The 57,671-nt window shown below is 41.3% G+C and carries 54 protein-coding genes and 2 tRNA genes (1 of these 56 running past the window's edge); 32 read left to right on the top strand and 24 right to left on the bottom strand.

Annotated features, from left to right (window positions below):
* On the top strand, positions 1-352 hold the end of the coding sequence (locus tag K9M07_02690; GenBank protein ID MCF7852129.1) for an MFS transporter. 1,691 nt of this gene lie to the left of the window's left edge; 352 of the gene's 2,043 nt are visible here — the last part of the coding sequence; its start codon lies beyond the left edge, outside the window; its stop codon occupies positions 350-352.
* On the opposite strand, the gene K9M07_02685 is transcribed toward K9M07_02690, so the two are convergent.
* Together K9M07_02685 and K9M07_02680 are read right to left on the bottom strand one after the other, a co-directional pair.
* Complete coding sequence (locus K9M07_02685) at positions 349-702, bottom strand: hypothetical protein (GenBank protein MCF7852128.1); 354 nt, start codon at positions 700-702, stop codon at positions 349-351. The genes K9M07_02690 and K9M07_02685 overlap by 4 nt on opposite strands.
* 356 nt (positions 703-1,058) lie before the next feature.
* Positions 1,059-3,041, bottom strand: a complete 1,983-nt coding sequence (locus K9M07_02680; protein MCF7852127.1) for a hypothetical protein — start codon at positions 3,039-3,041, stop codon at positions 1,059-1,061.
* 366 nt (positions 3,042-3,407) lie between these two features.
* Here K9M07_02680 and K9M07_02675 point away from each other — a divergent pair, with 366 nt between their 5' ends.
* Positions 3,408-4,196 carry an MBL fold metallo-hydrolase gene (locus tag K9M07_02675; protein ID MCF7852126.1) on the top strand — a complete coding sequence of 263 codons (789 nt, stop codon included), beginning with the start codon at positions 3,408-3,410 and terminating at the stop codon, positions 4,194-4,196.
* Here the strand turns inward: K9M07_02675 and K9M07_02670 are convergent.
* Together K9M07_02670 and K9M07_02665 are read right to left on the bottom strand one after the other, a co-directional pair.
* Positions 4,179-5,546 carry a response regulator gene (locus K9M07_02670; protein MCF7852125.1) on the bottom strand — a complete coding sequence of 456 codons (1,368 nt, stop codon included), beginning with the start codon at positions 5,544-5,546 and terminating at the stop codon, positions 4,179-4,181. The genes K9M07_02675 and K9M07_02670 overlap by 18 nt on opposite strands.
* 64 nt (positions 5,547-5,610) lie before the next feature.
* Positions 5,611-7,974, bottom strand: coding sequence for a DNA translocase FtsK (locus K9M07_02665; GenBank protein MCF7852124.1), 2,364 nt, complete (start codon positions 7,972-7,974; stop codon positions 5,611-5,613).
* 522 nt (positions 7,975-8,496) lie between these two features.
* Here K9M07_02665 and K9M07_02660 point away from each other — a divergent pair.
* Complete coding sequence (locus K9M07_02660) at positions 8,497-9,897, top strand: ComEC/Rec2 family competence protein (protein MCF7852123.1); 1,401 nt, start codon at positions 8,497-8,499, stop codon at positions 9,895-9,897.
* Positions 9,898-9,946: 49 nt separating this feature from the next.
* Positions 9,947-10,019: transfer RNA gene (locus K9M07_02655), tRNA-His, on the top strand.
* On the opposite strand, the gene K9M07_02650 is transcribed toward K9M07_02655, so the two are convergent.
* Positions 10,001-11,299 (bottom strand): NAD(P)/FAD-dependent oxidoreductase, encoded by a 1,299-nt coding sequence (locus K9M07_02650; GenBank protein MCF7852122.1) that lies wholly within the window; start codon positions 11,297-11,299, stop codon positions 10,001-10,003. The two genes, K9M07_02655 and K9M07_02650, sit on opposite strands and share 19 nt — an antisense overlap.
* Positions 11,300-11,709: 410 nt before the next feature.
* Between K9M07_02650 and hprK the strand changes: the two genes are divergently transcribed.
* Both hprK and ptsP read left to right on the top strand, forming a co-directional pair.
* Positions 11,710-12,696 carry an HPr(Ser) kinase/phosphatase gene (gene hprK, locus K9M07_02645; GenBank protein ID MCF7852121.1) on the top strand — a complete coding sequence of 329 codons (987 nt, stop codon included), beginning with the start codon at positions 11,710-11,712 and terminating at the stop codon, positions 12,694-12,696.
* Positions 12,680-14,449 carry a phosphoenolpyruvate--protein phosphotransferase gene (gene ptsP, locus K9M07_02640; protein ID MCF7852120.1) on the top strand — a complete coding sequence of 590 codons (1,770 nt, stop codon included), beginning with the start codon at positions 12,680-12,682 and terminating at the stop codon, positions 14,447-14,449. The genes hprK and ptsP overlap by 17 nt, the downstream gene beginning before the upstream one ends.
* Positions 14,450-14,522: 73 nt before the next feature.
* Here the strand turns inward: ptsP and K9M07_02635 are convergent, their stop codons facing one another.
* The 3 genes from K9M07_02635 to dnaX form a co-directional block, all read right to left on the bottom strand.
* A complete protein-coding gene (locus K9M07_02635; protein ID MCF7852119.1) occupies positions 14,523-14,672 on the bottom strand; it encodes a hypothetical protein in 150 nt (49 codons plus the stop codon).
* 426 nt (positions 14,673-15,098) lie between these two features.
* Positions 15,099-15,407 (bottom strand): YbaB/EbfC family nucleoid-associated protein, encoded by a 309-nt coding sequence (locus tag K9M07_02630; protein MCF7852118.1) that lies wholly within the window; start codon positions 15,405-15,407, stop codon positions 15,099-15,101.
* Positions 15,408-15,495: 88 nt separating this feature from the next.
* Positions 15,496-16,977 carry a DNA polymerase III subunit gamma/tau gene (gene dnaX / locus K9M07_02625; GenBank protein MCF7852117.1) on the bottom strand — a complete coding sequence of 494 codons (1,482 nt, stop codon included), beginning with the start codon at positions 16,975-16,977 and terminating at the stop codon, positions 15,496-15,498.
* Positions 16,978-17,282: 305 nt separating this feature from the next.
* On the opposite strand from dnaX, the gene K9M07_02620 reads away from it, so the two are divergent.
* A complete protein-coding gene (locus K9M07_02620; protein MCF7852116.1) occupies positions 17,283-19,310 on the top strand; it encodes an HDIG domain-containing protein in 2,028 nt (675 codons plus the stop codon).
* A gap of 26 nt (positions 19,311-19,336) precedes the next feature.
* Here the strand turns inward: K9M07_02620 and K9M07_02615 are convergent, their stop codons facing one another.
* Entirely contained in the window at positions 19,337-21,088 is a 1,752-nt protein-coding gene (locus K9M07_02615; protein MCF7852115.1) for a phospho-sugar mutase, read from the bottom strand.
* 160 nt (positions 21,089-21,248) lie between these two features.
* Here K9M07_02615 and K9M07_02610 point away from each other — a divergent pair, with 160 nt between their 5' ends.
* The gene (locus K9M07_02610) at positions 21,249-23,084 is read left to right on the top strand and encodes a hypothetical protein (GenBank protein ID MCF7852114.1); all 1,836 of its coding nucleotides are present in this window, start codon (positions 21,249-21,251) and stop codon (positions 23,082-23,084) included.
* On the opposite strand, the gene K9M07_02605 is transcribed toward K9M07_02610, so the two are convergent.
* Genes K9M07_02605 through K9M07_02590 form a run of 4 tightly spaced genes read right to left on the bottom strand, consistent with a single transcriptional unit; the run spans position 23,081 to position 25,116 of the window.
* The gene (locus K9M07_02605) at positions 23,081-23,536 is read right to left on the bottom strand and encodes a YkgJ family cysteine cluster protein (GenBank protein MCF7852113.1); all 456 of its coding nucleotides are present in this window, start codon (positions 23,534-23,536) and stop codon (positions 23,081-23,083) included. The two genes, K9M07_02610 and K9M07_02605, sit on opposite strands and share 4 nt — an antisense overlap.
* Positions 23,514-24,407, bottom strand: a complete 894-nt coding sequence (locus K9M07_02600) for a metallophosphoesterase (protein ID MCF7852112.1) — start codon at positions 24,405-24,407, stop codon at positions 23,514-23,516. Before K9M07_02600 ends, K9M07_02605 begins: the two co-directional genes overlap by 23 nt.
* A gap of 32 nt (positions 24,408-24,439) precedes the next feature.
* Positions 24,440-24,943, bottom strand: a complete 504-nt coding sequence (locus tag K9M07_02595; GenBank protein MCF7852111.1) for a disulfide bond formation protein B — start codon at positions 24,941-24,943, stop codon at positions 24,440-24,442.
* 17 nt (positions 24,944-24,960) lie between these two features.
* A complete protein-coding gene (locus K9M07_02590) occupies positions 24,961-25,116 on the bottom strand; it encodes a DUF5993 family protein (protein ID MCF7852110.1) in 156 nt (51 codons plus the stop codon).
* Positions 25,117-25,245: 129 nt separating this feature from the next.
* On the opposite strand from K9M07_02590, the gene K9M07_02585 reads away from it, so the two are divergent.
* A complete protein-coding gene (locus tag K9M07_02585) occupies positions 25,246-25,500 on the top strand; it encodes a hypothetical protein (GenBank protein MCF7852109.1) in 255 nt (84 codons plus the stop codon).
* Here the strand turns inward: K9M07_02585 and K9M07_02580 are convergent.
* From K9M07_02580 to groL, 3 genes are read right to left on the bottom strand one after another with little or no spacing between them, the layout of a single operon-like run.
* Positions 25,489-26,400, bottom strand: coding sequence for a hypothetical protein (locus K9M07_02580; GenBank protein ID MCF7852108.1), 912 nt, complete (start codon positions 26,398-26,400; stop codon positions 25,489-25,491). The two genes, K9M07_02585 and K9M07_02580, sit on opposite strands and share 12 nt — an antisense overlap.
* Positions 26,397-27,338: a hypothetical protein gene (locus K9M07_02575; protein MCF7852107.1), complete on the bottom strand. Its 942-nt coding sequence runs from the start codon at positions 27,336-27,338 to the stop codon at positions 26,397-26,399. Before K9M07_02575 ends, K9M07_02580 begins: the two co-directional genes overlap by 4 nt.
* The gene (gene groL, locus K9M07_02570) at positions 27,331-28,920 is read right to left on the bottom strand and encodes a chaperonin GroEL (protein MCF7852106.1); all 1,590 of its coding nucleotides are present in this window, start codon (positions 28,918-28,920) and stop codon (positions 27,331-27,333) included. The genes K9M07_02575 and groL overlap by 8 nt, the downstream gene beginning before the upstream one ends.
* Positions 28,921-29,013: 93 nt before the next feature.
* Here groL and K9M07_02565 point away from each other — a divergent pair, with 93 nt between their 5' ends.
* Both K9M07_02565 and K9M07_02560 read left to right on the top strand, forming a co-directional pair.
* On the top strand, positions 29,014-30,030 hold the full coding sequence (locus K9M07_02565; GenBank protein MCF7852105.1) for a succinylglutamate desuccinylase/aspartoacylase family protein: 1,017 nt from the start codon (positions 29,014-29,016) through the stop codon (positions 30,028-30,030).
* Entirely contained in the window at positions 30,023-31,327 is a 1,305-nt protein-coding gene (locus tag K9M07_02560; protein MCF7852104.1) for an MFS transporter, read from the top strand. Before K9M07_02565 ends, K9M07_02560 begins: the two co-directional genes overlap by 8 nt.
* Here the strand turns inward: K9M07_02560 and rsmI are convergent.
* The 5 genes from rsmI to K9M07_02535 form a co-directional block, all read right to left on the bottom strand.
* Positions 31,324-32,130, bottom strand: coding sequence for a 16S rRNA (cytidine(1402)-2'-O)-methyltransferase (gene rsmI, locus K9M07_02555; protein MCF7852103.1), 807 nt, complete (start codon positions 32,128-32,130; stop codon positions 31,324-31,326). The two genes, K9M07_02560 and rsmI, sit on opposite strands and share 4 nt — an antisense overlap.
* Positions 32,131-32,154: 24 nt before the next feature.
* Positions 32,155-32,226, bottom strand: a tRNA-Cys gene (locus tag K9M07_02550).
* Between the two features lie 41 nt (positions 32,227-32,267).
* Positions 32,268-33,476: a branched-chain amino acid transport system II carrier protein gene (locus K9M07_02545; protein MCF7852102.1), complete on the bottom strand. Its 1,209-nt coding sequence runs from the start codon at positions 33,474-33,476 to the stop codon at positions 32,268-32,270.
* Between the two features lie 35 nt (positions 33,477-33,511).
* Positions 33,512-34,051 (bottom strand): hypothetical protein, encoded by a 540-nt coding sequence (locus tag K9M07_02540; protein ID MCF7852101.1) that lies wholly within the window; start codon positions 34,049-34,051, stop codon positions 33,512-33,514.
* Positions 34,048-34,890 (bottom strand): MC/SLC25 family protein, encoded by an 843-nt coding sequence (locus K9M07_02535; protein ID MCF7852100.1) that lies wholly within the window; start codon positions 34,888-34,890, stop codon positions 34,048-34,050. The genes K9M07_02540 and K9M07_02535 overlap by 4 nt, the downstream gene beginning before the upstream one ends.
* 361 nt (positions 34,891-35,251) lie before the next feature.
* On the opposite strand from K9M07_02535, the gene K9M07_02530 reads away from it, so the two are divergent.
* A complete protein-coding gene (locus K9M07_02530; GenBank protein ID MCF7852099.1) occupies positions 35,252-36,328 on the top strand; it encodes a hypothetical protein in 1,077 nt (358 codons plus the stop codon).
* A 40-nt stretch (positions 36,329-36,368) separates the two neighbouring features.
* Here K9M07_02530 and K9M07_02525 read toward each other — a convergent pair whose 3' ends face one another.
* Positions 36,369-36,974, bottom strand: a complete 606-nt coding sequence (locus K9M07_02525; protein ID MCF7852098.1) for a hypothetical protein — start codon at positions 36,972-36,974, stop codon at positions 36,369-36,371.
* Between the two features lie 111 nt (positions 36,975-37,085).
* Positions 37,086-37,733, bottom strand: coding sequence for a hypothetical protein (locus K9M07_02520; GenBank protein MCF7852097.1), 648 nt, complete (start codon positions 37,731-37,733; stop codon positions 37,086-37,088).
* Between the two features lie 302 nt (positions 37,734-38,035).
* Between K9M07_02520 and murF the strand changes: the two genes are divergently transcribed.
* From murF to K9M07_02420, 20 genes are all read left to right on the top strand, one after another.
* Entirely contained in the window at positions 38,036-39,352 is a 1,317-nt protein-coding gene (murF, locus tag K9M07_02515; GenBank protein MCF7852096.1) for a UDP-N-acetylmuramoyl-tripeptide--D-alanyl-D-alanine ligase, read from the top strand.
* A gap of 2 nt (positions 39,353-39,354) precedes the next feature.
* A complete protein-coding gene (mraY, locus tag K9M07_02510; GenBank protein ID MCF7852095.1) occupies positions 39,355-40,470 on the top strand; it encodes a phospho-N-acetylmuramoyl-pentapeptide-transferase in 1,116 nt (371 codons plus the stop codon).
* A 6-nt stretch (positions 40,471-40,476) separates the two neighbouring features.
* Positions 40,477-41,724 carry a hypothetical protein gene (locus tag K9M07_02505; GenBank protein MCF7852094.1) on the top strand — a complete coding sequence of 416 codons (1,248 nt, stop codon included), beginning with the start codon at positions 40,477-40,479 and terminating at the stop codon, positions 41,722-41,724.
* A 134-nt stretch (positions 41,725-41,858) separates the two neighbouring features.
* Positions 41,859-43,298, top strand: a complete 1,440-nt coding sequence (locus tag K9M07_02500) for an ATP-binding protein (protein MCF7852093.1) — start codon at positions 41,859-41,861, stop codon at positions 43,296-43,298.
* A 98-nt stretch (positions 43,299-43,396) separates the two neighbouring features.
* Positions 43,397-44,050 carry a LysM peptidoglycan-binding domain-containing protein gene (locus tag K9M07_02495; GenBank protein ID MCF7852092.1) on the top strand — a complete coding sequence of 218 codons (654 nt, stop codon included), beginning with the start codon at positions 43,397-43,399 and terminating at the stop codon, positions 44,048-44,050.
* A gap of 44 nt (positions 44,051-44,094) precedes the next feature.
* Positions 44,095-45,204, top strand: a complete 1,110-nt coding sequence (locus K9M07_02490; GenBank protein ID MCF7852091.1) for a putative lipid II flippase FtsW — start codon at positions 44,095-44,097, stop codon at positions 45,202-45,204.
* Positions 45,194-46,243, top strand: coding sequence for a UDP-N-acetylglucosamine--N-acetylmuramyl-(pentapeptide) pyrophosphoryl-undecaprenol N-acetylglucosamine transferase (locus K9M07_02485; protein MCF7852090.1), 1,050 nt, complete (start codon positions 45,194-45,196; stop codon positions 46,241-46,243). Before K9M07_02490 ends, K9M07_02485 begins: the two co-directional genes overlap by 11 nt.
* Complete coding sequence (gene murC, locus K9M07_02480) at positions 46,240-47,562, top strand: UDP-N-acetylmuramate--L-alanine ligase (GenBank protein MCF7852089.1); 1,323 nt, start codon at positions 46,240-46,242, stop codon at positions 47,560-47,562. The genes K9M07_02485 and murC overlap by 4 nt, the downstream gene beginning before the upstream one ends.
* Positions 47,559-48,434 (top strand): FtsQ-type POTRA domain-containing protein, encoded by an 876-nt coding sequence (locus K9M07_02475; GenBank protein MCF7852088.1) that lies wholly within the window; start codon positions 47,559-47,561, stop codon positions 48,432-48,434. The genes murC and K9M07_02475 overlap by 4 nt, the downstream gene beginning before the upstream one ends.
* 158 nt (positions 48,435-48,592) lie before the next feature.
* A complete protein-coding gene (gene prs / locus K9M07_02470; protein ID MCF7852087.1) occupies positions 48,593-49,504 on the top strand; it encodes a ribose-phosphate diphosphokinase in 912 nt (303 codons plus the stop codon).
* Positions 49,505-49,514: 10 nt separating this feature from the next.
* Entirely contained in the window at positions 49,515-50,762 is a 1,248-nt protein-coding gene (locus tag K9M07_02465; GenBank protein MCF7852086.1) for an MFS transporter, read from the top strand.
* A gap of 87 nt (positions 50,763-50,849) precedes the next feature.
* Positions 50,850-51,089 carry a KH domain-containing protein gene (locus K9M07_02460; protein ID MCF7852085.1) on the top strand — a complete coding sequence of 80 codons (240 nt, stop codon included), beginning with the start codon at positions 50,850-50,852 and terminating at the stop codon, positions 51,087-51,089.
* Positions 51,090-51,100: 11 nt separating this feature from the next.
* A complete protein-coding gene (locus tag K9M07_02455; protein MCF7852084.1) occupies positions 51,101-51,445 on the top strand; it encodes an STAS domain-containing protein in 345 nt (114 codons plus the stop codon).
* A 149-nt stretch (positions 51,446-51,594) separates the two neighbouring features.
* Positions 51,595-52,521 (top strand): tRNA (adenosine(37)-N6)-dimethylallyltransferase MiaA, encoded by a 927-nt coding sequence (miaA, locus tag K9M07_02450; GenBank protein MCF7852083.1) that lies wholly within the window; start codon positions 51,595-51,597, stop codon positions 52,519-52,521.
* An 86-nt stretch (positions 52,522-52,607) separates the two neighbouring features.
* A complete protein-coding gene (locus K9M07_02445; protein MCF7852082.1) occupies positions 52,608-53,258 on the top strand; it encodes a haloacid dehalogenase-like hydrolase in 651 nt (216 codons plus the stop codon).
* An 8-nt stretch (positions 53,259-53,266) separates the two neighbouring features.
* Positions 53,267-53,827 carry a nicotinate (nicotinamide) nucleotide adenylyltransferase gene (gene nadD, locus K9M07_02440; protein ID MCF7852081.1) on the top strand — a complete coding sequence of 187 codons (561 nt, stop codon included), beginning with the start codon at positions 53,267-53,269 and terminating at the stop codon, positions 53,825-53,827.
* Complete coding sequence (gene rsfS, locus K9M07_02435) at positions 53,793-54,269, top strand: ribosome silencing factor (protein ID MCF7852080.1); 477 nt, start codon at positions 53,793-53,795, stop codon at positions 54,267-54,269. Before nadD ends, rsfS begins: the two co-directional genes overlap by 35 nt.
* Before the next feature lie 584 nt (positions 54,270-54,853).
* Positions 54,854-56,110: a beta-ketoacyl-ACP synthase II gene (gene fabF / locus K9M07_02430; GenBank protein ID MCF7852079.1), complete on the top strand. Its 1,257-nt coding sequence runs from the start codon at positions 54,854-54,856 to the stop codon at positions 56,108-56,110.
* Positions 56,111-56,116: 6 nt separating this feature from the next.
* The gene (locus K9M07_02425; protein MCF7852078.1) at positions 56,117-56,548 is read left to right on the top strand and encodes an NUDIX domain-containing protein; all 432 of its coding nucleotides are present in this window, start codon (positions 56,117-56,119) and stop codon (positions 56,546-56,548) included.
* Positions 56,548-57,096: a biotin transporter BioY gene (locus K9M07_02420; GenBank protein ID MCF7852077.1), complete on the top strand. Its 549-nt coding sequence runs from the start codon at positions 56,548-56,550 to the stop codon at positions 57,094-57,096. The genes K9M07_02425 and K9M07_02420 overlap by 1 nt, the downstream gene beginning before the upstream one ends.
* Here the strand turns inward: K9M07_02420 and K9M07_02415 are convergent.
* On the bottom strand, positions 57,093-57,272 hold the full coding sequence (locus K9M07_02415; GenBank protein MCF7852076.1) for a hypothetical protein: 180 nt from the start codon (positions 57,270-57,272) through the stop codon (positions 57,093-57,095). The two genes, K9M07_02420 and K9M07_02415, sit on opposite strands and share 4 nt — an antisense overlap.
* Between the last annotated feature and the right edge of the window lie 399 nt (positions 57,273-57,671).

Here is a 57,671-nt window from a genome sequence, read left to right as displayed (position 1 = left end):
GGGAATGCCGCTCGTTTTTGCTGCCGAACTCGCAGTCCAGCTCGAAAAAGAGGGGATGAGTATTGAAGTGATTGATTTAAGGACGATTGTTCCTTACGACTTTGATGCCATTTTCAATTCAATGAAAAAGACCGGTAAAGTGCTGATTATTCATGAAGCAGCTAAAAATTGTGGATTTGGGGCTGAAATTGCTGCTCGTTGTGCCGAAGAGGGGTTTGAATATCTCGATGCACCTGTCAAGAGATTGACCGGACTCGATTGTCCCGTAGCGTACTCAAAAGTATTAGAAGATGAAATTCTTCCACAAAAAAGTGGTATTGAAAGAGCCATTCGAGAACTGGTTGAGTTTTAAACCAATTTAGATCGGCTTCTTGTTTTGCGTAGCTTAAGTTGATCGTGATCGAGTTTGAAGCGCTGTGCAACGTGCGGTAAGAATTTTTGATTTAACTCTTCATACCGGACAATTTTTTCGCAAAGAGCTTTATTACATTCAATTTTAATACGATCATTCTCTTTGATTTCATCTAAGTTCATTAAATGAGAGAGTAGAGATGTTTGTAGCTCTTTTAAAGTTTCTATTTCATGCTTAAATTCCTCGGGATATTCTTCAATTTCCTCGAGGATTTCTGCATTTTCAATGATACGGTCGAGCGTCTCATCGAGATCTGAGAAAAACTCATCTATAAATGCATGTACGGCCATAATGCCCTCTAGTTTAAAAAATCTCCTCCATAAATAGAGGAGGTTTTTTTGACGGTTAAGGAATATTGGCTATTAATGGCTAGCCGCTTGAGCTCCCGGCTAAAGCAGGGAGATTGTAGCTTGGCCTCCGTTCAATAGTTATTTTCGGGTTATATAAAAAATGAAATAAATAAGTCAAATATTTTTTTTATAAGTATATTTAGAGTTTGTTAGAAGTTATTTTTAACTTTTAAAAAATGTGGAAAAATAGAGGTTTTAATTACTTTTTTTGTTACAAAGTAGATAAAATGTGGAAAACAAGTTGTTTGAGTGTGGAAAACAAAGTTAATTTAAAAATTGAAATTATGCAGTATATATTACTTTTTAGCCTTAAAAAGTTGGATGGTATTGTCCCCATCGATAATTGTCAAAATACGCGTATGTTCGTTGTAGGCGAAGGTTGTTGCTTCGCTCAATATAACTAGTTTGGGAGAAGAGATTAAGTCTTCGGAAAAACTAAAAGAGGTCGATAATAGATCGGGGCTAAGATCCGGATTTCTTTCATGTAAAGAGATTAAGGTTTTATATTTATCATTATGACGTGACCATCTGTGATATAAAATCCATTGTCCCTTTTCTTTATAAAATCCGTATTCAAATTGTGATAACTCTCCATTTAAAGTTCCGATGAGAACAAACGTTGTTTTGTTTTTGTCGTCATTAGGGATGTTCATGGAAAAATCTGTTCCGATAAAAGAATCAAGTACTCTAGGAAATAGGTGCTCTTTAACGATATTCTCTCTTATTTTAGCATCAAATATTCGTGAATATTTCGGATCGGATAGAGCTCTTAAAGGATCCTTTTCCCATAAGACAACGCGCTCGTGCACTCTTTGCCAGTCAAACTTAAATCCATGTGAAATTCCATCAATAAGAGTCCCTAGATCAGAAGTACGGGTTTCTTTTGGATCAATCATCATCTTCGGTTCTGCATCCGATGTTTCCAATGCCGTGTGAGCTGCATCTTCTATAGATAAATGGCTTATTTTTGAGCCGGATCTACTATCATCATCGTCATCTGAATCGCTGCGTGTTAAATCAGAGGCTGTCAATGCAGGCTCGGCATCTATTGAAGGTTTTTTTGAAGAACAAGCAGAATCTGATCGAATGAACGTATTTGATAATGTTCTATTTTTTAGCAAACGTTTAGGTGGGTTATTGAGGCTTAGACTTCTAAAATAGACATCACCGGGGAGCCTTCCTTCAGGAAAAAGCTCTTCACAATAATCTTTGGTAATACATGTGACGGTGCTGAGATAGTATTCATGACAGTCAGGTAAATGATTGGTGAAACGATGAGCAAGTTTGTCATATAATTTCCAGACTTCTTCATAAGTCTTATCGATGTCTGATTTTATTACTTTATATTCGGTTGCTACCGCTGCTCTAAACTCTCTAGACTCCACATGTGGCTGAAAAAAAGGAAGATCAGTCGTATCAGAAGGGCTTATATAGGCATCATATAATTTCATGGCTATCGGTATCATTTTCCTAACGCGCGGTTCCTCTCGGAGGCCAACTGATATAGAGTGCAATGTTGTTATTAGAATGCTCGAATTTTTTTTGAGAGTCTCATGGTGTTGTTGTATTTTTCGTGTATTATTGAAGGTATCGGCAAGTTTTTTTAGTTCCGGATGGCCATGTCCTTCTAACAATCTCAATAGGTCTTCTGAAATCGAGTCTATTTTGAAGGTAAAATAAGGTTTACCGCGAACATTGATTATCTTGATAGTGCAGTAGTTAAAAATGAATGCAATCGCTTCTATTGATGAATACGCCTTGTAATCAATATAGATAGAAACTTTTCCATTTTCAACTCGAACTGCTGCATTGTATTCATGACATAGGGCCATGTATTTTTCATATGTAATTGAATAACATGTGTTTAATAGCAAAGCCATTCGTTCATAAAACAAGGCTTGAATTGTCCGATTAAGCTCACATAAAAGGCCGGCGATGGCTTGATCCATTTTGATTTTCGGCGTAATAGCCTTTGCTTTGACACCTTCAATACGAGAATAAAAGCATTTCCAAAATACTGCATAAATTTGATTTGAATGTCCGGGATGATCTAATAGACGTTCACAGTATTTGTGAATGCAAGAACTTAGTCTGTGAGTTAATAAGCCGGGTTTAAAGATCATTTCTTGAATAAATTCAGAAAAAGGTAGAATACGAGGATCTTCCCTACCTAAAAGAACGGCTTTGTCGGCTATAAACTGATTTTTAAGATTTGCGTTTAGTATCAATGCTAGTATTCGATGGTTGGTAGTTTCTTGTCGATCTACTCTTGAAGCCATTTTTTTTCTCTTTTTCTTCTAAACTCGGAATATTTGAGGAGTATTTTAAAGCAAAACAGATTAATTTTCAGCATTTTAATCAATAAAAAGGGGTGTTTTTTCTTTGAAGAGTTTTTTTAAAAAAGGGTTGCAAAATTCACCTCGGATCTTTTCTAATAGAGCTCCCCTAACCCGCATTTCTCACAAAGTTTGGGGGGGGGGGGAGGACTGCAGCCTATCCAGTTAGATTTTTGATAGTGCTCATCACCAATATCCTCAAGATATTGGTGATGAGCACTATCAAAAGATGGCCGGACAGATACGGATGAGGCGACTCAAATTTATGAGGAATGCGGGCTAATAGAACTGAAGAATGGGAAGTGAAACATGAAGGGTTATTGTCCGCTTGCATCCGGCTCCAAGGGAAATGCCCTGTATTATGAAAGTAAAGAGACAAAAATTCTCATCGATGCGGGTTTGAGTTATCGAAGTTTGAAAGACCGTCTACTTGAGATTGATGTTCCTATTGAGTCGATTGATGCTGTTTTAGTTACACATGAACATAGTGATCACATCAAGGGGATTGCGCGTCTAATTAAAGAACATGATATTCCCATTATTGCCAATTCCGATACGGCAAAGATGATTGTTGAGCTGATCGGTGTACGCCCCCGTTTTAAGATTTTCACGACCGGGGAAACCTTCGTGTGGCGCGATATTGAAGTGCACCCTTTTAGTATTCATCATGACACGGTTGATCCTGTGGCCTTTACAATTATAAGTGAGGGCATTAAATTCGGCATATGTACGGATCTTGGTTTTGCCTCCTCTTTAGTCATTGAGAGACTGCGCAGCTGTCATTATCTTGTGATTGAGGCAAATCATGAAATCGATCTCGTTCACGCATCTCAACGTCCGGATGTTTATAAAGAGAGGGTGCTGAGCCGACAGGGGCATTTATCCAATGAAGATTGCGCTAAACTCATCCATGCGATTTATCATAATAAATTAGAGCATGTTTATCTCGCGCACTTATCGGAAGAGTGCAATGATCCGGGCATCGCGCTACAGCGAATCAAAGATTATTTAGGAGAAAAAGGGATTGAAGTGCCGTTATCTATTGCGCACCAACATCAAATCAGTCAACCTATTTACTATTCAGGTAGGGTGGGATGAGTTGTTTTTTAAAATAGGGTAGATCATGCCATCATAGGCGTATGAGAGATAGCATTTGACACCCGCTTCAATCATAATTTGCCAATGTAGTTCTTGTTTTAGCGCCAGCATTTGATCCGTATGTCTAGGATCGTGATGAGTGACAATCCAGTGTTTGCAATTTGGAAGATTTTTAAAAAGAATTGTTGCATTTGTAATTGAGGAGTGTCCCCATCCAACTTTTTGCTCATATTCTTTAGGGAAGTATTGCGCTTCGTGAACAATCACATCGCAGTCATGCAAAAAGTTAATGAGAGGGCGATAAGAATCTAAAAGGGGATGATCTTCAGGGATATCATTGGGATGTCCATGATAGCCAACAAGAAATTCATTATCCGTTATATAGCCGATTTTGTGTCCTTCAACAGAAATCTTAAATCCCAGTGTCGGGCCCGGATGATAGGTGTAGTGGCATCCGATTTGAATGTCATTGAAGTCATAGCTCTTTGAATCATGCAGATCTGCAAATTCAACAGTGGCCCGCATCTGTTCAAGCCGTACGGGGAAAAAGGAGTAGGCGAGCATTTCTTTAAAGAGCCCTTCCGTTGTCTTTTCAAAACCGACGGGAGACCAAACCGTGATTTTATTTTTCTCTGAGTAGAGAGGGTAGAAGAAGGGAAAACCCAGAATATGATCTTGATGGGTATGCGAAATCAATAAATTGATGTTGTTATTTTTCCCATGTTCTAAAATAAGCTCTCCCAAAGGGCGTATTCCCGTTCCGGAATCAATAATAAGTGAGGTTTTTTTCGTTCGAATTTCTAAGCAGGGCGTATTCCCTCCCATGCGCACATATTTTTCTCCGGCAACTGAAATAGATCCCCTTGTTCCCCAGAATTTTAGATAGGAGGTGGGAATATGGACCTGAGGATCGTAATAAGAATCGATCCCAAAATCAATAATCGGTTCCCCTTGGAAGGGATCGGATTTAAGCTCATTAGCAAAAAAACGCTCAAATAATAAAAACAAATGGTTTGGATTAAAGGGTTTATCTAAAAAATAATCAGCCCCTGCTTCGAGCGCAGAGCGGTAGTTTTGGAGCATAAGCTCATAGGTCATGACAATGGTTCCAATCGAGCGGTATTTGATATCCTTTTTCATCCATTTCAAAACCTGGATGCCATGAAGGTGGGGGAGAAAAAGTTCAATTAAAAGGAGATCGGGATGAAATTGTGCAATGGCAAGTTTGCATGATTCGCCATCTCTGACGAACATAAACTCATATTGATCAAATCCTTGCGTACTTTCTATTAATTGCTGAGTCTTTTCAAACCCATCGGCAACGAGGATACGTTTTTTTTGCTGCTCCATCGATCAACCACACAAAATCAGACATTATTTGTTCTTTAAACAATATGGGATTAATAGACAAACATCAGAAAGAATCTTCTAGATCATCTTCTACCATCGAAGAAGAGAATTCCTCCGAATGGACTAAAATTTTGCGGGGTTTTCCCCCTTCTTGTGGGCCAATGATGCCCCGATCTTCGAGCTCATCGATCAGGGAGGCTGCTCGTGCATAACCCACCTTGAGCTTGCGTTGCAGAAAAGTCGTAGAAGCATTTTGCGCCTCAACGACAATTCCCATCGCTTTGGGGAAGAGGGAGTCTTTAAAGTCCTCATCGGAATCCATTAAATGACTTCCCTTAAAGGCATCGAAAGATGCAACGAGATATTCGGTAGGGCGTTGATCTTTAATGAATCGAATAATGCGATTGATATCCTCATCGCGGATGAAGGCTCCTTGCGCCCGAATGGGTTGTGAGGAGGTCGGGGGGAGAAAGAGCATATCGCCATTGCCAAGAAGCATTTCAGCCCCACTCTCATCGATGATAATTTGCGAATTGATGCGGCTTGCTACTTTAAATGAAATACGTGAAGGAAAATTAGCTTTGATGAGACCGGTAATCACCTCTCTTGAAGGGCGCTGCGTTGCTAAAATTAAATGAATACCGACGGCGCGTGCCATCTGAGCAATCCGCGCAATGGGCGTTTCAAGATCATCGCGCGATGTCATCATTAAATCGGCAAATTCATCGATAATCATGACGATCCAATACATTTTTTCAGGGATGTCAATATCGCATTCGCTCTCTAATTTTTCATCGATGCTTCGCTTGTTAAAGGCTGTGATATTTCTTAAGGATAGGCGCTTTAAGATCTCATAGCGCAGCTCCATTTCATTGACGACCCATTTAAGGGCAGCATAGGCTCCTTGCGGCTCAGTGATGACAGGGGCAATCAAGTGAGGAAGATCGGTAAAAGGGGTGAGCTCGACTTTTTTTGGGTCGATGAGAATAAGCTTTACCTCATCAGGCGTCATCGTCATCAATATCGACATGATAATGGTATTGACGCAGACGGATTTTCCGGATCCGGTGGCTCCGGCAATGATGCAATGGGGCATTTTGGTCACATCACATGTGACATCTTCACCGCTGACCGTTTTGCCGAGAATCATGGGGATATTATGTTTTTTTTCAGTCGTTTGATAGTGATAGAGCATCTCTTTAAAGCCCACTTCTTGGGGATAGAGAGAGGGGACTTCGACTCCGACAACCGCTTTACCCGGGATAGGGGCAATAATGCGGATCGATTTTGCTTCCATATTAAGGGCGATATCGTTTTCGACAGCTTTGATTTTCTGGACTTTAACGCCGATTGCGGGATGGACCTCAAAAGAGGTGATTGTAGGGCCGCAATTGATTTCACCAACCTTTGCTTCAATACTAAATGAAAGAAGGGTTTCCTCTAAAACGGAAGCCTGAGCTTTGAGTTCTTTTTCTAAAGAGGGATGATCAATTTTTTTAGCATTTGTGAGGAGGGATAAAGGGGGGAGATTATAAGCGCGCTCCGGTTTTTTTGAGGGGCGTTTTTTTTGCTTAAAGTTCTCTTCAAGGTAGGGATCGGGTTTGAGCTCACTATAAATTTTGACATTTTCGACATCGATGATTTGTGCACGATCAATTTTAGTCGGAATCTGTGTTTCGTTTGCTTTGACCTTAATTTCCGGTTCAACAGCTTTTTTTCTCATCGGTTTAACGGTTGTGACGGGAACCAAAGCCTTTTCAGCGGCCGTTTCAAATAAGACGTCTTTGAGTTCGATCTTTTTGAGTTTTTGAAAACCGAATCTGAGATATTTCAAAAGAGAGATAAAAGCGGTTTTGAGAGATTTGAGCACTTTAATGACGCTGATTTCCAAAAATAAAATGCCCGATACGAGCATGCAGATACCAAATGTAAAAAGCACACCAACATCGGATAATAGATTTTGTAAATTGAGGAGGGGAAGATCGCGGTATAGATAATAAAGAGGCACGCCTCCTAAATTATAACGGAGGCTCCGATGTTGAAATCCCGCATCGATGACAAAAGTTTCCGATAAAGAGTGGGTTTGGATCCATGTGAGATCTAGAATGTGCATTTCGGAAAGGGCATTCAGAAAAAGGCAAAAAGAAAAGAGAAAAAGCGAAAAATAGACGCTTTTTAGTTTAAGTGGCTCGAGAGATTTGAGATAAAGAAGTTTTGCCCCATACCAAAAGCCATAAAAAATGATTAAAAAGCTACCGAGACCAAAAAGCGTATTTAAACCAAGAGCAATATAGTGGCCGGTGAGACCAAGCCAGTTTGCTTCCGGAATCCCATCACTAAAAGTGATCAGACAAATAAAGAGGAGTGCAAAAAAAGAGAGTGAAAACAATCCTTTTGCTTCAGGATGGATGACTTTTACTTTAGCCACTCATTAGCCTAACTTTTAAATTCATTTGTATATATACTGCTCGTGATTCAAGAGTCGTTTTTTTTGTCGCCGGCATCCCCGCTTGGTCGATTTGACCTCGCCTTTGCCTATTGTCAATAGCGCAGCGGCTCAGGTCAAAAGGCCTTTGGCCTGATCGACCATCGGCGCGCCGGCTTCTAAAAATTCCAAATCTTGAATCACGAGCAGTATAACATGTTTATAACAGAATTTAAATGATTTAATCTATACCGAAATGAATTGAAGAGTTGGGATTTTAGCAAAGATGGCGCTTCGAATTTTTATCAGGCTTTAACCGGCTTAATTTTTTGATCCTATTGAAGATAGGTCAAAAAATTAAGGGTGAAAAGTCGAAGATGCCGGCGAAGATAAAACCCAATTCTTCAATTCATTTTGGTATATACCGATTCTTTGATTTTCAAGTGGAGGTGAGGACTCATTTCGTTTGTGCCCCAATTCTTAACAACTTGTGCTTGTTTCTGGGAAAAAAGACCGGCTCTATTCATGGGTTTAGCGATTGTTTTTGGGTGTTACTTCGCTTTTTACTTCAATCCCTGGCTGATCATTTCATTTCTTTGTTTTGCTGCGATGGCTTATCACAAAATGGCTATTGTGATTGTGTTAACGGGCATGAGCTATTGTTATACCCACTTTCTCTATCCCCATTACTCCTTTGAATCCGTTAACGGATACGCTCATTTGCATATTCAAGAGCTTGAGCTTATTCCAACCCATTATGGATCGCGTTACCGAATGAAAGGTGAGCTCTTGCACTTTCAATCACAGGGAGATGAGCGGATTGAATTAAATCAGCAGCCCGTCATTATTTATGGGAAGCAGCTTGAGAAAATACGGGGACAAGACCTCCTCGCTTTGGGAACATTGATTCAATATCAACCGCATCGCTATCTCTTTCAAATAAAGTGGCATCAAGATAAAGGAGGAGCTCATTTTTTTAAAAAGCAATTTGCGATGAAACAATTGATTAAACGATGGATGCATCGCCATATGAAACATGCAAAAGCAGCCGATTTTAACTATATATTATTGACGGGAGACCATATTAATTTAAGCATTCGAATGCTCTTTAATCGGTTGGGATTGGGGCATTTACTCGCTATATCGGGATTTCATTTTTCTGTGCTCATCGGGTTATTATCTTTGCTTTTAAAAAAAATGGACAAACGCACCCATCTGATCTTGCTCATGATTTTCGCAACGCTCTATTTTGGCTTTACGGGGCAATTTGCTTCAGTTAAAAGAGCTTATATCATGGCGCTTGTTTTACTGATTGCCGATCTCTTTAGTTTAAGGAGCAATGCCTTGAACACCTTGGGTGCCTGTGCTGCGATCTTACTTATTTATGACCCCTTTTTAGCGCTTCAATTGGGATTTCAGCTCAGCTTTTTGGCCTGTTTTTCATTGCTTCTTTTTTATGCGCCGATGGAGATTATTTTTTCCAAACTTTTGATTAAAAGGACGTCTGAAGAAGTCAAATCATTGAATCCCATTTCCCTCATCGCTTATATTTTAAATTCCCTATTGAGAAAAGTCTTGGTCGTGAATGCATCTGTTCTCGTATTGATGCTTCCGGGTGTTCTTTTCTTATTTCAAAAATTTCCTTTACTGAGCTTGTATTATAACTTATTTATGCCGGCACTGATCGCTTTGATTTTTGTTTTGCTCCTTTTTTCTTTAGCGATTCCCTATCTATTCAAGGTCCTTGATACGGTAACGTATCTCGTTTTAGAGGGATTGGAGCATTTTCCCGTGTCTCTTGATTATCGCATTGCGCTCGATGCAATGCATCCCGGGGTTTTGGTGCTGTTATTGGTGATACCCACAGGGTTTGGGATATGGTATAAGGGGAGGAAAGAAGAAGAGCGCCGGTTCCTCTATTTGTAATTCATCTTGATATAAAACAGGTTGATTTGGCAAAATGATGCCCCAGATGGCGATCGTAGCTCAGTTGGTAGAGCACCGGATTGTGGTTCCGGTTGTCGCGGGTTCAAGTCCCGTCGTTCGCCCATCCTTTTCTAACCTTGTTTGATTGGGGGAGTTCCTCATCAATCGTTCGATAAATAATCCGAGCGCCCCGCATTCCACCCACATAGTGAAAAAACCATTGAAGTGCTACGCTGAGGCGATTGCGAAATCCCGCAAGATAAAGAACATGAAGGGCGAGCCAGCCAAGCCAGGCAATGAATCCCGTAAGTTTGATTTTACCGATAAAGCCCACCGCTTTTGCTTTTCCAATGGTTGCCATTGATCCCTTATCAAAATAAGTAAATGGTTTTCTCTTGGTTTGAGGGAGTTTCTTTTTTATTATTTTAGAGAGGTATTTTCCCTGCTGAATAGCAACGGGAGCGATTCCGGGAAGAATGTGTCCCCCGGGGGTTTTAAAGCAGGCGGCATCACCAATGACAAAAATATTAGGACAGTTGGGAATCGAGAGATCGGAATTGACGATCACTGTCCCTGCACGGGTGAGTTCCACATCGAGTTTTTTAAGAAGAGGGGATGCTTGGTTTCCCGCTGCCCAGATCACATTTTTACAGGGGATAAACTCGTCACCGATTTCAACCCCTTCACTTGTCACATTGGTGACCATTTGATTGGTCATCACTTTAACATTCATTTTTTCTAGATCGCGTTTTGCTCGAGCAGAGAGCGATTCCGGGTAGGGGGGGAGAAGGCGATTCATCCCCTCAACGAGATAAATATTTGCTTTTTCCGGATTGATTTGTCTAAAATTTTGAAACATCGTTTTATAAGCGATTTCGGCAATGGCTCCGGCCATTTCAACACCGGTTGGCCCTCCACCAATAATGACAAAATTGAGATATTTCTCTGCTTCTTTTTGACATTCGAGTCGTTCCGCTTTTTCAAAAGAGACTAAAATGTTTTCACGGATTTTAATGGCATCCGTAATGGTTTTAAGACCCGGAGCAAAGACCTCCCATTCATTATGTCCGAAATAAGAGTGGCATGCACCCGGTGCAAGAACCAGCGTTTCAAAATGAATGCGATCGCCATTACCTAATATCACCTCTTTTTCCACTTTATCAACATCAATGATCTCACCCATAATGACGGTCACATTTCGATAAGGGCTCAAAATTTCTCTCAAAGGAATGGCAATATCGGCGGGAGATAGAGCTGCAGCCGCTACCTGATAGAGGAGCGGTTGAAATAAATGGTGATTTTTTTTGTCGATTAAGCACACTTTTAGTCGCGAATGAACAAGCGATCTCACAAGCGTGAGGCCGCCAAATCCACCACCGACAATCACTACATCATAATGCATTGAAATCCTTCAGGTCATTTCGGTATCTAAGTTTACGAGCCCTAATCGCCAGTTTGATAATGTTTGGGCCCGCCTGCCTCGTCTATTTGCTCTCGGACGCTCGACTGTAGGTCGAGCTAGGAGATTATTAAAACTGGGAAGGGGTAAAAAACCCCTTCCCGGTTTTAATAACTCCCCCGAAAACAAATATCTCGAGGCCTTCGGGTCCAAAAAGTTGCAAAGTCGAGCTAATGCCAATATATACACAAATGAATTCATTTATGTCTCGACTTTTGAATGGAGGCCAAACCGTAGTTTCTCCGCTTGGCTTCCGTTCATGGAGGGAGTTTTTTAATTTGTTTTGTATATACACGATTATGTATAACGATTAACCTCGACTTTCGAGCAGGGCCCTCACAAATAGGTGGTGCATGCTAAGCGTGCGTGATTTATATGAAAAGTATTCTAAACAACTCAACTTAGAGTTGCTCTCGGGTGAAAAAGGATTATCCCGCAAAATTAAAATCCCGGAAACGGAACGTCCCGGATTGAGTTTAGCCGGATATCTTAAAGGTTATGCCGAGCGGCGACTTCTCGTTTTCGGTCGCGTTGAGATCGATTATTTAAGGCATATTCCAAGTGCAGTGCGTTATGAGCGTCTTGTGGGTATTTTATCTAAAAAAGTTCCGGCCGTTATTGTGGCACGCCGTTTTCGCCCTCCTAAAGAACTCGTTGAGTTGTGTCACCGCGAAAGTATTCCTCTATTTAGGTCGACGCTTGTGACCATGAATTTACTGAACAAACTCACCGTCATTTTATCTGAAGAATTTTCGCCTACACTATCATGTCATGGGACACTGGTTGAAGCATTTGGTCTTGGAGTCCTGATTCAAGGGGATTCTTCCGTGGGGAAAAGTGAAACGGCGTTGGGAATGATTGAAAGGGGGCATCGACTCATTTCAGATGATGTGGTCATGATTAAAAAAAGAGAGGGGCGCTATTTAGAGGGAACGGGACCGGAACTGACACGCCATTTGCTGGAAATTCGTGGGATTGGGATTATCAATGTGGCCCATTTGTATGGGGCCGTTTGCGTCAGTGAATCAATGGTTGTCAATTTAATTGTCAAACTCGAAGAGTGGGATGATCAGCATTTTTATGATCGCATTGGCCTTGAAGAAAAACATTGTGATCTTCTGGGCATTAAGGTTCCGTTTTATGTCATGCCGGTCAAACCGGGACGCGATGTCGTTTTGCTTCTTGAAACAATTGTTCTCAATCACCGTTTGAAAGGAATGGGATATAATTCGGCAAAAGAGTTTAATGTTAAATTGCTTGAAACGATTTCAAAGCGGCAAATGATGGCAAAAAGAAAATACGGTAAGGGTGCAAGAGAGTATTATGACACTGCAAGGTGAAGAAACGCTTCTTGATATAGAAATTCAATTGCAGGGAATTTCAATTAGCGAAGGAATTGCAATAGGGACACTGCATCTGCTTGAAGAGATTCAACCTAGAGAGGTGCCCCGTTTTTCTATCACAAAGCGCGAAGTCAACCATGAAATCCAGCGCTATCGTAAAGCACTCAGCTCATCGCGCGAAGATCTGTTTCGCGTTCAAGAATCTCTTGCGAAAGAGGGCTCTGTCGAAGCCATTACGATTATCGATGGCCATATCCAAATGTTGCAAGACCCTTTTATGACGACGATGATGGAAAATCGCATTCACACGATGTTATTCAATACGGAAGCGGTTTTTCAAACGGCTATTCAGGAGTATGAGGCGCAATTTTCGAAAATAGCAGATGCATTTTTTCGACAGAGATTGACCGATGTAAAAGATTTATCTTCACGGATTTTAAAACATCTCTCCCCACAAACTAAGCGGGCATTTTCCCACCTGCCCCCCGATTCCATTCTCGTTGCCAGAGAGCTTGCACTCTCTGATACGGCAGAAGCCCCCAAAGAAAAAGTAAAGGCCTTCTTATCTCAAGTCGGAAGTAATACGTCGCATGCGGCACTGATTGCCAGAGCTAAAGGGATCCCCTATATCTCTTCTCTCGATGTGGCTCTTTTTTTCAATCACAAAAATTGCAAGGTGATTGTTGATGGAACGGCAGGTCTTGTCATTTTGCGTCCCTCAGATAAAACGCTTGCTAAATATGAAAAACTTAAAGAAGAGCATCACAAGAAGATGCTGTTTTTTTCACAGCACCTTCTTGATCAAGCTAAGACAAAGGACGGAGAAAAAATCCATGTCTATGCAAATATCGAAAATATCAATGATGCCCCTTTAATTGAACAATTTAAGGCCGATGGGATTGGTCTATTTCGATCCGAATATATTTTTCTCACGCATCAAACCAAAGATTTTTCCGAAGAGAGTCAGTTTGAAATTTACCGCAACTTTTTCAAAAGATCCGGGCAAAAACCGATTTACTTCCGCGTCTTTGATATTGGGGGAGACAAGCAATTTTTTAAAAGTGAGTATGATGAGGCCAACCCGGCACTCGGTTGCCGCTCCATCCGCTTTTTGTTAAGACACCGCGATTTTTTTCGGTTGCAACTTAGGGCATTTTTACGAGCGGCAAGTGGGTATAACGTTCATTTGATGTTGCCGCTCATCACCGATGTGGATGAGCTTCTGGAAGTGAAGCGCTTTATTGAGCTGATTTCAACAGATTTAATCGCTTCAGGGCACCGCATTAAAAAAAATCTCAAAATTGGTTCCATGATAGAAGTTCCTGCAGCCGTTATGATGAGCGAGGCGATTGCAGAACACTCGGATTTCTTTTCAATTGGGACCAATGATCTCATTCAATACACGCTTGCCGTTGATCGGGTAAATTCATCGATTGCCGAAATCTATCAACCCTCGCATCCCAGCATTATTCGTATGCTCGATATGATTGCCCGCAGTGCTAAAGCGCAGCGTATCCCCGTGAGTATTTGTGGAGAAATGGCCTCAAATCCGTTATTCACGGCCCTGCTCATTGGAATGGGGATCAACCATCTCTCCTGTTCACCCCGTTATGTTCCCTTAATCAAACATACGGTGTGCAAAATCAATATGAAAGAAGCGCGGGAGCTATCAAAAAAAGCGCTGACTTTGAAGACAGCGCATGATATTCACCGGCTGCTGACAGAAGATTACTGTCGCCATGGGGATTAATACCATTTATACCGCTCGTCATTCAAGAGTTGTTTTTTTTTGTCGCCGGGCATCCCCGCTTGGTCGATTTATCTCACCTCTGCCTATTGTCAATAGCGCGCCCTTTCAGGTAGAAGGGCCTTCGACCCGATCGACCATCGCTATAGCCGGCTTCTAAAAATTCCAACTCTTGAATCACTCCCGGTATATTAAAGATAAATATCACTTGCAATCGGCGTTGCATAATTCATTTTTATCTAACATGCTCATTATTAGTTTTTACCACAGAGAGCACAGAGCTCACAGAGGTGCCGGAATGTGCATTTTCTTGATTTTTCTCTGTGCTCTCTGTGGTTGTTAAAATCCTTATGGTCAATAACCTGATAGTTTATCGAATTATGCAACAAAGCACTTGCAATCTGTTGATTGCTACCGTGGTTCATGATTACTATGACCTAGCCTGTACTATGTTTCTCATAGGGATATACATCATTGTTTCGATGACTTTATTTTTTACCTTGTATTTTTTGAATATGATTTAGATTTTACAAGGTGTTTTGAACGGAGGCCAAGCTCTTTGGATCCAAGCAGGGAGCTCACGGGACCAACGATGTGATGCCAATATTTCTTAACCGTCAAAAAAATCGCCTCCTATTTATGGGAGGAAATTTTAGAATAAGCCGCCGAGGCCTGCGGGAAGCCCACCGCCCATATTAGGACTTTCATCAGAGACTTTGCTTTCCGCATCTGCAAAAGCACCGATGATCAGATCTTGAAGGCCTTCGATGTCATCTTTGTCAACGCATTCGGGGTTGATAGTCAAAGACTTAAGTTTCTTTTCTCCATTAAGAATGACTTTGACAAGCCCATTTCCTGCTTGTCCTTCGAACTCTTTTGCTTTCAATTCTTCTTGGAATTTTGAAAATTGCTCTTCAAAGCGTTTTGCCTGTTTTTTCATTTTCGAAAAGCCGCTACCCATCGCTTATGCCTCAAGTGTTAATGATTTAATTGAATATGGAATTATAACACTTTTTTGTATTCTAAGCACGCCATTTTCATGGCAAAAACTATTTGGAGGTCAGTCTGCCTTTGAGCTCAACGGCTGCAAAATTGAGGAGGGTTTCTCTCTTGATTTTTTCCATATTGATTTCCAATGGTTTAGAGAAACTCTCTGCGGCCTGTTCTGAAGGAATTGATCCTGAAGGCATTGGTTTGGGGTCTAGCGATGAGAGAAGGCTTTGCTGCTGTGCAAACTCCATGGGGGGGTCACGAGGGATCGGTTCCGGGGAGGGGGGCAATGCGTGTTCAATCACGGCGCGCTCTTCAATGATCGGAAGAGGGGGAGCGACTTGAGGAGGGGGAGTAGATGTATGCTCCTGTCCTTTAGTTGGCTTTGGGGTATTGATTTTATCGGCAATCCGATTGAGATGCTCGGTAAGAGCTTCGTATGTCACGCGATTTTTTTGTCTCAATATATACAAGAGGGTCATTTCGATATCGATTTTACGAAGGCTGGCCCGTCCTTGATGGGAGAGGAGTTCGGTCAGATAAGAGATAATCGATAAAACGGTCTCTTTGGAGTAAATGTGTGTTGTTTTCTTATAATGTTCAGCTGCTTCTGCGGAGTAGGTGTCATGTTCATGAGAGATGTTATAAAAGAAGAGGAGAATATGGCGGAAATGATCGAGGAGCATCTCAAAAAAATAGTGGAGATCGATGCCACTATTGAAAATATGATGGCCAATATGAAATGCCTGATCCGGTTTTGTAGCGGCGTACGCCTCATCGATTTTTGCAAAAATATCGAGGGGGAGAAGGCCAAGCATTGAACGGATGGATTCTTCTGTCGTTCGCCCTTCTTGGTAACAAATGGCTTGATCGAGAAGCGATTCGGCATCCCTTAAAGATCCCTCTGAGATCTTAATGATGAGTTTCAGCGCATTATCATCGATATCGATGTCGAGCTCTGCTGCGACGCGCTTGAGTTTTTTCATCATCTCATCAGGGGGGATGCGCGCCAGATCAAAGCGTTGACAACGACTTGTGATTGTAGAGAGAACTTTATGGGGTTCGGTTGTCGCAAAGAAGAATTTTACATTTTCCGGTGGCTCTTCAAGTGTCTTGAGAAGCGCATTAAATGCCTCTTTGGTCAGCATATGCACTTCATCGATGATAATGATTTTATAACCGCCATGCGTTGAGGCATAGCCAACGGTATCGTTAATTTGCCGAATATCGTCAATGCCGCGATTAGAAGCGCCGTCGATTTCGAGGATGTCCAGTGAGCGTCCCGACATAATATCAAGACAAGAAGGACAGGCATTGCAGGGTTCAAAATCGCTGGAGAGGGAATGGCAGTTGATCGCTTTGGCAAAAAGGCGGACAAGCGTTGTTTTTCCGCTCCCGCGACAGCCGGTGAATAAATAGGCGTGTGCAACTCTTTGCATGCGCAATGCATTTTTGAGCGTCGTGATGATGGGTGCTTGCCCAAAAACCTCTGCAAATGTTTGAGGCCTAAACTTTTTTGCAATGACTTGATAGCGGGTCATAGATTAAATCCCATATCCAATAGTTGACCTATTATTCCTTAAGCTGAGCCCTTAAGTCAAGTTTAAGCTTTGTTGTCTCTTAGGTTGTGAGAAAGAGGGGATTTAAGCTATGTAAAAAAATAGGCCTAATTATTACTTAATAAAGTATAATCTTGATTTTGCAAAGTCGAGCTTGAACCTTCAATCCTAAAAAGTTGCAAAATTGAGATAATTCGTATCATAAATCATTTTATGAGAGTAAGTTGGTGATTGAACTCTTGAAAAGTTCCTATTTCTGGAAGAGATTCGCTTTGAGTTTCTTTTTGATGCTCATTTTCTTTTGTTTTTTGCATTTTAAAGAAGTAAGGGTGGAATCTCTTGAGATCGGCGCGCAATCACAGGGCTACATTGTCGCTCAGGTTGACTTTGAATTCCCCGATCGCGAAGCTACGCTTATTCTCAAACAGGAAGCTGTTAGGGATATTGGACTTATTTTGATGATCAATCAAAATGAGATCAAAACAAAACGGTTTGAATTTGAAAATTTCTTAATCCATCATCGCGATTGGCGTTCGAGAATTAGCAAGACAACCTTTGAAGAGATGTACAATGCTGCCGATGTCATTGAGGAGTATCTCATTGAGTCGAGATTGACAGATCCGCGTACCTTCCAGCGATTGCGTGAGTCAGATATTCCCGTGACTTATTATCAAGTCATTCAGAGTCTTACAACTGAAAAGCCACTCACTCTTCCCAATACTTTTTGGCAGCATATCGAATATATGATTGTCAAAAAATATGATTTTAATCCGGCTGTTATTTCCTATATTTTGGGTTATTTTAAACAGGATAAGTGGCAGCTTGAGGAGGATCATGAGATCCACCGCATCTTTAGACATGCCATCGAGGCGAGTATTCCTGAAAAATATACCCGTATCAAAGCCGGGCGCAATATCATCAATCAGGGCGATGTTGTGACTGAGCGGCATGTTGCCATGCTCAAAGCGATGAAAAGAGCCATCGGTGAAAATCGCAATATTTGGCAGGTGAAATCAATTTTTGCTAGCTTGCTCTTTGCCTTAATTATTGTGGTTCTCGGTTCGATGTATCTGAAGATGAATCACAAAGCCATTTATGATTCATCTTCAAAGCTATTTCTCTATGTTGTCATTATCGTATTGACATTGGGGCTGGCAAAGGGACTCGAGTATGTTCTCTTGCGTTCGGGGAGTCAATTAATGGAGATGATCCGCTACCCGCTCGTCATTCCATTTACGGCTATTTTAATTTGTATTTTGCTCAATAAGCACTTAGCGATTTTCACAACGCTCTTTCTATCAGTGATTTTAGCTATTTCCCTAGCAGTTGATCATAGCCGCTTTCTCTTTATTAACATTGTCGGCGGTTTGGCGATCATTCTCTTTTCCAAAGCCTTGCGCAAACGAAAAGAGATTTTTGAAGCGACAAGTCGTGCATGGCTCAGTTTAATCCCGGCTCTTGTCGCCTTTAAACTGTATGAAAATCACTTTTTTGATGTTTTTTTGATTTTTGATTTCGTTTCGACATTTGTCTTCCTCTTGATCATTGCGATTATTGTTGTTGCTCTTCTCCCCGCTCTTGAGTCGCTCTTTCATGTGATGACTGACATTACGCTGATGGAATACGTCGATCCAAGTAATGAGCTTTTACGCCGCTTAAGTCTTGAAGCGCCGGGAACATATCAACACTCGCTTGTCGTAGGGAGTTTATCTGAAGCTGCCGCACATGCCATAGGCGCTAATGGTCTTTTTTGCCGCGTTGCAAGTATGTACCACGACATTGGAAAACTCTTTAACCCCCATTACTTTACTGAAAATCAGCTCGGGGCTTTCGACATTCACCAACTCCTCACGCCGCTTGAATCAACACAGGTGATTATCGCTCACGTCACGGAGGGGGTTAACCTTGCTAGGAAATATGGGCTTCCCAAGAGCTTTATCGATATCATCTTAGAGCATCATGGGACAACCCTCGTCTACTATTTTTATTGCAAGCAAGTTGAGCTCATGAAGGGGAATATCGAAGCTGTGGATGAAAAGCAGTTTTGCTATCCGGGGCCAAAGCCCCGATCCAAAGAGTCGGCTATTATCATGATTGCCGATACGATTGAAGCCGCCTCTCGCTCTTTAGAAGAGCCGAGTGAAAAAACAATTGAAGCACTTGTCAATCGCTTAGTGGAAGATAAAGCGGAAGAGGGGCAATTCGATGAATGTAGGCTTACCTTTGAGGAGTTAGGTCTTGTCAAGAAAGTGATCTCTAAAACGCTCTCGATTACACGTCATTTACGCATCAAATACCCTGAAAAGAAAAAATAGACGATCTCGAAATAAAGTAAAAAACTCTATTTTTGATGGAATTGTTCCCGGATTGCCGTCAGTCTTGATTTAAGGATAGTATCAAGGTCGTTGATTCCCTTTTCAATGGTGAGAAATGATTTGAGTTGCATCAGTCCATAGATTTTGATCTTGGGTTCGGTTCCTGAGGGGCGGACGATAATTTCGCTCTCATCATCGCATTTGAAGACAATCGTATCGGATTTTGGAAGGTGAAGGGGATAAGTTTCGCCTGTCATTAAGTGGCGCCCTTTTCCGATTTTATAATCATCGATTTGAACGAGGGCCATATCGGCAAAAGCGGTGAGGTTAGGATCTCGAAATGAGTTCATGATTGCATCTTTTTTGCGAGCGCCCGCTTCCGAATCTTCTAAAGCAATCGTGACTTGTCCCTCTCGATGAATTCCATAGCGTTGATAAATATCATAGAGCTGATCGATCAGGGTTAAACCTTTTAGTTTCAGGTGTAAAGCCATTTGTCCAATGAAGCATGAGGTGACAAAAGAGTCTTTATCTCGCGAATGAGTTCCCATGAGATAACCATAGGATTCTTCCGCACCAAAGAGAAATTGATGGGGGTTGCTCTCTTCTTCAAATTGATGGATTTTTTCGCCGATGTATTTAAATCCCGTCAGAAGATCGAAATATTGCAAGTTAAAATCAGCGGCAATTTTTTTTAAGAGGCGCGTTGTCACAATGGTGGTGAGAACGGTATGATTCTTTGTTAAGCCCCCTTTTTGTTGCAGCGTATTGGCAAGGTGATAGAGACAAATCGAAGCAATTTCATTTCCGGTCAAGACAACGGGTTTATTTTGATGCATGACGACGACACCGACGCGATCGGCATCGGGATCTGTTGCTATGAAAAGATCGCATTTCTCTTTTTGCATTTGATCGATGCCCATTTGGAGGGCAGGGAGTTCTTCGGGATTGGGTTTTTTCACTGTCGGGAAATCCCCATCGGGGATGACTTGGCTCTTCACGAATGAGATGTGGGTGAGACCACAGGCTTTAAGAGCTTTAGGCATTAGAGTCATTCCGCAGCCATGAAGACTGGAGTAGAGGATATGAAGTGCATCTCCAAAATCAAGGCTCTCTTTTTGATGGATTTGCAGGTGGGTGATTGCCTCAATAAAGGCATCATCATCCTGAGCCGTCATCGTGTGAATGAGGGGGGAGTTTTCAGCTGCTAAACGGATCTCATCTAAGGATTTAATCTTTTCATACTCTTGAATGATTCCGCAATCATGGGGAGGAACGACTTGTGCCCCATCGGGGCCATAGACTTTATAACCGTTATATTCCGAGGGATTATGAGAAGCTGTGATCATAATTCCCGCAACGGCTCCTTTTTGTCTGACCATAAAAGATGTGAATGGTGTAGGACGTAGTTCCGGACTCATCCAAACGTGAATTTGATTGCCGGCAAGGACGCGAGCCGCGTAAAGAGCAAATTCATGTGAGTGGTGTCTTGAATCGTAACAAATAACGACACTGAGATGATTGTTTAATCTTAAGTTGTCATTGATGTAATTGGCAAGGGATTGTGTTGCACGGCCAATCGTATAGATATTGAGTCGATTTGTTCCGACTCCCATTTGCCCCCTCATTCCCCCTGTCCCGAATTCGAGGTCTTTATAGAAAGCGTCCCGAAGCATTTGAGGCGCATCTGTTTGAAGCTTTAGAATTTCTTGCTTTGTTTCATTGTCGTAGTCACCTTTTAACCATTGATCGACCATTGAGGCGATGTCTCGAGACATGAGGTTACCTTTTACGTTATTTCTACCGATCAATATAGTTGATTGAAAATAATAGTCAAAGCATGAAGTCATATGAATCACTCCCGGTATAAATTTTTTTTTAACATGATCCGATTAATCGGTTTTTAGTATAATCGACCATTTTTATTTTGGTGTGAATATGATCCTGCCTCAAATTTTAGACAGAGAATTGCTTAATGATTTTAAATCAGTTGGTTATGATAGAGAGCCTGTGCTTTATCCCCCCTTTTTACGCGATGCCCAATCTCAAATTAAAGGGCACTCATATGATTATTTTGAGGTTGCATACACACTTCTCAGACCTTCTGTTGGGGGTGTTGACTGCTATAGGGGAAAGGTGTGTTACGCCATTTTTCGCCGGATATTATTAGCCTCACATGAGTTAACTAGCGGTGAGGAAAGCCTTTTTTTTTCCCTAGAAGCACATGCTGCATTGATAGACAACGCATACAAAAAATCGATTTCAATAGCAGTGAGGGCACTCAAAAATAAGCATTTAGATGGACCGGATCAAGCAAGACTCTTTTTAATTATCGGAAGGTCTTGCTTAGGAGTGATCACTTCTTCACCGGATATATCTGAAAGAATGGGGCTAAATTCCTCTAAAATGGATCGAATAGGTAAGATCGCTCTGTCTTTTGATCCTCAGATGAAAGCAATGGAAGATAAAATTTCAAACATATTCATGCAAAGAATAACACCCATTTTTCGTGCGATTTCACAGGATTGGCCGCTTCTTTTAGAAAATAAACGACAATGCCATCTTCTATTAGGTCAAAATAAATATGATGAGGCGATAGAGCTTTTAGAGTCTGAGATAGTGGAAGGCGATTGCACGGATTCTAATACGCAAAAGTTATTTGTAGAAAGAAAGTTATTATTAGCCATTATTTCAGCGAGTACGAAGGAAATTTGTGAAAAAACGCATATTATATTCAAAGAACTTATAGAAGAATCATTGAAAATAGATCTCGAGAATCAATTGCGCATCAAGATAGTATACATCATGGTGTTATTGAAATCATCTGATTTTAAGGAAATCATCAGACTCATTGACGACATTAAAGAGCAATATCGACCTGATTGGCCCACTTGGGTTTTGCCTTCATTTTTGACTTTGGAAGCAACGGCTTTATATAATGATGATAAAATAGAAGAAGCATGGGGTATCATACGTGACATCGATTCGGAATCTATCATAGCAGATATCCATCCAAATATGAGTGTAAGAAAATTTTTATGGTTTTTAAAAGCCATGATAGCAAAGCAACTTGCTCCGGATTCAGGGGAATATTATTATTATTGTGCTCGTCAGGTCTTAAAATACCCTTGCTCAAAGGATGAATCAAAATGGTTTTTAAATTGCATCGCAGAATGGGAATTGATCATTGCCCCATACAAAGCGATTCCGCGCTTTTATCGATTAGATGGGATTTATGTTTATGAAGACGCAACTCAATCGGAAGATTCGATAAGAAATGAAGCAAGACTTGCTTTTACTTTGAATGATCTCAATCGATATTTTGAATGTTTTTTAGTCATAAGGCAATATAGGAAAAGACATCCGGAAGCTAGTATCAGTGCGTTAAAATCAATAGAAAGAGAGTGTGTTGCCTGCATAGGCACAGGAATTCGAACCATTGATCAGGACATTCTTAGACCTATGATTAGAGCTATTCATGACCCTGAAGGGAAGGCTGATCTTGATGCTCTGCGTAAAGTAATCAAAATAGTTCTTACGGGTTTATGGCCAAATGAAGTCAAAGCTATTTTATATTTTCTTTTAGGTATTACATCCGTTAATCCCTCTCCTTATTATAAGCTCTTCTTAGCTTTGCCTCGTTTGGAAAATATAACGGATGAAATGCGCGCCATAGCATCTCAAAATGTGTTATATATGACCGATAAACCCCTATCTTTTGCCTACGAAGAGGAGAGTCCTAAATTAGACTGTTTGCAAAAGATAATGAGTTAGGGCTCTTCCTTTGAGCGGCGAGACGGCGGATTGGCTCCCTGTTCAATTTCTTCTTTTGTATAGAGCTTACCTTCCGGATGGTTAATCCCTTCGCAAAATGATTGGGAAAGGTTCCAAGAGAGGGGATTGGAAATTGTCGATTTCCACCAAGGAAAGGTGCGGCATTGAATAGGGCGCGCCTCATAAGCGCTGCATTTATTCTCTTTTAAAAAAACACAGTCATAGTTGGGCTTGAGCTCAATGAGAGAAAGGCGGCCGTTGACATTGCGGGTATAGCGCTTCAGGAAGGCTTCGCGATTCATTTGAAGATGTTGTAAGAAGCGTTGAATATCTTCTTCCGTTAACCAAACATAGCCGGGTTCCCCCGTACAGCAGCGGCCACATTGTGTGCATTTGAATCTAAGTCCATCTTTATACCAGGGCTCATCTTCAGGTAAGAGGTTTAAAGGCATGGCGCGACTCCACGTTCCATTGTTGATCAAAACGATGAACAGTCATATGAATAGCCTCATCGCTGCAATCTATAATATTGAATGTTCCCCTTTTTTTCACGGAAATTGAGCCGGCATCTGAAATAAGTGGAAAAGCATTTTCTCGAAGGTCAGCAATGGCATGGCGATGGGTATGTCCATGAAGGTAGAGGCGGATCTGAGGAGAGGAGATAATGATTTTTCGAAGAAGATCTGCCTGCTTGAGTTGCCTTTTGGGGTGCTCGTTTTTAAAAAAAGGATAGTGGCCCATGAGAAGAATCGGTTGATTTTTGGGAATTTCAGAGAGTAATTGCTGTAAATTAATGGCTATTTTTTCGGTCATTCTCCCTGTTGACGAGAAATAGTTGGTATTGGTTGAGCAATCGAGAAGAATAACGCCCAGCCCGGATTTCTCATGGGGAAGCGTTTCTGAAAGTGTGAAGTGGGCAACCGAATGTTGTTTTAAATGGAATCCGGGCCATCCTTCAAAGGGGAGATAGGGAGCAAAATAGCGATAAAAATCCTGATTTTGATAGGCGCTTGAGGTGTAGGCGTCGTGATTTCCCGGAATGGCAAAAACCTTCAATCCTTTGGATTGAAGCGATTGAATGAATCGGATGCCTTCTTTAAACTCCCTTTTTTGAGCCGTTGTCGTAAAGTCGCCCGAAATCATTACGACATCGCCCTTAAAATCGTCGACTTGCTCTAAAAAAGCTTCGATCAACCGGTGTGAGTGGATTTTGCGCCGCCGCCATAGAAAATTGGCATTGCCAATCATTCTTTTTGAAAAGAATTGGGATGGGCTATAACAGGGAAAGCCAAAATGCAAGTCTGAAATATGAATAATTCTCATGCAGTGAGGATAGTCAAAAAGGGATATTTTTGCTATCCCTTGCAAGCCGAGAGGCCACATTCCATAAAAGTTGTGACAAAATTAGAAAGGGTAATCAGGATCAAAGTGATGCATGCAGAATATTCAAACCAATTTGTTTTGAGCTTTTTTTGCTCCATACGCAGCAATGCGAGAAGAATGCCGGCTACAAATAAAATGCAAATGAATGCGATAAAGGCCCAAGTATAGAGACTAAGTCCTAAGACGGGAACTCCAAAGGTTGGGGAACCGGGGCAAATATGCAGACAAATTTGCCGGATGGAAACAGTCCCTCCCACCATTGCACTCAAGAGTGTCACTGTATAGTGAATAGGGCGAATACCAAACCAAAGATTGAGAAAGGCACCGAATCCCGCAGAGATCAGTCCGAGGCGCTGCAAAATACATAAAGGGCAGGGCATTTCTTCTTTCGAATATTGTTGATAATAAGCTGATAGTAAAATGCCAACGATCACAAAAATCATGATAGCATTAATGGTTCGCGCAAATCTTTGCATGACTTTATGCTCCGTAGTTAGAAATTAAGATGAAGTACTGTTGTCACATGATGCCATAACATTAAAAGCATTAATCCCAAGTTGAAAAAAATAACAAAAAGGGCCGCTTTGCGCTGATGAAAAATGGCACATGTCATAGCAATGAGAATCATCAGAAATAAAGCTATCATCATAATCAACAACCTTTTGCAAACAGAAGATGTAAACTTATTTTTTTATTTATAACTTATCCTACTCAAAAAATATGTTTATGTATATAAAATTTAGAAGAATAAAAAAATCAATTTAATTGGAATTGTACAATGAAAAAATATTTGCTCGTGTGTATTTCACTATTATCCGCATTTTCTTTATTTGCAGATGAAGCTGTAGATCAGCCTGCAAAAGAACAAAAACCCTTTAAAAAATTCGTTAAAAAATTGAAGCCAAAAGTGAAAAGAGTCGCTAAAAAGGGAAAAGAAAAAGCAAAGGAAAAACTAAAAGAATGGAGCGAATTCGCTGATAATTACCAAGAGGATCCCACTTTTTTAGATGAAGAACAAGAATCAGAAGAATAACGGATCTTGAAGAAGAAGTGACTTCACTTGATGGCATGTGATCCATTTCTGCCAGTGATTTTCTCTTAGGCGCATTCCCTTGATGTTGGGAAGCCAAGAAGGGGGTGTTGCAATGGTGCCGAGTTTCCAACCCGGTTGCCATTGCCTAATTCTTTTATGGTTGCCCGCAATGACAAGAAAGGGAAGATCGAGGTTCGAAGCGAGATGGACAATGCCCGATTCATTGCCAATGACATATTTTGATTCTAAAAGTAGCGATGCCAATTCAGATAAGTTCCCAATTTGAGGCGTTTCAATCCATGCGGGAATGGCTGCTTTGAGAAGAGAGTGCTCTTTTGCGCTCAAACAAAAAAAGGGCGAAAACCCCCGTTTCATGAGCCAGTTTGCAATGTGGATAAAGCGATCGAGAGACCAGGTGCGAAGGGGGGTAGAGCTGGTTGGATGGATGGCAATCCGACGGGTTGACTTAGTGGTTTTGTGATTGAACATAAGTCCGTTATCAAGAGCATACTCGATATGAAATAAATGGGACATACTCTCCGCTAAACTGCACACAACAGGTTTTTGTGGATCGAGAATGGCATCGCGCTCGCTTAAAGGCGGATGGCGTCTTGCATCATACGAAGGATATAAAATAGTCAATTTAGAACGGTAGCGCTCAATGAGGTTTTTGGACTTAGGGCTATTATCGTGCTCTAAAATAATATAATCAAAATGGGAAAAATCGGTGTTGGGTATCGGTTGAGGTTCAAAAACATGTCCCTCAAACCATGAAGCCATTTGAGGAAGATGGTCATTATAAGTGATGACGTCATGTCCATGTTGTTTGAGTTGGTGGGAGACTGTCATCATCATCAAACCATCGCCAAATCCCTGAGCTGTAATCACTGCAATTTTCATAGTTTTGATTGTGAGAGTTTTTTGAAGGCTTTCAAGACGCGGTGTTTTCCAATCCAATGTTGCCAATAGGCATCGCGAAGAGCGAGATGGAGTCCTTTAAAGTTCGGAAGGGGGATAAGGGGTGTCACGACTTCCCCAATGTGCCAACCGGGCCGCCATTTGGCGACATGGGCCGAATTGCCTGAAATGGTGAGCGTTGGAATCTTGAGATTGGATGCGAGATGCCCGGGGCCTGAGTCGTTGCCAATGAAAAACCCCGATGAGACATAATATTCGGCGAGATCTAAGAGGGAAGGAAAGACTTTAATCGGTACATTGTAAGACTTAATTTGGCGATAAAGGAGATCGTCATTTGCGCCAAGGGTAAAAATAGGGTCAAAGTCCCATTGTTTGAGCTGCTTTGATATAGCAATAAAGGATGTCAAATTCCAATTGCGTTTAGAGTCATTGCTCCCCGGATGAATCGCAACGCGTTTGGGATATTGGCGATAATGTGAAAATGACTTTAATCCGTTGTCTAAGGTGGGAGCGTCTATCCATTTTTTTAAGGACTGCCGAATGTTTTCTGCCACGCTCTTTTTTGGATCAAAAAGAAAATCGCCCGTTTGAAAGAGCTTAGAGGGTTTATGGCACAAAATAATGAACTCATTGCATTGGTTGCGCATGGCAGCGAGATCATGAGCGCGTTTGGAATGGTCATTTTCTAAAATGATGCGATCAAATGAGATCAAGGGATCGAAAGATATTGGATAGGACTCGAAATGAACGGGAGAGTCAAAGAGGGAAGCGAACTGAGCGTGTTGATCGTGAAAAAGAGTCACATCATGGCCGGCCTTAGCCAATTGGTGGGCAGCGATCATCATGAGAAGCGCATCGCCAATTCCTGTCGCTGACAAGACGGCAATGCGTTTTGGATATAGGGTTTTAGCCTTACTCATCATCTTCCGCGTTTCCAATCAACACTTCTGAAAGGATAATCGTAGCAGCAGAGGAAGAGGCGATTTGGAGCGCTTGAATTAGAACTTTTGCCGGATCAATAATTCCGGCTGCAACAAGGTCTTCCACCTTTCCTGTGAGGGCATTGAATCCCCATTGTCCTTTTTTTGACGTGATTTGATCAAGAATAAGAGAAGGCTCATATCCTGAGTTTAGAATAAGCTGCTTTAATGGGGCGCAAAGAGCGCTTTTAACGATACGCGCACCCACTTTTTCTTCATCCGATAGGGTTAAATGATCGATGGTTTCACTAGCTTGCAAGTAAGCTACGCCACCACCCGTAACAACCCCATATTCCATGGATGCTTTTGTCGCGGCAAGGCTATCTTCAAAGCGCTGTTTTTTTGTCTGCATTTCGCTCTCTGTTGGTGCTCCAATTTGAATGACGGCAACACCGCCTGAGAGTTTTGCTTTGCGCTCAGTCAGTTTTTCTCGATCGTAATGGCTGCTGGCCTCATCGACTTGCTTTTCGATTTGTTTGAGGCGCGCTTGTACGGCTACTGCATTGGTCTCGTCAGTGACAATCGTTGTCATCTCTTTAGTGATGACAACACTTGTTGCCTGCCCAAGCACATCTGCAGCACAATCTTTAAGTTGTAGACCGGTCTCTTCCGTTATCAGTGTGGCGCCTGTTAAGATAGCAATATCTTCGAGCATTGCTTTTTTGCGGTCGCCAAATCCGGGTGCTTTGACAACACAAACGCGTAAAATGCCTCTGAGTTTGTTGATGACAAGGGTTGATAGTGCATCGGAATCGATATCATCGGCAATGATGAGCAGTTCTTTTCCCGTCGCAGCAAGGGATTGCAAAATATTGAGAAGGTCATGAATCGTTGAGATCTTCTTATCGGTGATTAAAAGGCTCGGATTTGTCATTTCAACGATCTGCTTTTCGTTATTTGTAACAAAATAAGCACTAGCAAAACCGCGATCGAATTGCATTCCCTTCACATGATTGATTTCAGTTGAGGTTGATTTCCCCTCTTCAATTGTGATGACGCCAAAGCGGCCGACAAGTTGCATTGCTCGATATATGGTTTCACCAATATCTTGATCTCCACCGGCAGAAATGGTGGCAATTTTGCGAATATCTTGATCGTCCCGGATGGTTTGAGCCATTTTTTCGATTTCGGCAATGACGGTTTGGGTGGCCTTTTCCATCCCCCGTTTGATATGGATAGGGCTTGCGCCGGATGCAATGTTTTTCATGCCGCCCTGAACAAAAGCTGCTAATAGTATAATAGACAGGGTCGTTCCATCACCACAGGCCTCTTTCACTTTTGTTGCGACTTCTTTTCCAAGTGCCACACCCATATTCGCATATTGATCTTTAAGTTCAATATCCGAAACGATGGCATTACCGTGGTTTGTGATTTTCGGGGCGCCAAATGAGGTGTCAAGACCTACATTGAGACCATTTGGGCCTAAAGTGACTTTGACAACTTCGGAAAGTTTTTCAATTCCTTCAAGTAATTTTTGACGGGCTTCTTCTTCAAAAATGAGCTCTTTTGCTGACATATACATTCCTCAATTATTCACTGTGTTCATAGGTTAATTCATTAATAGATATTTCTCAACCATTTGCCATCAATCTTTGCTTTGCATATACTGGCGAGCATGGATTTTGAAAAAAATAGCCGATTATCGATTTGCGATACGGTGATTCAACCGGGTGAAAGGGTCACTTTAGCTCTTCCAACTCCCGAAATTTATACGTGTGCGCCGAGTTATATTCCCATTCACGTCATTCACGGCAAACGCAAAGGTCCCTGTCTTCTCGTCTGCGCTGCGCTGCATGGAGATGAGATCAATGGTGTCGCGATCATTCAAAAACTGCTTGAAATAGATTTGTTAAATAAAATTTCAGGAACTCTGATTGCTATTCCCGTTATGAATATTTTTGGACTGATCACACAGTCAAGACATTTGCTCGATCGTCGAGATCTTGCAGGAAGTTTTCCCGGATCTGAAACCGGGTCGTTTGCATCGCGTCTTGCGTATCTGCTGACGACTGAAGTTTTATCAAAAGTGACGCACTGTATCGATATCCATACGGGGGAGCCGCACATTCGTCAAATGCCACACATTGAGACCGATCTTGATCGGAAAGATTGCCTCGAATTTGCCAAAGCCTTTGATGCTCCGATGATTCTGCATTCGACAGATGCACAGGGGATGTTATGGCAGTTAAAAAAAGAAGATGGGATTCCCACTGTGATTTTTGAAGGGGGGGAAGCCCTTAAGTTCGATCCCGATACGATCAAAACGGGGATTAAAGGGATTTTGAGTTCATTGCGGCATCTCGGAATGCTTTCTAAAAAACAGACAAAAATGCGTCAAAGAATGACAGCGCGTTCAACATTTGTTGTCACATCTCCGGGATCCGGGATGTGTGAGTTGAATACGGTGATTGGTAAATACGTGAGTAAGGGTGAGAAATTAGCGACCATTACGGATCCTTTTGGAACACGTCAAAAATTTACGGTGCATGCTCCTATTGAAGGAATGATTATTTCTTGCAATAGCTATCCCTTAGTTAATGAAGGGGAGAGTTTGATTGTTATTGCAGACGTCAATATTGCCCAAATGGATACGATTCCCAATTGGTCGCCAACTGAAATGGAATATGAGTAGAAGAAAGATGATGGCCCCTTTTTTTATATGGGGTATCGCTATTTTATTTTATCTATATGAGTTTTTTCTTGGGGTGTTTCCGGGGACCATTGCCTCATTTTTGATGAAGGCGTACCAACTGACTCCCGAGCAGTTTTCTCTTATGACATCGGGCTATTATATGATTTATGCCGCGATGCAAATTCCCGTCGGTTATTTTGCTTCGCGCTTTGGGCTTAAAAAAACGCTTCTTCTCGCCACACTCAGTTGTACACTAGGGATGCTAGGTTTTTATCTGTCGCATGATTTTGTTACATTATTTATCAGCCGTGCCTTAATGGGATTTGGGGCTTCCTTTGGATTTATCGTTAACTTACTCGTCATTTTGCAATGGTTTCCAAATAAAAAATTTGGGTTTTATACGGGAGTTACCCAATTTTTAGGAGCTATAGGTCCTCTTTTTGCCGGTGGGCCTTTGTCACTCTATTTTCAAAATCGCACAGATAATCCAATGCAATTCTGTCTTCTACTCGTTGCCGTTGGCATTGCATTAGTGATCCTTGAAGGCCTCTTTTTTAAAGAGAAAGAGGCAGATGAAGAAAGTACGCTTGTCTTTTTAAATCCCCGAACTTCCTTGCAGAAGGGGTTTTTCCAACTTCTTAAAAACCCTCAATTTTTCTTCATTATGTTTTTTGGGGGATTGATTTATGCTTCTGTTCCGCTCATCGGAGCCTATTGGGGAACGAGCTTTTTGGTCATCAAAGAGATCCCCGTTTCTCTCGCCGCATTTATTACGTCGCTCATTTGGCTTGGATGGGCCTTTGGATGTCCTTTCCTAGGCAAAGTCTCAGAAAAAACCCATCGAAGAAAACCGGTATTGGTGATCTCTTCATTCATTGGAATGATAGTTTCATTACTCTATCTAGTGCCGGGGATTCAATCGATCGCTATTTTAATGATGATAACAACACTCATCGGCATTGCCGGGGCTTCTCAATCGATTTCTTTTGTCATGATCTCCGAACTGGCCCCTAAAAAATCGTATGGGATGGCTCTTGGGTTTAATAACATGATGATCATGTTATTTGCATCGCTCTCCCCACTCATCACAGGATCGATCATTCACAAACAGGGGAGCGAGATTGCCGAGGGCTCCTTTATTGTAGGACTGACTCTTGTGCCTATTTACTTTTTTGTTGCATTCATCCTCTCTCTTTTGATTAAAGAGACCTTTTGCCGCCATCAAGACGCCGTGCACAAACTCAATATCGATAAAAAAATCGGCAAGTTCAATCGCATCGTAAAAAATGCGGGTTAGTCGTTGTGGATAAAGGTTTGATAGAGTTCCTTTCTATTTTTCTTAAGAAGAGAGCTCATGAGTTTGACTGCTTGGGAGGGGCTGAGGTGATATTCCCCGGTGAGTTGATCAAAGAGAGTTTTTTCCTCTACATTGAGTTGTTTTTGAGACGAGCCGTAAAATTGAATCACATATTCCCCTTTGGGTAGGGCAAAACGGATTAAAAGTTCCTCAGGAGAGCCTGAAGCGACCTCTTCATAGAATTTTGTCAGCTCTTTGAAAAGCGTAACTTGCAGATCGGGATCCAATTGATGAAGCAGTTGAAGTGTTTTTTTGAGGTGATGAGGGGATTCATAAGCATAACTTGCCCCATCAAAGGAGAGCATTTGAAGGAGTGTTTTCCTACATTCGCCTTCTTTTTTAGGTAAAAAACCGACAAATTGAGTGGGAGACATTTCATTTCCACTTAGACTCATGGCAACTGCTAAAGCACAAGGGCCCGGCAATGAGGTGATCGGCAGATTTTCTCTGCGAACGGCTGAAACGAGTCTGGCTCCCGGATCGCAAACTCCGGGTGTTCCCGCATCGCTAATCAAAGCGATCTCTTTTCCTTCGCGAAGCTGCCTTAGAATCTGATCGAGCTTTTTTGCTTCGTTAAATTGATGATAACTCTCAAGGGGGGTGCTGATCTCATAATGGCGCAGTAAAATTAGGCTTTTTTTTGTATCTTCTGCGAGGATAAGAGCGCATTTTTTAAGCGTTTCAAGGCCTCTTAAAGTGATATCTGAAAGGGTTCCAATAGGAGTTGCTATGAGATAAAGCATAAGACGTTACATATCAATGAAAAAAGGTGGCACCCAGATTCGAACTGGGGAATGGAAGCTTTGCAGGCTTCTGCCTTACCACTTGGCCATGCCACCGTATTAGAAGCGCCTATTTTGCACGATTTACTCTCTTTGTGTCAAGAGAGGTTATTTTGCATTATGTAAAAACTAGCCGATAGGACAAACGTCAAAAAGACAGGTAATTTAATCGCCTTGAATCCGGTAAAATAATGGAAAATATTGAGTATCGTTAAAACGATCAGACCGGGATAACAAATTTCAAGAATGGGGCCAAGAAACTTAGCTATTCCGGTAAACCCGAGATTGGCAAAGCAAATGGCAATCAAAAGAGTGATGATCAAAGATAGGGAGGGGGAAATCCTGTTTTTTGATAAATCCTTTCTAAGGTAGTCTGCAAAAATTGACGTCAGGGAAATAGCCGTAGTCAAACATGCAGTAACAATTGTGATTGAAGCAATTGTCCCTCCAATGCCGCCCAAAAGTTTGTTTGCAATCACTCCCAAAATCTCTTCCGTGGGAAGCGAGGGTTCAAGAGAAGTTGCAAAACGAGCCGATATAAAACAGATCCCAACATAAGTAATGAAGAGGAGAATAGCGGCAATTAAACTCGAGAAAAAGACTTTTTCAAAAAGACTTTTTCTTTGATCCACAGCTGAGCCTATTTCCATTTCATTTTTAAAATGAGGTAAAACAACAGTCGCAAACAAAAAGGCTGCGATGAGATCCATTGTGTTGTAGCCCCCTAAAAGACCTTTTTTGAAGCTGATCCATGCGCTTCCTCCATGAATGGAAGTCTCAGGAGAATTCCATAATCCCGAAAAGAATAGCGATAATAGACAAATAAGCAGGATAGGCGTTAGAAATAAGCCCAGCAGTTTAATGATATTTCTCGGTTTAATAGCCGTAATAAAAATAGTCAGCGATACGACTAAGCTAAAGATTCCAATTGGAATATCAAAAAGATAGGGCCTTAAAATGGCGTGCATTAGTGTAAATAATCTAGGTATAACCCCAAATGGTCCCAAAATCATTTGTAAAAGCAAAAATAGCAAAATTCCGGGCCATTTTCCTATTCTTCCTAAAAATTTTTGGCATTCAGCCCCAAAAAAAAGCATACCGACAAGACCAAGAAATGGAACAATAACGGCTGTCAGAGTCAATCCGAAAATGGCATAAGGCCAATTTGATCCCGTTTCTTTGCCGATTAATAAGGGGAAAACTAAGTTTCCCGCACCGAAAAACATCGAGAATAAGGCAAAACCGGTGGTTAATATACCACTTGAAAAAACCTTCTTTTTAGTGATTGTTTGGGTTTGATGAGTCATAATTCCAATAATTATTATTACTATCTTAATTTATGTCAATGTCTTACTGTATTTAAAATATATTCTATGCATCGATAAATGCCACCCCCCTCTACACGATTTTTAGAACCAACAATATGATGAACTCTAAACTTTACATCGTTCTTTTTTTGGATATCGGAAGGAATCGCAGGATGATAGGATACAAAAGTATCAGAGGGTGGGGCACAAGAAAGGGAGAGTCTGGGATCTCTCCACAACTCCATATCTTTAATGCTTTTCCCTTCCGGTATCTCTATTTGTAGTACAACCGGTTCATCCCTACCTAAAATCCAATCTAGAATATTTGTCCTTGATAGAGCATATATCTGTGGTGTGATTGGATCCGCTGCAAAAAATAGGTGGCGGTCGCATTTTTGAACTTCGCGTACCTTACTCTTAGGGCATCCCATATAACCATAAACCAGGTGCCCTTCCATTGGTGGAAGGGGAGGAATGGGATGCGGAGGAAAATGCGCTTCTGCCCATGACGACGCTAAGTGGTATCCATAGAGGGTCATGGCACCTTCTGCGAATCTTATCGCGACCCTATTCATCGCAAAATCTCATCTGCAATCTTTGAAGCTCTGGGAATGATGGTAGCGCATCCGGTAAAAAGCATACTCCTGAAAATAGCTCCTTTAAAGAAAGTGCGCATTCCCCCTTCTTTATACATCGTTTTTATAGCATCCGAAAGAGAGAGCTTGCCGTCTAATTTTTGCCTATATGTCGCAATAGAATCAGCCGGATGCGTGAGGAAAGAACCACCGATTCCTGCAATGATTTCTGCAGCAAATGCCAAACTAGGGCTATGCGTCTTATCAAGAACAACACGACGCGTCTCAGGGCCTGCAAAAAGCATCACGCCCGCAAATCCCGCTTCACGAAACATCAGTTCCTTGACGCCTACCCAAGGCCTTGTCCAACTTTGTTTGATCATATGTTGCATGGCGGCACTTGGCCCTAACTTGTGAACTTGTTGAACTAAAATCGTGTTTTCAACAGGCGTTGATCCGACAATAGCTCCTAACATTCCACTTAGAATCGCAGAGGCTCCACCCCATATTTTAGAAGACTCGTCATATGAGGGATGTGTTTTCATCAGAGCGTTGAATGTCATACTCGTTGTAGATGCTACCATGACTGCGCTAGCAAAAGCGACTGATCCTCTAAACAACTCAAGGGGATGTAAAATACGCAAAACTTTCCCGTTTGGAAAATTTTTAATATGGAAATCAGAACTATCTACCCCTCCGGCTTGAAGACGTTTCTTTAATCCCTCAGGAGGAAAGCAGAGAAAACCCCCAACAAATCCGCCTAGCGCACTTGTTGACAAAGTAAATAAAAAATTTTCTGTACTGTTAACGGAATGCGCTTGATTTACTATTACCGGCATAACTCCCCCTATTAAAGGGCGCAAATCATACTCATCGCTCTTATTTATTTAAAGTAAAAATATCCATGGTGTTACGGCTAATGCATTTAGCCCGCCACGGTATATAAAGATTTGGTAAAAATCGATAAATCATGCTATGATCTCGACTTTGTAACTTTTTGGACCCGAAGGCCTCGAGATATTTGTTCTCTAGGGAGTTATTAAAACCGGGAAGGGGTTTTTTACCCCTTCCCGGTTTTAATAATCTCCGAGTTCGACCATAGGCCGAACGTCCGAGAGCAAAGACCGCGGCAGGCGGGACCAAAAAGTTGCAAAGTCGAGATGATGCCCCTCAATTATATTTAAACCTCGCGAGGCTGCAATGGCTAGTACAAATAATTCTTTGACGCATACAATGGAATGGAGCACTGTTCAAGATCGATTAAATCGCATCCATCGAGAGGCTCCTTTATATGAAGATACATATCGACTCACGCAAATTGCGCTCCAAACGCTGTCGATTGCGGGATTTATTGGGAGTACGGCCCTTTTTTGCTCACCCATAGGAATTCCCGCTTTTATAGGAATGGAAGCAATGACAGTCGTTGTGCTCTCCGCCGCTTATTTGATTCCGGCTGCTATTGCAGTGCTTGCTCAAATGGAATACCGCAATTTACCCAATATGGAGCTTGTCAAACTAGAAAGGGATTCATTTCCGGATTGGATGTCACGTAATGGTTATGAAGCGCAGCTACTTCAGCACGATGCTCTCGGTATTTCAGATGAGGTTTTAGGTGTTCGTGGAAAAGATGAGTGTGGTATCGGTAGGGCGCTACGTGACAAAGCCAAAGCTGCTGCATGTTATATTGACAACTTTTTAAAGGCGTCTCATTCATCTAGGCAAATCAATCGAAACTATCAATGGGGACGTGGGGTAGCAGTTACCGTTTATAGTATAGCTTGGCTCTATTCGACTTTAGTTGTTAGCGAAGCAAAGCGAAGAAGAGATGAAGGGATAAAGAAGCGCGAAGAGGAAGCTAAAAAGAATAAAGAAAGTGGGCTAAAGAGAACGTGGGGAGATGCGGCGGCTGATACGGCACGAAGAGTGGTTGATGAGACTCGTTTAGCTACAACTCAGTGGGTAGCACAAGAGCGCATGTTAAAAGCATCCCAAAGTTTTGATCGAACAATGGGGTATTTAACGACTCAAATGAGTCAAAAAGAATCTGAACTCAATGGTTTTTTTAGGCGAGCATATGATGCGTATCAAAATGAGATTAGAGAAGTTTCAGCTGATGAGGCTTCATTAGCAGGATTTCGTGAGACTGCTTCTCCCGTATCAAGAACCGGAGGATATGATCTCCCGGAAACGGGATTTATCCAATACTGGGAGGATCCAAGTCCGGTCGGACGCTCACCGACTGAGTCCGCTGCATCGGGAGCCGGAGATCCGCTTTAGCTCGACTTTAGCCCACATTTACCCTGAAATCGATGTGTGTCTATAGAGCCTTTAAAATATCCTGAATATTCGAGATGATGCGATGGGTCGAAATCGAATTGAGATGACCCATTGTATAGGTACTGAGATCGAAAAAGAGATCATTCATCGACTGATCGGAAGAAAAACAGGGAAGATTACACAAATTAGAGACAATGCCGGTCAAACGACCGAGAAGTTGCGGGGAATGAGGCTCTTTTTCGAGTTGTTTCATGATCTGAAGAAGAGTGTTATGGACTCCTTGGGAAAATTCCTCAGGAGATAAGTTGATTTGAGCCTCATTAAAGCGTTGTGCCGTTTCATCAATTTTACTCTTATGAGAAGGGGTTAGTTTGAAGGCGGGATCGGCATTTTTTTTATGACAATAGTTCATAATATGGGGCTGTAGCGACTGAAAGGTGTCTCGAAAGTGGTTATCGGCGAAGTCGAGAAAGCCATGAAAGCTCTCTGCCATTCCAAGCAGTTGATTGGGGTCGATAATAAGATAGCGACATTCTTCCGCAAACGATTGCCGCATTTCATTGATATGCTCAGAATAATAACTACCCTTAAACGCCTGAGGATAAAACTCAGGAGATGCCCCTAAAGGCGAGATCGAATCTCCCATTGATTCCCCCTAACCCGCATTTCTCATAAATTTGAGAACTTATTTATCTACGGGCCCCAATCTTGCTTATAACAATTTTTTTGATTTAATACCAAATCCCAAATGCCATTTTTAATGACTTTCCAATGCGCGCTTAAGTATTTCTAAATCACTAATAATAAGTGTCTTAACAGCGGTTTTTCTCTGTGTTGGAAAAAGAAGAGAACTTAAGTTGGATTCGATGTTTTTGAGGATCAGTAAGCCGGGATGGTGAGGCTCTAAAAATAAAATGGGTCTCAATGCATGGACCATTGAATAGATTGATTCATATGCGATTTGACTTTGGATGATCGGAAGCTCTGCTAGAGTATTTAGAGTTAAATAGAGGCCATTGATGAGAGATTGTCTTGAAATAGAGTAGGCATTTTCATCAATTTTTTGAGCGGCAGCATTGAAGAGTTCCCACTGATGATCATCCGGAATCTTGCCGTCCGCTGCAAATTTTTGGGCAGCTTCCGATAGCATTTCAATAAGGGTTTTGAGGATGGGAAGATCAAGATCTAAAGTAGCGGTGATTTCAGAGATCCCTTGGAAGGTTCCCCCATGTTTTAAAAGCATTTCCCGTTTGAAATAGGTATTGGCAGATAGAACGGAATTTTTAATATCTTTGAGCATAGATGCAATGTTGAATGTGTTCATTTTGGGAACAAATGCATCAATTGCATCCAACGGAATAAAGATGTGTTCAAAAGGGGAGTCGGGAGATAAGGGAAATGCCATAATATTTTGGGTTGAATCTTTTATTATTGACCCATAACAAATCGCCGTATCTTTAGTAAACCCAAAAGAAACTACCTTAATAAAAAATTCTGCGATAGATTTATACCGAAATAAATTGAAGAATTGGTTTTTATCTTCGCCGGCATCTTCGACTTCTCACCCTTAATTTTTTGACCTATCTTCAATAGGATCAAAAAATTAAGCCGGCTAAAGCCTGATAAAAATTCGAAGCGCCATCAAAGTTAAAATCCCAATTCTTCAACTCATTTCGGTATATATCTAATTGATGAAGGAGATGACTTGTGAAATTAACGGTTCGGCACATTGCCGATTTTTTGGGGATACCCCTCTTTTTAGATAAAAGGCCAAGCAAAGTGGTTTTTGATACTCGAAATCTCAATGGAGGAGAGTTGTTTTTTGCTTTAAAGGGAGAAAAAGTGGATGGACACTCATATCTCGAAGAAGCAAAGCAAAAAGGAGCCATTGCTGCCGTGGTCTCCAAAGAATACTCCAAAGTGATTGAGGGATTGCCGCTTATTCCTGTTCAGGACCCTTTAAAAGCGCTCGGTGATTTGGCTAGGGAGGTTGTCAAAAATAGTAAAGCTCAAGTGATTGGCATTACGGGGTCCGTTGGTAAAACGACAACAAAGGAATTTCTTCATTCGATGTTATCAAACGCATTTCGCGTCGGTAAAACGCCGGGGAATCAAAACACAAAAATCTCATTTCCCACCCATCTCCTCAACATGGAAGAAGTGAATGACTTTTTAATTCTCGAAATGGGTGCAACGCATATAGGAGATATTGAATATCTTACATCCATTACTCCTGTTGATTATGGCATTTTAACGCATGTAAGCCAAAGTCATTTGGAGTCGTTTCAAACCCTTGAAATGATTGCTATGGAAAAACAAAAAATTTTTAGGGGGTCAAAGCTTAAAGCAGCTCTTGTCAATCATCAAGCTCAAAAATGGATGCAAGGAGCCCCAATTCCTATTGAGACCTATGGTGTAGACATTTCTAAGGCTGATTTCACAATCAAAGCTGAAAACAAAGGGCTTGTTTTTTATGAGAAGGGGATGAAGAGTTCCGTATTTCACCTGCCAATGATCGCGCCACATCACCTCGAAAATTTTGTTGGAGCAGCGGCCATTGCGAGAAAGATTGGGATGCCTATGGATGAGATTTTAAAAGTAGCTCGGGATTTGCAGCCTTATTTGCACAGATTTCAGAGGATCGAAAAAAAGGGGATTACTTTTATTGACGATGCCTACAATGCTTCCGTTACCTCTTTTCGGGCAGCTTTTGAAACTTTGCAAAAGATGAGGGGAAGGCGGATTGCTGTCATTGGAGAGATGAGAGAGCTGGGGAGTTATACGCGTGAAGGACATGAGATCGTTGCAAGAGAGGCGCTCAAATCAGTGGATGAAGTATTGTGTTTTGGAAATGAATGTGCAAATATTGTGGATATTTTTCGGAGTGAAAACCGTCCTGCCGCACTGTTTTCATCGATCGATCAACTGGAAATGGCATTAAAACAGATCCTCTCTTCCGGGGATATTGTGCTTGTTAAAGGAGCCAATTCACACCAACTTTGGAAAGTCATTGAGAGGTATTAGACATGTTTTTATTTTTATTAGATTGGCTACACCACTTTATTGGAATTAAAATTCCGACCGCTTTTGCTTATAGTTCAACACGTATGATTCTCGCATCGATCACATCACTACTTCTAACCATTTTTTTTGGCCCTTGGTTTATTAAAATGCTCTATCAATTAAAAATTGGGCAGCCCATTCGTAAAAAAGAATGTCCTATGCTGGCAGAGCTGCATAAAAAAAAGGAAGATACCCCTACGATGGGAGGGATTTTAATCGTTTCTTCTATTACCGTTTCGGCATTGCTCTGGATGGATTTGAGACAGAGTTATACTTACATTTTACTCTTCACAATTTTAGCTTTTGGAGGACTTGGTGCAACAGATGATTGGTTCAAGCTTAAATATAAAAATGCGAAGGGAATCTCCGGGAGATCGAAACTGTTTTTTCAACTTTTATTTTCAACTGTGATTTGTGGATTTTTTCTGTGGATCGGTTCATTTGATCATGCAGGTGACTATTTTTTACCTTTCATGAAAACCCCATTTTTTATTCTCTCCGGTGCGCTCACGTCTTTAGCCTTTTTATTTGGCATTTTTATTATTACGGGGGCTTCGAATGCGGTGAATTTAACAGATGGTCTTGATGGTCTTGCTGCCGGGTGTATCATCCCCGTTGCTCTAGTCCTTGCCTTGATTGCATTTTTATCAAATCACATTGATATTTCAAGGTATTTGAATATTTTATATCTCGAAAGATCCTCTGAAATTGCCATTTTTTTATCTGCAGTTGCGAGTTCCTGTTTGGGGTTTCTATGGTTCAATGGTTATCCTGCACAAGTTTTTATGGGTGATACCGGATCGCTCTCACTTGGGGCTGTTCTCGGAGTGTCTTCCGTATTGCTCAGGCGTGAATTTCTTTTAGCTATTATTGGAGGGATTTTTGTTGCTGAAGCGCTATCCGTTATTTTGCAGGTAGGGAGCTATAAGTTGCGCCATAAAAAAAGAGTCTTTTTATGTGCACCTTTGCATCATCACTTCGAGTATAAAGGATGGCCTGAAACAAAGGTTGTGTTGCGGTTTTGGATTGTCGGGATTTTACTCGCCGCAATTGGTTTATCATCCATTAAATTTCAGTGATTGACGATGCGTTATGCTATTTTAGGATTAGGGATTAGCGGTCTTGCGGCAGCACGCTTTTTATTAGAAAGAGAAGAAGCGGTGATCGGCATTGATCATGTGGATAAGATTGCTGTGATTCGTCAATCTTATCCCTTACTTCCCTTAGGCAGTGATCGGGGGTTTAATCAAGACTATGATTGTCTCATTGTCTCTCCGGGGATTGATCCGAGCCATCCGATTTATAGTGAGGCAAGAAGAAAAAAGATCCCTATTTTAGGGGAAATTGAACTGGCTCTACAAAATGCTTCTCATCGAATCATCGGTGTGACGGGAACAAAGGGGAAAACAACGGCTGTCATGCGCATAGAAGCTCTTCTTCGCGCTGCAGGGCACCGTGCTCTTGCTGTTGGAAACATTGGTGATCCGCTGATTGCACATTTAAATGAACCTGAAGACACGATTTTAGTCGTTGAGTTGAGCTCTTTTCAGCTTGAGACGATAGTGAGCAAAAAATTTCATTCAACTGCCATTTTAAATTTATCGCCCGATCATCTCGACCGTTATCCTTCTTTTGACGCCTATAAAGACGCAAAAAGGCGCTTGATCGATCTGACAATAGGCAAATGCTTCGTGCATCATGGCATTTCAAAGCGAGGCCTTCCGATTGGGCCGCTCTCTCAAGTCCATCCATGGATGGATGATGATTTGATCGCTCTCATGCATGCAATGAAAACCAAGGGGATAAAAGAGCAAGAGTGGGCAACATATTGCATGATCTATTGCTTGTGTCGTCCATTTAATGTGGGGCAAGCATTATTTTTTCAAGAGATGAAAGCCTTTAGAGGAGCTCCTCATCGCATTGAATACGTAGGAGAAATCAATGGAGTTTCATTTTATAATGACAGCAAAGCGACAAATGCTGAAGCCGTTGTCTATGCAACTCAAGTTATTTCTCAACCCAAAATTCTCCTTGTTGGCGGTAAAGATAAGAAGCTTTCTTACACACTGTGGAAACGAGAGTTTGGCCACGATATTAAAAAAATCATTGCATATGGGGAGATTAGGGAAAAAATCAGAGAGGATCTTACACCTCGCTTTGATGTCGAACTCACACACAACCTCAAAGAAGCCACAGAGAGGGCTATGCAAATTGCAGAGCCGGGAGATGCGATCCTCCTCTCTCCGGGCACAAGTAGCTACGATGCCTTCACTAATTATGAAGAAAGAGGGGATGCCTTTAAAAGCTACTTATGGCCGGCTATCAACCGATAGCTAGCCATAAGTAGGTATTTTCATAGGCTTTTGGCCGGCTATCTATAGATAATCAGCCAAAAGTGGGTATTTTTATAGACTTTTGGCTGATTATCATGTATTCTCAGCGTATTATCATTTATCAAGGTATAAGTGTGATTATCGGAAGAGAAAAAGAGTTAAGTGTTCTTAAGGACAAACTTTTTTCAGATAGAGCTGAGTTTTTAGCTATTTATGGAAGGCGTCGTATTGGTAAAACATTTCTTGTTCATGAATTTTTTCAGGATAAAGGGCTTTATCTTGAAATTACGGGAAGCCATGGGGCTTCAAAAAAGGAACAGATTAAAAATTTTGTCACGGAGCTCAAAATTCTATTTTCCGATGTGGGTGAGATTAAAGATTGGTCAGATGCATTTGATTTTTTGTTGAAGGAAATAAAAAAAATAGACCCTTCCAAAAAAATTATTTTGTTTATTGATGAATTACCCTGGTTTGCTGCTCCAAAATCCGGGTTTTTACGAGCTTTAGATTATTTTTGGAATCGCCATCTATCGCGCTTTCCAAATGTATTGCTCATTGTTTGTGGCTCTGCAGCCCATTGGATTATCAAGAAGGTGATTCAGGATAAAGGGGGGCTTCACAATCGATTAAGCGGATGGATTCGTTTAGAGCCATTCACTTTAAGTGAGGTGGAGAATTATCTAACTCACCAACATATTCAAATCAAACGCAAACAATTAATAGAATTATATATGGTATTTGGCGGTGTGGCGAAATATTTAACGGGATTGCCAACCGGAAAGTCTGTTGTTCAAATTATCAATGAATATTGTTTTAAGCCAAGCGGTTATCTTTTTTCAGAGTTTAAAAAACTGTATGAATCATTATTTGATGGGTCTGAGACGCATATGGCAATTGTAAAGGCCCTTGCAAAAAAACAACATGGATTAACACAGACAAAATTATTACAAAGTGCCAATTTATCTCCCGGTGGTTCTTCTACTACAGTTCTACAAGAACTGGAAGAGTCGGGCTTTATTATGAGTATGAATGCATTTGGTAAGCAGAATAGGGAAAAGGTTTTTCGATTAATAGATGAATATTCTTTATTTTATCTGACTTGGATTGACACAATGAAAGGAAGTGTTTTTAAGAATTCAGATCCGGAATATTGGCATAAAAAATATAGGACACCGGCATGGCAAACGTGGGTGGGACATGCATTTGAAAACATCTGTATGAAGCATTCTCATTGCATTAAAAAGGCATTGGGGATTAGCGGAATAACAACTTCTGAAAGTCATTGGCAATATGTTCCCAAAAAAGACTCTAAAGAAAGAGGAGCTGAAATTGATTTAGTGATTGATCGAGCAGATCATTGTATCAACCTCTGTGAGATAAAATTTTGTGAAGATGAGTTTGAGATTACACAAAGTTATGCAAAAATTCTGGAGCAAAAAAAAGAAGTTTTTCAAAAGCATACAAAAACAAAAAAGACAATTTTCTTAACGATGATAACTCCCTTCGGTTTAAAGCCAAATAAATATTCAGTTGAATTAATCCATCAGCAGTTGACACTCGATGCACTTTTTTGAATGTGTTTGTTTGTGAAATCATTGCAAAAATTTTAATTTTCGAGTTTACTGGATTCGAGTCAGAAAGTTCTTTTAATTGATCAGCCGGGATAGAAAATATGAATAGGAAAGATGTTATTGTTGTGGCAATCCTTGCCAATGTTGGGGTATTAATCCTTTTATTTATCAGTTCACTGCGCCCATCTTCTCCTGAACTGATTGCTCAGCAGCCCGTGATGCCGGTCGTTAAAGAAATAGTGAATGAGGTGGTGGCTGTAGAGGAAAAAGATTTTCCGATTACGGCTGAGCCCATCGATCAGGTGGCTCAAGTCATTGCTGCCGTTGAAAAGGAGAGCCAAATAGCTCAAGAACCATCCTCTCCGGAAGACATTTTGAAGACGTTTTTAGCCGAAGATTTGCAGGAAATTCGCGTTGAAAAGGGGGATGTCCTTGGTAAAATTGCAAGACGTTATCAAACAAGTGTTGAAGAAATTCAACGCTTAAACAATTTAGGGGGCAGTACATTGCAGGTAGGGCAAGTTCTTTATGTCCCAAAAATGAAAAAACAAGATCAAGTTGTTGTCCTAGCTGATCAAACTGAAAAAAATTTAACGCTCAATTCAGAGCGCTATTACACAGTAAAAAATGGCGATAGCCCTTGGAATATTGCCGTTAAAAATCATATGAAAGTAGACGAGTTATTGAGGCTCAATAATCTCGATGAATCTAAGGCCAAAAAATTAAAGCCGGGGGATCGCCTCCGTATTCGTTAATTTTGGCATCAATCCGCAGCTTAGGTTAAAGAAAGCGCATCATGATGAATCGTTTAACAATGTCCCTTTTTGCGCTAGTCCTCGTTGTTGCAACGATGGGCCTCTTGATGGTGTATAATACGACTTCAGCTGAAGTGATCGATAAGCGCTCATCTCTTCACCTCTCCCATGCTTTTCTTAAACAATTGGGTTACGGAGTCATTGGAGGGATTTTAGCTTGGAGCACACGCCGTTTTGGTTATGAAAAAATATTAAAATTCACACCGCATTTATTGATTTTATTTTCATTTTTACTCTTATGCACCTTTTTGCCCGGAATTGGGCTCGAGCTCAATGGGGCAAAACGGTGGATTCGCTTATTTGGGTTTTCATTTCAACCCTCTGAATTTGTGAAAATTATTTTGCCTCTAACTTACATTCGTTGGATGCAATTAAGATCATATCAAATTGAAGCCAAAGCATTTATTAAGAGTTTAATCCCTTTTGGAATCCCGCTCTTTCTCATCTTAATTGAACCGGATAACGGAAGCGTAGCTATTTTAATTGCAACGATGGTGGTTGTCTTTTTTCTTTGCAGGGTCAATTGGAGGTATTGGTGTGTTCCTATTCTCGCTATCACATTCATCGGGGGAGTGCTTGCAATGCAACTTCCTTATGTCAAAGAGAGGCTTAAAGTTTACATCAACCCTGAGCATGACCTTTTAGGCAAAGGGCATCAGCCCTTTCAAGCTAAAATTGCAGCCGGGACAGGGGGGCTAACCGGACGGGGAATTGGAAAAAGTTTACAGAAACTCAGCTATTTGCCTGAGGCAAGAAGCGATTATATCGCAGCGATTTATGCAGAAGAGTTTGGCTTTATTGGCATGCTCTTTTTATCAGCTCTTTATATGTCGATTACACTGATTGGCTTTTTAATTTCGATTCGAGCTAAAGATCGAGAAGGGGCATTGAGCGCGGCAACACTTGCCTTTTTATTTGCTTTTCAGGCTTTTATCAATCTCGGTGTTGTCTCGGGGCTTTTGCCAAGTAAGGGGACGAATCTACCTTTATTTAGCCACGGCGGGACATCTCTGATTGCCAATTTAATTCTCATCGCAATTTTAATAGATATTGGAATGAAAACCCAAGAAAAGAGAGGGGTTTATGCAGCATGATATAGTACTGGCTGTGGGGGGAACGGGGGGACATCTCATTCCTGCCATGCACATTTGCAAAGAACTCGGCAGCGATTTCAAAATTGCCTATGCCGGGGTTGGGCTCTCGCAACACGAGATTAAGGGCGAGTTTAAGTCCGTATCAGGGGCCGGGCCTAATCGGAAGCATATGATGCAATCTTCCGTCTTACTCTGTCGAGGGGTCTATGAATCAATGCAGTATCTAAAACAAACCAAACCCAAACTCGTAATTGGGTTTGGGAGTTTTCACAGTTTTCCCGTAATAGCAGCAGCAAGACTGCTTAAAATCCCTTATATTTTATATGAGCCAAATCAAATTCCGGGGCGCGTTAATCGTTTTTTTGCGTCTAAAGCGCTATTTACCGCTTCTCTTTATCCCACAATGCAAAAAACGCCTAAGGGAAAACGAGAGGTCATCACGCCCTTAATACCCATGACAAAATGGGAAAAGGGGGTAGCAAGAGAAAAGCTGGGCCTTGAAAAGGAGCAGCGCACTCTACTCAGTTTTGGTGGATCGCAAGGGGCTATGGCTTTAAATCAAGCCATGCTCGACTATGCCGTGATTGGTCGGGAAAATTTGCAGGTCATCCATTTGATCGGAAGAGCGCATGATCCAAAGCCTTACCAAGATCTCTACCGCAAAGAAGGGGTTTTAGCCTATGTGAAATCGTATGAAGAAAATATGGATTTGGTTTGGTCTGCTGCGGATATTGCGCTCTGTCGTGCAGGGGCCAATACGGTGATGGAGATGATAGAATACCGTGTCCCTGCCATTCTCGTTCCTTATCCCCATGCTCGAGATCAACACCAAAGGGCGAATGCCGAGTGGATGGAAAAAACAATTAAAGGGGGCATCATGATTGAGAATAACGTGTTAAATGCAGAAAGTATTCAAAGAGGAATACAGACGATTCTCGATGATTATGATCAGTATTGGAAGCAGCTTTCTAAATACCATGCGCAAATTGAGTCATGCGAGTTCAAAGATTTGATAAGAGAGGTATATAGCCGATTATGACACAAAAATACCATTTTATTGGAATAGGAGGGATTGGAATGAGCTCCCTTGCGAGTATTCTCTTACAAAAGAAATGCCTCGTTTCAGGTAGTGATCTGATCAAAAGCACTTTGACCCACTATTTAGAGATGCTCGGGGCGCAGTTTTTTGAGGGGCACCATCAGGATCAAATTCGAGCTGATCAAACAGTGGTCTATTCAACGGCAATCAAAGAAGATAATGAGGAATTTCAACTCGCTCAAAAACTCGGATGTCGTTTATTGCACCGCAGTGATTTACTCAATGAGTTGACACAAGGTTATGAGCCGATTTTAATTACCGGGACACATGGAAAAACAACAACAACGGCACTTCTTGCCCATTTGCTCGATTATGCCGGTTTAGAACCCTCTTATGTTATTGGGGGAAAAGCCGCATCTCTTCCGTCCCATGGTAATTTGGGAAAAGGGAAATACTTTATATTAGAAGCTGATGAGAGCGACGGTTCTTTTTTAAAGACAAAGCCTTTTGGAGGAATTGTAACAAATATTGAATCGGATCATCTCGATTTCTGGGGGGACTTCGATCATTTAAAAAAGGCTTTTTTAGGATATATTGAACAATTTAAAGAGGGCTCTCCATTTCTCTGGTGTTATGATGATCCTCTGCTGCGTGAAATCAATCCTATCGGAATGAGTTATGGATTTGAAGAGGGGGCTGATCTTCGAATTGTTGCCCTTCAAATGAAAGGTGGCGAATCGAGTTTTTCATTGTGCTACAAAGGCCAAATTCTCGAGGATTTTCACCTTAATATTCCCGGAAAACATAATGTTTTGAATGCAGCGGGTGCAATCGGTCTTGCTCACTTATTGGGAGTTTCCTTTGAAGAGAGTCGAAAGCATCTTCCAAATTTTAAAGCGGTCAGCCGGCGTTTGGAATATATTAAAACAATCAATGGGGTCGATTTTTATGATGATTATGCGCATCATCCAACCGAGATTATGGCGACAATTGAGGCAATGAAAGAGATCGCAAAGAACCGGCGTTTAATCGTGGTTTTTCAACCCCACCGCTATTCACGCGTTGAAAAGCATCTTAAGGCTTTTCAAGCTGTTTTATCGACGATTTCTCCATTGATTTTAACGCCTATTGATGGCGCAAAAGAACCGGTTATTTTGGGGCTTAATGAGGCTTTGGCCAGTGGAATACGCTCGAGAGAATGTTATCAGATCAAGCGCGAGAATGTTTCCCCTTTTTTATCGCAGATGATTTCCCCTTCTGATGTTGTTGTGACGATTGGTGCCGGAGATATTACGCATGTGGGGAGATCGATGGCATGAAAAAGAAAAGGGAGGTAATCCCCCTATCAACAGCGATTTTTATCATTATTGCATCTGTTTTTTTGGTATCGGGATTCTCTTTTTCGCTATTTAAACTATATCGATTTCATGTGAAAAAGCAGTTGTCTGATCAGAGCTTCTTTATTTCTCATCTCATTCAGACAGGGCCTGTTAAAGAAGGGTTGAGTACTCAGTATTTAGCCGAGCTTCTCGGCTTGAGTGCTGATCGACCAACGCATATGTTTCACTTTGATAATGAAGAGACAAAAGCAAAATTAAAACAAATGCCTATTTTTGAATCGGTGGAAATAAAAAAAATAAAGCCATCGACGATTTACATTGATTATACTCTGAGAAAGCCCTATGCGATCATCAGTGATTATTCTAATGTAGCGACTGATCGGCAGGGGAACCGATTTCCCTATCGCCCTTTTTTTACCCCGAAATCAATTCCCGATGTTTATTTGGGAGTGGGTGAGGCCAATCCAACAGATCAAAATGAAGCTTTGACGCTAGCGCTCAATGTTCTCAAAACAATTTCACAGCGATTGCAACACACGCGCCTTGCCATTCAGCGCGTTGATGTATCGCGTGCTTTTTTGAAGAGTTTTGGAAAAAAAGAAATCGTTGTCAAACTCAATGATGAGATCCACTATACTTATTCAAGCGATCAACGCGCATTTAAGTTTGTCTATTTATTGCGATTAAATACGCTTAAATATGAGAAAAATCTTTTGCAGTTTCTTGCTCTGCGCAAGGAGTTGGAAAAAAAACAGGAAGAAGTAATTGAAAGTCTTGATCCTAACCAAAGCGAGTTGACAAGAGTGATTGATCTGCGCATTGACAACTTAGCTTATATACACCGCTCGTGATTCAAGAGTTGTTTTTTTTTGTCGCCGGCATCCCCGCTTGGTCGATTTGACCTCGCTTCTATTCATGGAGGGGATTTTTTAATCACTTCCGGTATATCGAATGTTTGAATCAAAAATCGTTGATGATATAGGATCGCTGTAATTACTAAGAGGAGGATATGACAGATCTCTTTCGTATGCAATTTTTTGTCATGGATGATCTCAGACCCTTTTTTTCAACTTTGAAAAAAAGGATCCCTTCATTGAGAGAAGAAACTTTTTTCTTTGAGCGTTTTTCCAATCAAGAATTGCATCTCACACTAAAACATCTCATCGAGGCGCAACCCTGTGCTGCGGTTGGAACAATTCATCCTCCCGACACCAATTTATTTGCATTTCTCGTACTCTGCCATACCCTTAAAAAAGAAGGGGCTCACCGGGTCATTGCTATTTTGCCCTACCTTGGCTATGCACGACATGACAAAGACGAAGAACATAAGAGTCGTATTACCTCGCTTATTGCCAATGTATTACAAGCGGCAGGGATTGATCAGGTGATTACATTCGATGTGCATAGTTCTTTAGCCGCACATTTGTTTTCCATTCCCCTGACATCGATTTCGACAGCTCAACTCTTTGCGGGTATCATTCGAAAAGAGAAGTTGAAAGATTTCACATTGGTTGCCCCTGATATGGGGGCCATTCATCGGGTGAGAGATGTAGCCCGCCATCTTGATTTTGATGGCCATATTGCCCATATTGATAAAAAAAGAACGGCAGATGGAGTGGTGCATTTTTCCGTTCATGGTGAAATTCAAAGAGAGGCCATCATCATCGACGATATTTTAGATACGGGGAAAACACTCATTTCTTCTTGCCGGCTTCTGAAAGAAAAGGGGTGTCATCGGATTGTGATCATGGTGACACATGGCTTATTTACGGGAGAAGTATGGAAACAACTCTGGTCTATTGGAGTGGAGAAAATCTATTGTACGGATACCATGCCCCTCGCTGATTGTGTTCAGTTAGATGAGCGTGTTGAAGTGATATCCGTAGCCTCCCTTTTAGAACAGGCATTAAAAGAATACTAAGAGCGTAGCAATGCAAAAAGATCAATCGTTTTTCAAACCTTATTTTCATTTTATTCCCCCTTTACTTTCAGTCATATTGATGATGCTGGCAAGTGGGTTTTTTACGACTTTTGTTAGTTTATATCTCAATGGTCATGGAGTTGCAAAAGAAAATATCGGTTTAATCCAATCTGCTTTCTATTTGGGAATGTTATTGGGCGCATTTCGTATGGAGAGTTTAATCCGCCGTGTTGGGCATATTCAGGCGCTTGCAGTGTTTGCAAGCCTCGCTTCGGGAACAGTGATTTTGCAGCTCATTTCTCAAAATCTCATTGTGTGGGGGGCGATGCGGTTTTTAAATGGAATGTCACTTGCGGCGATTTATATCGTGATAGAGAGTTGGATGCTCGACTACAGTACGGTCAAGACAAGGGGCGTGATTTTATCGCTGTATATGATTTGCCTCTATCTATCACAAGCGATCAGTCAGCAGTTTTTAACCTTTTTTGACATTGAGGGAATCTATCCTTATTTGCTTTGTGCTTTGCTAACATCTCTTGGTGTCATTCCTGTTGGATTATCGACAAATCGGATTGAATTGCTCAAAACGGAAGAGGCAATTAAATTTAAAAGGATTGTGAAATCGTCACCTCTTGGGGTGACGGCTTGTTTGGCATCCGGTTTAATATTGAGTGCCATTTATAGTTTTTTGCCAATTTATGCGGTGGCTCGAAATATTTCGAGTCAGAATTTAATGTCAGTGATGATTGCCGGAGGTGTTTTGCTTCAATGGCCTCTTGGAAAACTTTCTGATTACTTCGATCGTAGAAAAACATTGATGCTCATTATTTTTGTTGCTTTAGCCCTTTCATTGACAATCTTTTTCTATCAATCATCCATGCATTGGTTTTATTATCTTTTCGCCTTTTTAATTGGTGGGTTCGGATTCACTTTATACCCCGTATCAGTCACTCAAGTATGCGATAATCTTGAACACAATCATATTACAAAAGCGACGGCACTGATGCTGATTGTCTATGGACTTGGTTCTGTGGGAGGTCCTATTGCCTCTGCAACGGCCATTGCTTTTTTTGGGATTAACTCCCTCTTTTTCTATTTGGCTTTTATTTTGGCTATCACGGCTCTGATTGGATTATACGTGATGATGCGAAAGCCAATGGTTCCTTCAGAAGAGCAACACGATTTTGTTCCCCTTCCTCGTGTCACTCCCGTTGCCTATGAAATGGATCCCCGCTCCGAAGAAAATGATCCCAAGTAGGCAGATTTTGTTTAAAAAATTGAATCTAATTTTGGGAGTTGATAAGATTTCATCCGTTGTTTAACTTACTAAAAACGAATTATTATTATGCAGGAATTTATAGCTTATCTTATAAAAAATTTAGTTGATGATCCAGATACCGTGAACGTGAATGTGTATGATGGAGATAAGAGCACTATTGTAGAAGTCAAAGTAGCTAACGCAGATATTGCCAAAATCGTAGGACGTCAAGGCCGTACGATTAAGGCATTGCGTACTGTTGCGATGACGGTTGGCGCTCGTTTTGGTCGAAGAATTAAACTTGAGCTCATTCAAGAACAAGCATAAGGCATGAATCTATGAAAGGCGGAATTCAAATTACCAATGAAAAAAAAGATAAATCACTTATCTTACACCTAGATGGGAAACTCGATGCTATTTCATCCCCTATTTTAGAGGACGAGTTGGCAAAAGATATTGAATCTGGAGAGACGAGTATTCTTCTCGATTTTTCTCATATTGAGTATTTGAGTTCCGCCGGACTTCGGGTGCTCCTATCCAATACGAAAAAACTAAAAACACACGGTGGCCTTTTAAAGATTTTCGGTATGGACGATGATGTCTTGGAAATCATTAAAATGGCGGGATTTGAACGTGTTTTAAACCTTTTTAATACGGAAAAAGAAGCACTTAAATTTCAATAAGTAATTGAAATTTAAGTGTTTTAAAGTAGATCGAGGTTTTAGAGATCGAGAATTCACTAGATAAAGAAATTAATTCTTTTCGCAATCAAGATCAAGATATTGAACGCCCTTCCCTTCAACCTGTAGGGATTGATACCGCACGTAAAAAGATGATTATTATTGCGGGTCCGACAGCCTCAGGGAAAACCAATTTATCGTTGGCTCTTGCTCGTGAATGTTCGGGAGAAGTGATTTCAGCCGATTCCATGCAGGTCTATGAGGGAATGGATATCGGTACGGCTAAAGTTTCAAAAGAAGAGAGAATGGAAATCCCTCATCACCTTATCGATATCCGTAAAATTTTTGAGCCCGTTAATGTTGTCAAATATTACGAAGAAGCTAACCGGGCATGCAAAGATATTTTTTGCCGAGGCCATGTGCCCATTGTCGTAGGGGGAAATGGCTTTTACATTCATTCATTAATCTATGGTCCTCCAAAAGGGCCCCCTTCGATTCCGGAAGTGAGAAAGCATCTTGAAGATGAGATGGAAAAATTTGGAGCTGAAATGCTCTATGAAAAGCTTAAGCGCCATGATCCTGAATATGCGGCTACAATAACGCTTCAAGATCGCCACAAGATTATTCGAGCTCTTGAGATCATCACGATTACAGGGGACAAAGTAAGTCATATTCCCATTCCTAAAGGCGAAGATCGGCCTCAAGACATTGATTTCCACTGTTGGTTTATTTATCACCCCAAAGAAAGTCTGTATTCGAGAATTGAAAAGCGCTGTGATCAAATGATCGAGGCGGGATTAATTAATGAAGTCCAACTACTGCTTGAGAATGGACTTTTGCAAAACACTTCAGCGGCAGCTTCTATTGGATATCGCCAGGGACTTGAGTTTTTGCAATCGAACAAGACACCTGAAGACTGGGACTATTTTGTTGCTTCATTTAAAAAGGCTTCCAAGCAGTATGCCAAGCGTCAATTCACTTGGTTTAAACGAGAACCTCTTTTTAAATGGCTCGATATGAGCAAATTAACTATTGAACAAGCGGTTTCGATCATTATGACTGAATTTGAATCACTTTAGCTCGACTTTGTATTAGTTGACTTTTGAATATGACAAATACTATATCGAAACTGAGATGATATTCTTAAAAGAGGGGATGTGGAGGCTTGTCTTATCATAAAATTTCTTTGTTTGACCTAGATCATACTCTTTTTAAGTGTAATATTAGCCTTGAGTATTATTTATTTTTGCTTAAGAAGAAGAGGCTGCCCCTATCGACGATACCGAATTCGATTTTTTACTATTTCAAGCATCGTTACTTAGATCTACCTTTATCTGAAATTCATCAGCTCGCCTTTAATTTATTTTTATCGAGTCGTTCTCATGATCTTTTTATTCAATACATTGATGAATTTATTGAATACCTGATGCCTCAAATGGTTTATCTGCCTACTTATATTGAGCTTAAACGGGCACTCCACTTGGGCCATTTCACAGCTATATTGACAAGCTCCCCGGCTTTTTTGGCTAAACCTCTCGGAGAAGTACTTGGTGTTCATGAGGTTTATGCAAGCGAATATGAAGTCAATCCCGACGGGATATTTTCGAGTATTTTAAAAGTCATTGAAGGCAATGAAAAAGCGAAAATCGTTTTACAAATGCAAGAAAATTTCAAAGTAGGCCCTGATCAAATGACCTCCTATAGCGATAGCTATCATGATTTAGCTTTTTTAGAGAGCACGGGAGAGAAGATTGCCGTCAATCCGGACAAGCGGCTTAAGAGTGTCTCAATAGAAAAAAACTGGAAAATTATATAGTTTGACATATGGGGAAAATTGGATTTTTTGGTGGTAGTTATGATCCGATTCACAATGGTCATTTAAATGCCGCAATCAATATTTTAGAGACGCAGCACTTTGACAAAATTTTGTTGTCTCCCAACTTCGAATCGCCCTTTCGAAAAAAAATGGCCGATCCCATTCACCGGCTAACAATGGTTAAACTCGCTTGTTCAAAGTTCGATGGGCTTGATGTATGCGATATTGAAATCAAAAGAGGGGGGGTATCCTATACGATCGATACCTTGAATGAGCTTCAGCGCTACTATCCTCAAGATGAGATCCAACTCATTATTTCAGATGATTTAATTGCCGATTTTCCTCAGTGGAAGGACTATGAGGTGATTATTAAACAATTTCACCCTATTTTGGCATCGCGTCTTGATGTCAAACCACCACCCATGCCGGGATTTGTAGTGGTCAAAACGCCGATTGTGCAAATTTCAAGCACAGAAATTCGGCTGCGACTTAAGGAGGGGCTCCCCTGTTATCATCTCCTTCCTGAAGCTGTGGATGAATACATCACGGCGCATCGTCTTTATCGCTGACGGGAATCATAACAGTTGTCTGGACGATTTAGAGGATATAGTGTATCCTTCTTTTCTCATTTGGAATACAAAAAAGAATTCAGACATGTCGATATTAGATTTAGTGAAAAAAGCGGCTCAGGCTATTTATGATAAAAAGGGGATAAACATTCTCGTTATTGATACGAGGGGTGTTTCATCGATGGCCGATTTTGTCATTGTGGCTGAAGGAAGCGTAGAGCGGCATGTTCAGGCTCTCGCCCGTGAGGTGATTTCATCGTTAAAAGAAGAGGGTGTTTCACCGGCATTTGAAGAGGGACTTATGAGGGGGGATTGGATCGCTCTTGATTATATCGATTTCATTGTCCACATCCTGACTCCGGATTTAAGAAATTACTATCAAATTGAGCGCATTTGGTCTGATGCTAAGGTTGTGTCAATCAATTATAAGACAACTGTTTAGGCAGACTTTCTTACAAACTCACCTTACGCAAAAATGAAGGGTTATAGAGCGGCTGCGGCTTTGCCATATCAATCCTTCCTCGTCGGACATAGCACTTTGGCTATGCCCTCCTCATTCGGACCACTTCGTTTTGATCTGGCTTTGCCTCGCTCGCTCTCTGAACCCTCATTTTTGCGTAAGGTGAGTTACAAATCCTTTATGCCATTCTAGTATAGGAAATTGATTTTTAGACAGATATAACGGCCATCTTCATTCGTTATTTTCACTTGAAGATTTTTTCAATATCCAATAACCTTATAGCCTAAGTTTCGATGTATACCGGGAGGGATTCAAGAGTTGGAATTTTTAGAAGCCGGCGCGCCGATGGTCGATCAGGCCGAAGGCCTTTTGACCCGAGCTGCTGCGCTATTGACAATAGGCAGAGGCGAGGTCAAATCGACCAAGCGGGGATGCCGGCGACAAAAAAAACAATTCTTGAATCACGAGCGGTATATACCACTCGTGATTAAAAAATCCTCTTTATAAATGAGAGGAGATTTTTTTAATCACTCCCGGTATATTTTTGCAAAAAAATTAGGTGGATGATGACAAAAAAACGCGTTGTTGTAACAGGTCTTGGGTGTGTTTCCTGCTTTGGAATGGATGTAAATCATTTTTTTAATTCACTTCTTGAGGGTAAAAGTGGTGTCAGAGCTATTGATGCTTTTGACGTATCGGAATATCCAACCCGTTTTGCCGCTGATGTTAAAGATTTTGATGTGGGGGATTACCTCGATAAGAAACAAGCACGTCGCGTTGATCCATTTATCTCATATGCTATTGTTGCCGGAAAGCGCGCCCTTGAAGATGCCGGTTTTGAGTTACATGCACTCGATCACCTTGATAAGGCAAGATGTGGTGTGATTGTTGGCTCCGGTATGGGGGGGATGAAGGCTTTTACGGATGGTGTCATTTCCATTATGGAAAAAGGTCATAAGCGTTTAACCCCTTTCTTTATCCCTTATATTATTACCAATATGGCGAGCGGAATGCTCAGTATGGAAATCGATTTTAGAGGGCCTAATTACTCCATTTCAACAGCTTGTGCAACGGCTAATCATTCGATTGGGGCAGCTTTCCATCATATTCGCAGTGGTGAAGCTGATTTGATGCTTTGCGGTGGATCAGAAGCACCGATCAATGATGTAGGACTTGCCGGATTTACAGCTTGTAAAGCGCTCTCACAGCGCAATGATGATTGTACAGCTGCCTCTCGTCCTTGGGATAAGGATCGAGACGGGTTTGTCATGGGTGCAGGCGCAGGTGTTTTAGTTTTAGAGAGTTTAGAGCATGCTCAAAAGCGTGGCGCCCATATCTATGCGGAGATTGCCGGTTATGGAGCCAATGCCGACGCATTTCACCTGACAGATCCTAGGCCGGACGGTTCAGTTGTTAGTGAGTGTATCAATATTACAATCCGCGATGCCGGTGTGGATCCGTCGATCATTAATTATATCAATGCCCATGCGACTTCAACAAGTGTGGGGGATCTTTGTGAAATTCGAGCGATTCGAAAAACTTTTGGTTCCCATGCGACAAATATATGGATTAATGGGACGAAGTCATTGATAGGGCATTGTCTTGGAGCAGCAGGGGGCATGGAAGCCATTGCAACGATTAAATCCATTGAGAATTCCAAAATCCACCCGACTTTAAATATTCAAAACCCTGAGGAAGAGATTGAGGACCTTAAAATAGTGAAAGATAAGGCAGTTGATGCGCATATTACCGGGGCCCTGTCGAATTCATTTGGTTTTGGTGGGCATAACGCAAGCCTTCTCTTTCTTCCTTTTAACCAATAGGTAAATATGGGAGCACCCATTTTTGATATCTCATATGGAATTATCCCTCTCTGTCATCATAAACAAGGGTGGAGCGTGTTTCTCGTTCAGCACCGCAATGGGTCGTATTGGGGGTTTCCTAAAGGCCATGCAAATGATGGAGAAACACCCATTGAAGCAGCTAAAAGAGAGCTTTTTGAAGAGACGCATTTACAAGTGAGTCGTTTCTTAGATACCAATCCGATTGCCGAAAACTATGAATACCGACATGTAAATGGACAAATCATTGATAAACATGTCCACTATTACCTGGGTGAAGTGACAAGCGCTGATTTTGAGCTACAACACCATGAAATCATGAGTGGCGAATGGTTAACAATTCAGAAAGCACTTGAAAAAATCACCTATAATGACTGTAGAGCAGTCTGTGAAGAACTCATGAAAAGGATAGAAAAATAATGAGTACAATTGCATTAACACCGTCAATGATACAAACAAACGAACGCTTGCACCAAATGGGGCGATTCGTATTGATTAATCTTGCGCTCATCTTAAGCGGATTATTCTCAATTTATCTTCCTTCTATTTCGCCCGTTCCATTCACATTGCAAGCGCAATTGATCTTTTTTCTCCCTCTTTTACTTGGACGTAGAGTTGCCTTTTATGCGATTGCCGCGTACTTATTAGAAGCCGCATTGGGATTGCCTATTTCCGCAGGCGCGGGTGGGGGCATTATGAAGTTTGTTGGTCCTACAGCCGGGTATTTGTTTTTCTTTCTTATTTCGCCTTTTGTCATAGCGCCGCTTTATGAAAGGCTAAAAATTGAAAATAAGCGGCTGAGAGCTTTTTCAGTTATGGGAATAGCAAGCCTTTTAAACTTCATCTTCGGAGTGGCATGGCTATCCGTTTTCATGGGGCTACAGCAAGCTATTTTATGCGGTTTTCTCCCCTATGTATTAGGAGACTTTTTTAAACTGATCTTCTTTTCTCGGCTTGTCAAAAACTAAAAGAAAACGCCTACAATTTTTTGAACTCTCTGTGCCGTTAGATCCTTATTGGAAGAGGCTGTAAATGCCACACCCTTTCCAAATGGATTTATGGGAAGTAGTGTGTTTGGCTTGAATTGATTGGATTGATTATTTGGGTTAACGGCGACTTGTTCACTTGTTGGTGTAGTACGCATTTTTTTTGACCTTTTTGAAATGGGTTATATATAAAAATAATTTTTCTCTTTTAAGTAAAACGCATTAGTTGGTCAATAAAAAAATGATATGATTCTGTCCTATAAGCCCATGCTCTGTTTTTAGTTATACCGAAAGGAGTTGAAGATAGGTCAAGAAATTAAGGGTGAAAAGTTGAAGATGCCGGCGAAGATAAAACCCAATTCTTCAATTTATTTCGGTATATACCGGGAGTGATTCAAGAGTTGGAATTTGTAGAAGCCGGCGCACCGATGGTCGATCGGGCCGAAGGCCCTTTACCGAACCGACGCGCTATTGACAATAGGCAGAGGTGAGGTAAATCGACCAAGCGGGGATGCCGGCGACAAAAAAAACAACTCTTGAATGACGAGCGGTATATA

Source organism: Simkaniaceae bacterium, from assembly GCA_021734805.1.
GTDB lineage: Bacteria > Chlamydiota > Chlamydiia > Chlamydiales > JACRBE01 > Amphritriteisimkania.
This window is presented reverse-complemented; position numbering and strand designations above follow the sequence as displayed.

Coding starts and splice junctions, on each gene's coding strand:
- ptsP (MCF7852120.1), top strand. CDS start 12,680: ATGACACTGCAAGGTGAAGAAACGCTTCTTGATATAGAAATTCAATTG.
- murC (MCF7852089.1), top strand. CDS start 46,240: ATGACACAAAAATACCATTTTATTGGAATAGGAGGGATTGGAATGAGC.
- K9M07_02685 (MCF7852128.1), bottom strand. CDS start 702: ATGGCCGTACATGCATTTATAGATGAGTTTTTCTCAGATCTCGATGAG.
- K9M07_02605 (MCF7852113.1), bottom strand. CDS start 23,536: ATGCCTTTAAACCTCTTACCTGAAGATGAGCCCTGGTATAAAGATGGA.
- K9M07_02660 (MCF7852123.1), top strand. CDS start 8,497: ATGGGTTTAGCGATTGTTTTTGGGTGTTACTTCGCTTTTTACTTCAAT.
- K9M07_02580 (MCF7852108.1), bottom strand. CDS start 26,400: ATGAAAATTGCAGTGATTACAGCTCAGGGATTTGGCGATGGTTTGATG.
- K9M07_02675 (MCF7852126.1), top strand. CDS start 3,408: ATGAAGGGTTATTGTCCGCTTGCATCCGGCTCCAAGGGAAATGCCCTG.
- dnaX (MCF7852117.1), bottom strand. CDS start 16,977: ATGACCCGCTATCAAGTCATTGCAAAAAAGTTTAGGCCTCAAACATTT.
- K9M07_02415 (MCF7852076.1), bottom strand. CDS start 57,272: ATGCGTACTACACCAACAAGTGAACAAGTCGCCGTTAACCCAAATAAT.
- mraY (MCF7852095.1), top strand. CDS start 39,355: ATGTTTTTATTTTTATTAGATTGGCTACACCACTTTATTGGAATTAAA.
- prs (MCF7852087.1), top strand. CDS start 48,593: ATGACAGATCTCTTTCGTATGCAATTTTTTGTCATGGATGATCTCAGA.
- K9M07_02460 (MCF7852085.1), top strand. CDS start 50,850: ATGCAGGAATTTATAGCTTATCTTATAAAAAATTTAGTTGATGATCCA.
- K9M07_02600 (MCF7852112.1), bottom strand. CDS start 24,407: ATGAGAATTATTCATATTTCAGACTTGCATTTTGGCTTTCCCTGTTAT.
- K9M07_02455 (MCF7852084.1), top strand. CDS start 51,101: ATGAAAGGCGGAATTCAAATTACCAATGAAAAAAAAGATAAATCACTT.
- K9M07_02650 (MCF7852122.1), bottom strand. CDS start 11,299: ATGCATTATGATGTAGTGATTGTCGGTGGTGGATTTGGCGGCCTCACG.
- K9M07_02495 (MCF7852092.1), top strand. CDS start 43,397: ATGAATAGGAAAGATGTTATTGTTGTGGCAATCCTTGCCAATGTTGGG.
- K9M07_02670 (MCF7852125.1), bottom strand. CDS start 5,546: ATGGAGCAGCAAAAAAAACGTATCCTCGTTGCCGATGGGTTTGAAAAG.
- K9M07_02540 (MCF7852101.1), bottom strand. CDS start 34,051: ATGAATAGGGTCGCGATAAGATTCGCAGAAGGTGCCATGACCCTCTAT.
- K9M07_02465 (MCF7852086.1), top strand. CDS start 49,515: ATGCAAAAAGATCAATCGTTTTTCAAACCTTATTTTCATTTTATTCCC.
- fabF (MCF7852079.1), top strand. CDS start 54,854: ATGACAAAAAAACGCGTTGTTGTAACAGGTCTTGGGTGTGTTTCCTGC.
- K9M07_02475 (MCF7852088.1), top strand. CDS start 47,559: ATGAAAAAGAAAAGGGAGGTAATCCCCCTATCAACAGCGATTTTTATC.
- rsmI (MCF7852103.1), bottom strand. CDS start 32,130: ATGCTTTATCTCATAGCAACTCCTATTGGAACCCTTTCAGATATCACT.
- K9M07_02590 (MCF7852110.1), bottom strand. CDS start 25,116: ATGATGATAGCTTTATTTCTGATGATTCTCATTGCTATGACATGTGCC.
- K9M07_02585 (MCF7852109.1), top strand. CDS start 25,246: ATGAAAAAATATTTGCTCGTGTGTATTTCACTATTATCCGCATTTTCT.
- K9M07_02595 (MCF7852111.1), bottom strand. CDS start 24,943: ATGCAAAGATTTGCGCGAACCATTAATGCTATCATGATTTTTGTGATC.
- K9M07_02620 (MCF7852116.1), top strand. CDS start 17,283: ATGCTCATTTTCTTTTGTTTTTTGCATTTTAAAGAAGTAAGGGTGGAA.
- K9M07_02565 (MCF7852105.1), top strand. CDS start 29,014: ATGGATTTTGAAAAAAATAGCCGATTATCGATTTGCGATACGGTGATT.
- K9M07_02525 (MCF7852098.1), bottom strand. CDS start 36,974: ATGGGAGATTCGATCTCGCCTTTAGGGGCATCTCCTGAGTTTTATCCT.
- K9M07_02485 (MCF7852090.1), top strand. CDS start 45,194: ATGCAGCATGATATAGTACTGGCTGTGGGGGGAACGGGGGGACATCTC.
- K9M07_02610 (MCF7852114.1), top strand. CDS start 21,249: ATGATCCTGCCTCAAATTTTAGACAGAGAATTGCTTAATGATTTTAAA.
- K9M07_02545 (MCF7852102.1), bottom strand. CDS start 33,476: ATGACTCATCAAACCCAAACAATCACTAAAAAGAAGGTTTTTTCAAGT.
- K9M07_02630 (MCF7852118.1), bottom strand. CDS start 15,407: ATGGGTAGCGGCTTTTCGAAAATGAAAAAACAGGCAAAACGCTTTGAA.
- K9M07_02505 (MCF7852094.1), top strand. CDS start 40,477: ATGCGTTATGCTATTTTAGGATTAGGGATTAGCGGTCTTGCGGCAGCA.
- K9M07_02680 (MCF7852127.1), bottom strand. CDS start 3,041: ATGGCTTCAAGAGTAGATCGACAAGAAACTACCAACCATCGAATACTA.
- K9M07_02535 (MCF7852100.1), bottom strand. CDS start 34,890: ATGCCGGTAATAGTAAATCAAGCGCATTCCGTTAACAGTACAGAAAAT.
- miaA (MCF7852083.1), top strand. CDS start 51,595: ATGATTATTATTGCGGGTCCGACAGCCTCAGGGAAAACCAATTTATCG.
- hprK (MCF7852121.1), top strand. CDS start 11,710: ATGCTAAGCGTGCGTGATTTATATGAAAAGTATTCTAAACAACTCAAC.
- K9M07_02420 (MCF7852077.1), top strand. CDS start 56,548: ATGAGTACAATTGCATTAACACCGTCAATGATACAAACAAACGAACGC.
- K9M07_02425 (MCF7852078.1), top strand. CDS start 56,117: ATGGGAGCACCCATTTTTGATATCTCATATGGAATTATCCCTCTCTGT.
- K9M07_02615 (MCF7852115.1), bottom strand. CDS start 21,088: ATGTCTCGAGACATCGCCTCAATGGTCGATCAATGGTTAAAAGGTGAC.
- K9M07_02560 (MCF7852104.1), top strand. CDS start 30,023: ATGAGTAGAAGAAAGATGATGGCCCCTTTTTTTATATGGGGTATCGCT.
- nadD (MCF7852081.1), top strand. CDS start 53,267: ATGGGGAAAATTGGATTTTTTGGTGGTAGTTATGATCCGATTCACAAT.
- K9M07_02635 (MCF7852119.1), bottom strand. CDS start 14,672: ATGCAACGCCGATTGCAAGTGATATTTATCTTTAATATACCGGGAGTG.
- rsfS (MCF7852080.1), top strand. CDS start 53,793: ATGAATACATCACGGCGCATCGTCTTTATCGCTGACGGGAATCATAAC.
- K9M07_02490 (MCF7852091.1), top strand. CDS start 44,095: ATGAATCGTTTAACAATGTCCCTTTTTGCGCTAGTCCTCGTTGTTGCA.
- K9M07_02575 (MCF7852107.1), bottom strand. CDS start 27,338: ATGAGTAAGGCTAAAACCCTATATCCAAAACGCATTGCCGTCTTGTCA.
- K9M07_02530 (MCF7852099.1), top strand. CDS start 35,252: ATGGCTAGTACAAATAATTCTTTGACGCATACAATGGAATGGAGCACT.
- groL (MCF7852106.1), bottom strand. CDS start 28,920: ATGTATATGTCAGCAAAAGAGCTCATTTTTGAAGAAGAAGCCCGTCAA.
- K9M07_02520 (MCF7852097.1), bottom strand. CDS start 37,733: ATGGCATTTCCCTTATCTCCCGACTCCCCTTTTGAACACATCTTTATT.